This is a genomic window from Lawsonibacter sp. LCP25S3_E2 (genome assembly GCF_052117285.1).
Taxonomy (GTDB): domain Bacteria; phylum Bacillota; class Clostridia; order Oscillospirales; family Oscillospiraceae; genus Lawsonibacter.
The window spans coordinates 112431-169088 of the sequence record NZ_JBQKJL010000004.1; the positions used below are offsets into that span (position 1 = coordinate 112431).

Consider the following 56658-nt stretch of genomic DNA (forward strand, 5'->3'; position numbering starts at 1 on the left):
CGTCCTCGAGGGCGGCGCGGAGGTCTGCCTCCTCCCGAGAGAGGTTTCCTTGCTCCTCGTCAAGGGCGGTATTCTCTGCCTCGAGGGCGTCCCGGTCGTTGGGATCGACCTTGTCCCGCTCCTCAAACATGAGGGAGGACAGCTCTCGGCGGCGGAGATCAATCCGAATGAGGCGGTTTTGCACCTCATACAGACGGGCGCGGTCGGCGTTGATAGCGGCGATCATGCGCTCGTGATCCTCGACGCTCATATCCCCGGCATAGGTTAAGTAGGTGGAGCCCTCCTCCGGGTTGGTGGCGGTGGAAAACGGGACGCCAGCGTCCGCCGCGAGGGCCTCGTCTTTGCTGATCGCCTCGAGTTCGATCATCCACGACGGGGTAACGGTCTCACCATAAGCCGCCCCGATGGATTTCACCCGGGCAAAACGGCGGGCGGCGTCCTCCGGCATAGAGACCGGGGAGGCCCACTTATAGGAGACCTGATCCTCTGCGACGACACAGTCGGCGGCGAGGATCACGCGCTCGGAGTCTCCGCCGTGGGGACTCTTGAGCCGATACCAGGGCTCGCGGATATAAACGGCGTCTCCGGGCTGGACGGGCGGGGCGAACATATCCGCCACGCCGTCCCCGGCGCCGAGGCGGCGGCCCTCGACCGAGATATACCACTCTCCGCGGCCCTCGGTGGCAAGGGTGGCGCCCTCAATGTATCGCGGCGCGGGTTTGATCTGTTTCGTAACGGTGAGCCCGCCCAGCTTGTCAAGCTCCCGGGCGTCCTGGGTGGTTAAAATCAGGCTTTTCATGGTATGGTAATCTCCTTTCGGTTATTTGGGCCGATATTCGGCGGTGTGCTCCCGCTCGTAGTAAAAAAGGAGCTGTTGCACAAATCCAGCATAGCCGGGGAAATGCTCAAAGGGAAACCCCTCGGGAAACTCCCGCTCGAGGACTCGGCGGATATGCACGTCTACCGGGAACGCCTCGACATGGCCGAGGCCGTAGAGGCAAACACAGTCCGCGACTTTGTCTCCCACGCCCGGGAGGGCTTTTAGGCGGGCCCGAGCCTCCTCATAGGGGCAGAGGGCAAGGAGGCCGAGGTCAAGGTCGCCGGAGACCACCGCCCGGGCCGCCGCCGCGACGTACTCGTCCCGGTAGCCCAGGCCGAGCCCTTGCAGGGCGGCGGGGTCGGTGAGCGCCTCGGGCTCCGGGAAGTCCCACCACTCGGCCCCGGGGAAATTGCCCCGGGCGGTGGGGACGTAATGGCGGGAGCCGTGGCGGCGGCAAAGAGCCTCGACCGACGCCTTGATCCGGGGGATATTGTTGTTTTGGGAGACGATAAAAGAGATCAGGGTTTCAAAGGGCGGTTGCCGGAGAATTTGCATACCGCGAGCCGCCGAGGCCGCGCGGGCTATGTATGAGTCCGGCTCCCGGGTGAGGTAGCACTTGAGATCGACCCACCGGGCGGAAAACCCGGCGCCGTCGAGGTAGTTTTTCCAAAACGACCGGGCGGCCTCGGCGGCGGGGTCGAGGGTGTTATGGTGGGAAATCGTGTGCTCATGGACTACGATCTTTCCGTCGAGGCGGTAGATCGTCGCGCAATATCCGCCCGCGGGGACGATGTAGCCCCCAGGGAACGGAGCGGGCGTCCATCGGAAACACTGGCCGGAGGCCGCGATCTTGTCTAAATCCATGTTGAGCTCGAGGCATTTCACCTCGGAGGCGGTGAACGTCATACGCCCGCCTCCTTTCCGCCGATGGTGATAAAGAGGATCGGGGTCGGTACTTCCGGCCAGTCGTCCACGTTGACGGCGACCCGCTCGACGATGTTATCGCCGCACACCTCCACGCACCGGGTCGCCCGGAGCTCCGCGGTGGTGCCTCCGGCCACGGCCTCGCACTCATGCGGGCCGATACGGTGGACGACGAGGATTTCCTCGGAGGGCTTGAGTACGCTCAGGAGGGCGGCGAGAGTGAGGGGGTTATTCATGCTCTGCGGCCTCCTTTGTCTTTGCGATCCCAATGCGAGCTTTAAGGGAAACATATTGACAATACGCACTCGCGACGTGGGTCAAAATCTCCACGAGTTCCGCTTTTGTGGCCGACTTTACGAGGGCGGAGGTGATTTCCTCCCTTGAAATGCTCGTGTAAAACGCCCCGCAAATAAGAGAGAGCGCCGCCGCCGTTTGTTGAGGGGTTGCTACCTCTCGGGAGCTCCATCCGTTCCCGTCCACCTGTTCCCATGCCTCGGCAAAAAATGCGAGGTCGTTTCCGAGCTCCTCGTCGTCCGCCCATTTGATAGGCTCCTCCGGCTGGCAATATTCCCATACAAAATCATTGATCCCCTCTTGGATCACTTCGCCGAGACCGCCTTTTACGTCCTCCCATGTGAGAGGAGTCGGTTTGAAAAATGTTCCCATGTATTCCTCCGTTCTGCGTAGGGGTGGGCGTCCCGCCCCTACGCTTCCCCCTCTCATTCGTAGACTTGATAAAGAGACCCGTTTTTCCAGAGCCACGTCATGCGAGCACAGTCAAAGCGGATAAACTGCCAATCCGTAGCGTCATAGTATGGAGTCCCGATAATTCGGACGCGGCTCGCTTCAAAGCCCCACTCCTCGCAAACCTTTACTCTTGCGGCGTCCTTGGTGATCTCGGTATCGCAGTCGTTCACGATCCACTTGTCCCGGCTTTCCTGGTAGGCGACTATCGCGTCCGGGTTGGCGAGGCACCAATGATAAACCGCATATTGATACACGTCCGCGGGGCCGATTTTTTTCTCCCGATAAAGGGATGCGAGGGCCTCGTATGTCTCGCCCGCGGTTTCTGCGTAATGGTTTCCGGCCTCGGCGATAAACTCCTCGCGGCTTATCAAAATATCGTGTCTTACTTTCCAACAGCGATCATACGCGGCCTTGAGTTCCTCCTCGGTTTCGTACTTATAGCCGCAATCAATGACGAATTTCTCAAAATCCGAGAGCTCATTTCGCGCGGTATGTTCCTCTCTGATCTTGTCGGCGAGATCATTTCCGTAATGTCTCGGAGCGGTTTCTCGTTCGTTCTCGTCATAAACTCGGCTCTCCGAGCACTTATCGCTCCAAAACTCAATAAGCCCGCCGTCGTTCACTTCGTAAAAAGTCCCGTTTTCTTTGGTCGTATAGGTCTTGCGGATAATATTGTCCTCTCCGAGTTCGGAGTGCTCCCTATACTCGACTCCTCCGATAATTTCGGCCTTTGCGGCCTCGTATTCTTTGAATGTGGCTCTTTTCATGGTATGGTAATCTCCTTTCGGGTGGGCGGCCTCATGTGGCCGCCTGACGTTTGCCGCGGGATTTCTGGAAATTCCGCTCGGCGGTGAGTTGCGCGACCTCGGCGCTATACACGCGGAAACCGTACTCGTCTACGGCCCCGGTGTACCCGTTCCGCAATTCGCGGTAGATCGTGGCGGGATGGACGCCGACCTTTTCGGCAATCAGCGCCGCGGGGGCCCTGTCATTGTGGAGCCGCTCAATGATCGCCCGATCTTCTGGCCCGAGGTATCGGAGTTTTCGGCCCATTTTCTCCGGCCTCCTTTCGTGGAAAAATAAAAAAGAAGTGCGTCCGAGGTCTTGCGACCTCTTTCGCACTTCACTATACAATCAACATTTTTTCACGTCTCTGATACTTTTCATTGACTTATTTGTCTCCGGTGAGTATGATTAAATTTAGACAATTTTTCACCAAAGGAGACTTTCTATGCTTTCCCTGGATGCTTTTAAAGAAGCCCGGAGCGTCCTTCAGGGCGTGCTCCGGCCCACGCCGCTTATCCACTCCCCCTACCTGTCCCGAAACTGCGGCAACAACATATATGTCAAGCCGGAGAATATGCAGGTCACCGGCGCCTATAAAATCCGGGGCGCTTATTACAAGATCAGCACTCTTTCTCAGGAAGAAAAGGACCGTGGGCTGGTCACCGCCTCCGCCGGGAACCACGCCCAGGGTGTGGCTTACGCCGCTCAGGCTGCCGGCGTGTCCGCTACCATCGTCATGCCCACCACCACCCCCCTGGTCAAGGTAAACAACACAAAGGATTACGGAGCCCGTGTGATCCTTCACGGCGAGACCTTTGACGACGCGGCCGAACTGGCCGCCCAGCTCTCTCAGGAGGAAGGGCTCACCTATGTACATCCCTTTAACGACCTGACCCTTGCCACCGGCCAGGGTACCATTGCCTATGAGATTTTCCAGGACCTGCCCGATGTGGATGTGATCCTGGTACCCATTGGAGGGGGCGGCCTGGCCGCCGGCGTATCCACCCTGGCCAAACTCCTCAACCCCAATGTGGAGGTCATCGGCGTAGAGCCTACCGGGGCCGCCTCCATGAAAGCCAGCCTGGAGGCCGGCCACGTGGTCACCCTGCCCACCGTCACCACCATTGCCGATGGCGTAGCGGTCAAGACCCCCGGCGATCTTGTCTTCCCTTATATCCAGAAAAACATTGACCGGATCATTACCATCGAAGATGGGGAACTGGTAGAGGCATTTCTGGATGTGATGGAGCGGCATAAGATGGTCGTGGAAAACGCAGGACTGTTGTCTGTAGCCGCCCTGCGCCACCTGGACTGCAAGGGAAAAAATATTGTCTCCGTGCTGTCCGGGGGCAATATGGACGTCATTACCATGGCTTCTCTGGTCCAGCACGGCTTGATCTGCCGCGGCCGGATCTTCACCTTCGCCGTTCAGCTCCCCGACCGCCCCGGCGAGCTGCTGCGGGTGGCCAAGGTTCTCTCTGAAAACAACGGAAACATCATTAAGCTGGAGCACAACCAGTTTGTCAACATCAACCGCCAGTCCGGAGTGGAACTGCGGGTCACGCTGGAGGCCTTTGGTCACGACCACAAACGTCAGATCATGGACGCCCTGCGTCAGGCGGGCTACAGCGCCGCTGAGACGGATACCAATGACTTCTACAACTGACCGGACGCTTGTTATCCTCCGCCGTCCGCCGGAGTATTTGCTCCGGCGGACGGCTATCTGAAAGCGGCGGGCCCTCCGGGTCGCTGGGGACGGATTTGGGCCGTGGGCTCGGCCTGGAGCAGTCCTCCCGCCCGGTGCCCGGGAGAGCGCAGAACGCCGCTCCCCCCTCTCCGCTGACGTATCCTATGCGCCCCGCCAGCAAACCGCGCCTGTCCCTGCAGGGACGGAAAGGAAGGTACTATTATGGTTAAAATTGCTCCCTCGATCCTGTCTGCCGACTTTGTTAATCTGGAGCGCGACATCAAAAAAGTCTCCTCTGCCGACTACCTCCACGTGGACGTAATGGACGGCTGCTTCGTACCCAACATCACCATCGGCATCCCCGTAGTCCAGTCCATCCGCAAGTGCACGGATATGTTTCTGGATGTGCACCTGATGATCGATAAGCCCCTGCGCTATATTGAGGACTTTGCCAAGGCGGGCGCCGACCTGTTATCCATCCATCTGGAGGCCGACCACCCCACCCGCATCGCCCAGGCCCTTAACGTGATGGGAGAGTGCGGAGTCAAGAAGGCGGTGGCCCTGCGGCCCATTACTTCTCCAAACGCCATTCTTCCCTATATTGAGCAGCTTGACATGGTGCTTGTGATGACCGTGGAGCCCGGCTTCGGCGGCCAGGCCTTTATGGAGTCTCAGCTGGACACCATCCGCCAGGTCCGTGCCATCATCGAGAAATATAACCCCGCCTGTGAGCTGGAGGTGGACGGAGGCATCGCCCCCAAGACCGCTCCCCTGGTGGTGGAAGCAGGCGCCAACGTACTGGTAGCCGGCTCCGCCGTCTACGGCAAGGAGGACATCCCCGCCGCCATCGCCGCCCTGCGGGTGTAACATTCCCATTTCATTTCTCATTCCCCTGGAGGTAAAACCCATGCAGTATTTCCCCCCCGCTCTGGAAAACTTAGTGGAACACTTCGCCAAGCTCCCCGGCATCGGCCTGAAGTCCGCCCAGCGTCTGGCCTTTCATGTCCTGTCCCTCCCTCAGGAGGAGGCGGAAGCCTTTGCTCAGGCCATCACCCAGGCCAAACAGGCCATTCACTGCTGCCCCGTATGCCAGAACCTCACTGAAGGGGACGGCCCCTGCTCCATCTGCCGCAGTCCCAAGCGGGACAGCGCCGTCATCTGCGTGGTAGCCGACCCGAAGGATGTGGTGGCCATGGAGCGCTCCCGTGAGTACCAGGGGCTCTATCATGTGCTCCACGGGGTGATTTCCCCCATGAACCATGTGGGTCCTGATGACCTGCACATTAAGTCCCTGGTAGAGCGGGTAGCTGCCGGCGGCATCCGCGAGGTCATCATGGCCACCAATCCGGACACCGAAGGGGAGGCCACTGCCATGTACCTCTCCCGGCTGCTGCGTCCCTTTGGGGTAAAGGTCACCCGCCTGGCCTATGGCATCCCCGTGGGCAGCCACCTGGAGTACGCTGACGACGCCACCCTTATGCGTGCCCTGGAAGGCCGCCAGGAAATGTAAGAGAGAAGGAGCGAAGGGTTCTATGCTGCCGAAACCTACCATTCTGACCCGGAAATATCTGTGGGCGGCGGCATTCCGCCTGGGGGTCTTTCTGCTGGTGCTGCTGCTCTATTTACAAGACCGGACCGTCCTGGACTTTACTGCCTCCCCCGTTCCCTCCCTGCCCCTATGGATATTGTGGGCAGCGGTATTGTTCTCCATGGCTGCCCAGCTAAACCCCAAAAGCGGACTGACTGCCGGATGTATGAAGCAGTTTCCCAATCGTTTCGATCCCGTTCCCAATTACTCCCCACAGGAATTGGAAAAAGCGGTCTCCCATCAGAACCGGGGCGCTCTTAAGGTAGCCGGAACTTGGGTACTGGTCAATCTTTTCTTTGGAATTCTGTACCTTCGGGGGACCGTGCGCGCCGCGGAGCTTGTGCTGCTGTGCGCGCTCTATTACCTCTGCGATCTCATTTGCGTGCTGTTTTTCTGTCCCTTTCAGACCTTTCTAATGAAAAACCGCTGCTGTGTCAACTGCCGAATCTTTGCCTGGGGTTCCTGGATGATGGCCGTTCCCCTGGTGTTTGTTGTCCACTGGTTCTCCTGGAGCCTGGTAGGGACGAGCATCATCGTACTCCTTGTGTGGGAAGTGCGCTTTCGCCGCTACCCAGAACGGTTTTGGTCCGGCTCCAACCAGCTGCTTCAGTGTTCCCACTGTCAGGAACAGCTTTGCCGGTACAAATATCCCCGCTCCCCCAGATTTCGTTGACATAAAAACGGATGGAACGTTTTCCCGTTCCATCCGTTTTTTACAGCAATACCGGTACCGTCCCACAGATGTTCAGGGATTCCGGTGTAACCCGGCACTCCACCGCCCGTACTTCGACCCCTGCTGCCGCCGCCCGGCGCAGGGCCTCCCCAAACTGAGGGTGGGTGGCATCGTTGGGTTCCACCCATTTCATGCCGGGCATCTGTACCACAAAGCACACTCCGGCCCGATAGCCTGCTTCTTTGGCCCGTGCCAACTCTTCCAGATGCTTTACCCCCCGGAGGGTAGGGGCGTCCGGAAACCGGGCCACCCCATTATCTTCCAGAGTCACACCCTTCACTTCCCAAAATCCCCGCTCTTCTCCATGCTCCCAATAGAAATCAAAACGGGAATCCCCATAGCGCACCTCCGGCCGAAGCAGATTGGGCACAAAGCCCAAGCCGCCGGCCGCCGCCCACTCCCCAAACACCCGGTTCGGAGCCTGAGAATCCATATTGACCGGCAGAATTCCCTGGGAAGTCTCCTTCTCCACCCCGATCAGATCATACCGGGTTTTCCGGGCAGGATTATCACTGCCGCTGAGCCACACGGTACAGCCGGGAATCAGCAGTTCCCGGCAGCGGCCGGTATTCTTTACGTGGCAGACCTCCACGCCCTCCTCCGTCTCCACATGGGCGATAAACCGGTTGGGCCGGGCAAGAAATTTGCCTTTTAAAATATTTTCATAGACCATCTTGTCTTTTCCTCTCTCCATTTGGTATAGTATGCAGTATAATCCATTTTGAAAAGAGCGACAAGTCTATGTTGGGAAAAGCATACCTGAACATTATTGCCGCCGCTGCCCTGTGGGGCTGCATCGGCGTATTTCTAAAGCTGCTGACCGCGGCCGGCTTTACCTCCATGGAGGGGGTAGCCATCCGCGCTCTGGCCGCCAGTCTCATTTACGGCGGCTTTCTGGCCCTGACCAACCCCGGAGCCCTGCGGATTCACCCCAAAGACTGGTACTACTTTTTCGGCACCGGGGTCTGCTCCCTGCTGTTTTTCAACTGGTGCTACTTTAACACCATCTCCCGCAGCTCCATGTCTGTAGCAGCCGTATTGCTGTATACCGCCCCGGTGTTTGTCACGCTTATGTCCGCTCTCTTCTTTCACGAGACCATCACTCCCCTGAAGCTGCTGGCGCTGGCCGTCACCTTTGCCGGCTGCGCTCTGGTCACCGGTCTTTTCCCTCTGGGACAGGAGCCAATTTCTCTGGGCACCATTCTCTTTGGGCTGGGCTCTGGATTTGGGTATGCGCTGTATTCTATCTTCAGCAAGTTTGCTCTCAAACAATACTCCCCCGCTACCATCAGCTTCTATTCCTTCCTGTTTTGTGCCCTGTTCTCCCTGCCCCTCTCCGGACTTCACCGAGATTTGAGCGGTTTTGCCTGCTGGCAGGCCTGGGTAGGCGCCCTGGGCATCGGGGTACTATGCTGCGCAATACCTTATGTACTCTACACAGATGGCCTTCGCCTGGCCGAACCTGGACGGGCCGCCATTCTGGCCACGATTGAGCCCTTTGTGGCCGCCGCCCTGGGTATTCTGCTCTTCCGGGAAGACATCACCTTGTTCAAACTCTTGGGCATGGCCGGGATTCTCGGATCCGTTTTGCTCATCAATCGCCAGAATCTTGCAAAAAAATAATTGTTCAATTTCTTTACTGCACAGCTGGTCCCAATCAGGGCCAGCTTTTTTATTTATAACATCAAAGTTATAAAAGTTTTCTTTGGTTAATTTGATATTTTCTATGCTTCCTACAAATTTATTTTTGCAAGTCATTTTCTCTTGACTTGCATTTTTTGAGATGGTATAACTTTACTACGCTAAGTCGTTAGCGTGCTTGTCCTTCTGATAAAGCGGACAGCACAGAAAGGTATTGGGAGGAATTGGAACATGAGCATTCAAAACGAGTATTTAAACGGACTTATGGAGCGAATCATCCAGCGGGACCCCAACGAGCCCGAGTTCCACCAGGCCGCACGGGAGGTCCTCACCTCCCTGGCCCCTGTGTGCAACGCCCGACCGGAGCTCATAAAAGAAGGCGTTATGGACTGCCTCGTCGAGCCTGAGCGCACCATCAAGTTCCGCGTCCCCTGGGAGGACGACCAGGGCAACATCCATGTGAACCGGGGCTACCGTATCCAGTTCAACAGCGCCATCGGCCCCTACAAGGGCGGCCTGCGCTTCCACCCCTCCGTCAATGAAAGTATTATCAAGTTTCTGGGCTTTGAGCAGACCTTTAAGAACAGTCTGACCGGTCTTCCCATCGGCGGCGGCAAGGGCGGCTCCGACTTTGATCCCAAAGGCAAGTCCGACTCCGAGGTGATGCGTTTCTGCCAGTCCTTTATGAACGAGCTCTTTAAGTACATTGGCCCCGATACCGACGTGCCCGCCGGCGACATCGGCGTGGGCGCCCGAGAGATTGGCTATCTCTTTGGCCAGTACAAGCGCCTATGTAACGAGTTTACCGGCGTACTGACCGGCAAGGGCCTGAGCTACGGTGGTTCTCTGGCCCGTAAGGAGGCCACCGGCTACGGTCTTTGCTACTTCACGGACAACATGCTCAGCGATGCCGGGCGCAGCTTTGACGGAGCCACCGTCATTATCTCCGGCTCCGGTAATGTGGCCACCTACGCCTGTGAAAAGGCCACCCAGCTGGGCGGCAAGGTCGTGGCCATGTCCGACTCCAACGGCTATGTGTACGATGCAGAAGGGATCGATCTGAATCTTATCAAGCAGATCAAAGAGGTGGAGCGCAAGCGCATAAAAGAATATGTCCAGCGCAAGCCCAGCGCCCAGTATTTTGAGGGCTGTTCCAAGATCTGGACCATTCCCTGCCACATCGCCCTGCCCTGCGCCACCCAGAACGAGCTCAACGGGGAAGCCGCCAAGGCCCTCATCGCCAACGGCTGCTTTGCCGTGGCCGAGGGTGCCAATATGCCCTGTACTCCCGAAGCCGTGGAGGCCATCCAAGAAGCTGGTGTTCTTTTCGCCCCCGCCAAAGCTGCCAACGCCGGCGGCGTAGCGGTCTCCGCCTTGGAGATGAGTCAGAACTCCATGCGCTTCTCCTGGTCTTTTGAGGAGGTGGACAGCCGCCTGAAGACCATTATGACCGACCTGTACCACAATGCCTCCAACGCCGCCACCCAGTACGGAATGCCCGGCAACCTGGTGGCTGGCGCCAATATTTCCGGTTTCTTAAAGATCGCTGACTCTATGCTGGCCTACGGCTTGGTGTAAAGGAGGGCTCACGATGAACGAATATGCTGTCCGTGTTGCCGCTCAGCTGCGGCAGCGGTACGCCCACGAGCTGGAATATCTTCAATCGGTTCAGACCTGGCTGGAGATGATCGATCCCGCTCTGGACGACCCCCGCTACGAAAAGCTGGATCTACTCACCCGCATGGTGGAGCCCGACCGTATGTTTATGTTCCTGGTACCCTGGGTGGACGACAAGGGCGTAGCCCATACTAACCACGGCTACCGCGTCCAATTCAACAGTGCCATCGGGCCCTACAAAGGCGGTCTGCGCTTCCACCCCGGCGTCACCCCCTCGGTGGTCAAGTTTTTGGGCTTTGAGCAGACCTATAAAAATGCCCTTACCGGACTGCCCATCGGCGGCGCTGCCGGCGGTGCCGACTTTGACCCCAGAGGCAAGAGCAACCGGGAAATCATGCGTTTCTGCCAGTCCTTCATGAACGCCCTCTACCGCTACATCGGTTCTGACACCGACGTGCCCGCCGGCGACATCGGCGTGGGCGCACGGGAAATCGGTTTTCTCTACGGCCAGTACAAGCGCCTGATGAGCAAAGCGGAGAGCAGCGCCCTTACCGGCAAGGGCCTCACCTATGGCGGCAGCAAGATCCGCCAGGAGGCCGCCGGCTTCGGCACCGTCTATTTCCTGGCCCGCATGCTGGAACACCAGAAGGACCCCATCGAAGGCAAGACCATTGCCGTATCCGGCTTTGGCAACATGACCTGGGGCGTGTGCCGCAAGGCCACCGAGCTGGGCGCTAAGGTAATCACCCTCTCCGGTCCAGACGGCTACATCTATGATCCATCCGGTGTGAGTACCCAGGAGAAATTTGACTTCCTGCTGGAAATGCGCGCCAAAGGCCAAGACCGCGTCTCCCTCTATGCCGACCGCTTCGGCGTTCCCTTCTTCCCTGGAAAGAAACCCTGGGAAGTTGCCGTGGATGTGGTCATCCCCTGTGCCACCCAGAACGAACTGGACGTGGAAGACGCAGTGCATATCCTGGCCAACGACGTGCGCTACTATGTAGAGGGTTCCAACATGCCCGCCACTACTGAAGCTCTGAAGCTGCTGCGCCTGAGTCCCAAGATTCTCACCGCAGGTGCCAAAGCCTCCGGCTCCGGCGGCGTGGCTGTCTCCGCCCTGGAAATGGCTCAAAACTCCATCCGCTACAACTGGACCCCCGCCGAGGTGGACCAGAAGCTCCGGGACATCATGAGCTCCATTTACGATGCCTCCGCTGCCGCGGCGGAAGAATATGGCCTGGGTTATGATCTCATTGCCGGCAACGACATTGCCGCCTTTAAAAAGATCTCGGAGGCCATGATCGCCCAGGGCCTGTAAGGCAGACTGTAGTCTCGCGAAATACTTCCGTTTAATTGTCTCTTGACAGAAGCCTCCTACAGGTGTAGTATGATTTTGTACTACACCTGTAGGAGGTATTTCTATGGATAAGCTCTCTGACCGGGAATGGACCGTATTGGGTGCCCTGTGGGAGACCGGCGGGGCCGAGCTGGGACAGCTGGTAGCGGCGCTGCGTCCGGCCACCGGCTGGAATCGAAACACAGTGCTGACCTACCTCACCCGTATGGAGGCCAAGGGGCTGGTGACCATTGATAAGAAGGTCTCCCCTCACATCTACCGGGCCCTGCTCAGCCGGGAGGATTGCCGGGCTCAGGAGCGGCACAGCTTTCTCCACCGGGTCTACCAGGGCTCCGCCGGAGATTTGATTGCCGCTTTTTTAAAAGAGGAAGCCATTTCCCCCCAGGAGCGGGACGAGCTCCGGCGGCTGCTGGACGAAATGGAGGTGTGATCCATGGGAGACATCTGGGCATTTCTCCTTCAGACGTTAACTGCCTCCGGCGTGGCCGTCCTTCTGCTCATTATCAAGGCCATGTTCCGAGACAAGCTCTCTCCCCGGTGGCAATTTGCCGTATGGGGGATTCTGGGCATTATTTTACTGCTCCCTGCCGGGTTTTTCGGGCGGTATGTGCTGTTTAATTGGCCCATGTGGGTGGAGGCATTGAAAACCGCCCTCACAGGTTCCTATACCCTGACCCAGGTAACCGCGCCCATTCCTCTGCCCAGCGTTTTCCCCCCGGCCACATGGTGGGACTGGCTTTATTGGGTCTATTTGCTGGGAGTTCTTGTGCTGCTGGGGCGCTATCTTTTTTCCTATATCCGTCTGCGTCAGGTGCTTCGCACCAGCACTCCCGCCGATGGGCAGACGATGGCTAGAATTCAAACCACAGCGGAGCAGTACCACCTTCCTACATGCAAAGCTGTGATGGTCGAGGGGGCCGGATCCGCATTTCTCTGCGGCGTCTTTTCTCCGGTGTTGGTGCTGCCCGCTGGACCCCAGACCGATGACAAGGTCCTGCTCCATGAGCTATTACATCTGAAATACCGGGACGTGATCTGGGGCCTTGTGATTTGCCTTCTTCGGTGCATTCACTGGTGCAATCCCCTGTTATGGTACTGCGCCGACCAGGCGGGCAACGATTTGGAGTCTCTTTGCGACCAGCGGGTGCTGGAGCGGCTGGAAGGGGAGGAGCGCCGGGAATATGGCCGCATCCTTCTGTCCATGGCTAATGAGAAATACGCCCGCGCCCCAGGCACCTCTTCTGCCTCCAACGGGGGCAAAAACATCCGCCAGCGTATTGAGGCCATCGTCCGCTTCAAGCGTTACCCCGCAGGGATGGCCCTGGTGTCCGTGTGCGTGGCCATTATACTGGCCGCCCCTCTGGTCTTCGGCACCCAAGCGGTAAATGTCTATAACGAAGCGGGACGGCTCTCTGGCAGCGCAGACATTGACCTTTCTCTGGCCTCCGCCCGCACCACCTGGTGCACCACCTTCGCCGGAGCTCTTGACACCTATGCCAAATCTCTTCTCACCAGCAGCGGTTCCTACCGGGCCATGTGTGCCCCCCTCCGTCAGCAGGGGGAAATTGCCCGCATCATGCATGAGCGCCAGGAGGAGGGTCTCTGGCCCACCTGGAACACCGGGCTTCCCATAGAGCCCGACCAGAGCGAGGGCTACTGCATCTATAATCTGGAGCCCGCTGGAGAGAACGCCTACAAGGCCCTGGTGGCAGTCAAGCTCAGCGGTGCTCCCGACGGACAGTGGAAAGAAAATACGATGTACATGGCATACCAGCAGATACTGGTCCAGAAGGAAGCGTACCGTTGGGTGGTTACAGAGCAGAGCGGGATCCAAACCGTAGAAGCACAGGAAGCCTCGCTGCGCTGGGGGATACGGGAGTTGCCCTCCTTTGTCTACTCGGGCATAGCGGAAAACTTCCGGGTGGAGGTGTGCTATCAAAAAACCTTTGTGGTGGACAACACCGTTCAAGAGAACAACAGCTCCGGCTGGTTCTTTGGCCCCTCTACTTCCTTCGACACGGTCCCAAAGCCCAACGCTCAATTTGATGAAGTTACTCATAACCAGTGGACGCGCTGCATCTTTTTGGGCTCTGAGGAAGAGAAAGCCGCTATTTCTCACCTGGGGACCTCTATCATCCCCCTGGAAGAAGGAGAGGAGCGCCCCTATCTTCAGAGCGCGGGCTACGGAAGCGGCGGCGGCAGCTCCACCAGCGGAGAAGACTGGGCCAGCATGAGGTTAGACCCCGGTTGGGGACCTGTCGTCCCCATGGGTGGCGGCGGCAGTAGTAACGCATTTGGCAAGGACAGTTTCCTGCTTCCTGATTGCTACGCGGCCGACCTCTACATCAACGGAGAAAAGGCAGCGGAGCTCACCCTCCGCCTTCAGGAAGGAGGCGCACAATGACAGACCGTCAAACCATATACGACGCCCTTTCCAAAGCGGCCTGGGGGTATTTCTTCCTGTACTTCGACTTCAATCTGGGTTCTGTCAGCATCTTACCCTCCTTCGTGGGATATCTTCTCTTCCTTTCAGCTATCAAGCTATTGCAGAACGAACGGCGGGACCTGGAGCTTCTGCGGCCTTTCGGCATCCTGCTGGCGGCATGGCACGGAGGAAACTGGCTAGCCTCCTGGCTAGGTACCGGTCTGGACGGACACTTCCCTGTGATCGACCTGATTATCGGTCTGGCCAACATGTACTTCCACTTTCAGATGCTCACCGACTACGCCGCCCTGGCCACCAAATACCAGCAGCCTGATCAGACGCTGGACCGGCGGCTCCTCAAGTGGCGCACCCGCCAGACCCTGCTGCTCACTGCCATCTCCCTGTGCGCCCACCCCCTCCGTTTCCTGACTGATCTCTGGGAACCAACCCTGATCATACTTGCCCTGGCCGGGCTGATCACTTCTTTGTGTATCATGGTTACACTTTTTGACCTACGGAAAATCTTTCGGGGCACCTTGGAAACATTGCCCCCCACTTGACCCGTGATATGGTCTTTTAAAAAACACCGCTGTCTGAGGCAACAGGCAGCGGTGTTTTTTACGGTAAGGAGGAAATGAAATTTTTGGGCTTTGCCGGGGCCCCCTGGGTCGGCTTCGCCCACAAGCCCCAGCCCATAAAAAAGCCCGCGGCGCAAGGCCGCGGGCTTCACAGTAATTTGCCTTAGTACATACCGCCCATATCAGGGGCAGCAGGAGCAGCAGGGGCGGGGGGCTGGGGCTTGTCGGCGACCAGGGCCTCGGTGGTCAGCAGGGTGCTGGCAATGGAGGCGGCGTTCTCCAGGGCGGAGCGGGTCACCTTGGTGGGATCCACAATGCCGTTGGGGATCATGTCGCAATAAGTCTCATTGTAGGCGTCGAAGCCATAACCGGTTTTGCCGGACTCACGGATCTTCTCCAGAACCACGGAGCCGTCGATGCCGGCGTTGGCGGCAATCTGCTTCACAGGGGCAGTCAGAGCCCGTGCAATGATCTGCACGCCGGTCTTCTCATCGCCCTCTACCTCGGCGTACAGCTTCTCCACAGCGGGGATGGCGTTCAGGTAAGCGGTGCCGCCGCCGGCCACGATACCCTCTTCCACAGCGGCGCGGGTGGCGTTCAGGGCATCCTCGATGCGCAGCTTCTTCTCCTTCATCTCCACCTCAGTGGCAGCACCGACCTTGATGACGGCTACGCCGCCAGCCAGCTTGGCCAGGCGCTCCTGGAGTTTCTCCTTGTCATAATCGGAGGTGGTAACCTCGATCTGGCTCTTGATCTGGCCAATGCGGGCCTTGATCTCCTCGGACGAACCAGCGCCATTGACAATGGTGGTGTTCTCCTTAGTGACCTTGATCTGACGGGCCTGGCCCAGCTGACCCAGCTGAGCTTCCTTCAGCTCCAGACCCACATCGGAGGAGATGACCTGGCCGCCGGTCAGGATAGCGATATCCTGGAGCATCTCCTTGCGGCGGTCGCCGAAGCCGGGGGCCTTGACGCACACCACGTTCAGGGTGCCGCGCAGACGGTTGACAATCAGGGTGGACAGGGCGTCACCCTCCACATCCTCGGCAATGATCAGCAGCTTCTTGCCGGACTGGACGACCTGCTCCAGCAGGGGCAGCAGCTCCTGGATGTTGGAGATCTTCTTGTCGGTGATGAGGATGAAGGCGTCGTCCAGGTTGGCCTCCATCTTCTCGGTGTCAGTGACCATATAGGGGGTGATATAGCCCCGGTCAAACTGCATGCCTTCCACAACCTCGGAATAGGTCTCGGCAGTCTTGGACTCCTCAATGGTGATAACACCATCGTGGCCCACCTTCTCCATAGCCTCGGCGATCAGCTTGCCGATGGTCTCGTCCCCGGAGGAGACAGCGCCTACGCGGGCGATGTCAGCGGAGCCGTTGACCTTCTGGCTGTTGCCCTTGATGGCCTCAATGGCGGTCTCGGTGGCCTTGGCAATGCCCTTCTTCATGATCATGGGGTTGGCGCCGGCAGCCAGGTTCTTCAGGCCCTCACGAATGATGGCCTGAGCCAGCAGAGTAGCAGTGGTGGTACCGTCACCGGCCACATCGTTGGTCTTGGTGGAAACTTCCTTCACCAGCTGAGCACCCATGTTCTCAAAGGGATCCTCCAGCTCGATCTCCTTGGCGATGGTCACACCGTCGTTGGTGATCAGGGGAGCGCCGAACTTCTTATCCAGAACTACGTTCCGGCCCTTGGGGCCCAGAGTGATCTTCACGGTATCAGCCAGCTGATTGACGCCCTTCTCCAGAGCCTTGCGGGCTTCCTCGCCGTAGCAAATAATCTTAGCCATAAAGCATTACCTCCAAATCAAATCAAACTATTACTCGACAACCGCCAGAATGTCGTTCTGACGGACAATGGTGACCTCTTCGCCGTCCAGCTTCACCTGGGTGCCGGCATACTTGCTGGTGATGACCTTGTCACCCACCTTCACGGTCATAACGACCTCCTTGCCGTCCACCATACCGCCGGGGCCAACAGCAATGACCTCAGCCACTTCGGGCTTCTCCTTGGCGGCGCCGGTGAGGATGATGCCGCCCTTGGTGGTCTCCTCAGCCTCCACCAGCTTTACAATGACACGGTCAGCCAGGGGTTTGAGTTTCATAACAGGTTCCTCCTTATATGATATAAATTTTCCAATTACGAATCCAGCAGTTTAGCACTCTTTTTATTCAAGTGCTAAATCTAACTATGATAATAACCGCTTTCTCCCAAAAAATCAACCCCCAATTTTGAAAAATTGGAGGCCAATTTTTTAGAATTTACTTTTTGTTCACAAACAAGCTCTTTAAGTGCTAATTTTCTTCTCCATTCGGTAATCACAGCCCTCTGGAAAGAAAAAGTTGATCTTCTTCTCGGAAAGCCGAACGGTGAAGCTGGTATCTACCATCACTTCCCCGTCCACCACCACCGTAATTGGCTCCCGTGCACAGAACGACACCGCCTTGCCATGGTGCTCCAAAATCAGTTCAGGGTAATTGCGGTAAAGTCCCTTGGCATATTTTCCCACCAGGCGCAAAAAGGTAGGCAGGCTCACCTGCCGAACCAGCAGCATATCCAGCACCCCGTCATCAGGCATAGCTTCCGCTACCGGCATAAAACCTCCTCCATAGTAGCGGCCATTGCAGATGCACAAAATAGCAGTCTGACGGTTGTCCCAGGAAATATCCCCCATTTTTACCGTCATAGGGCGGTTAATTCCCTTGAAAAACACATTTTCCACCAGGGAGAGCACATAGGCCCCCATTCCTGAGACAAAACGCAGATCCTTATACCGGTGGACATCTGCCGCAATGCGGGCATCCACTCCGGCACACACCACGTCCAGGCCCAGCTTTCCGTTGCAATCCATCAGATCAAAGGCCCGCTGCGGTCCCTGAGCCAGTGCCTCCAGGTCATAAAACCGCTCCCGGTAATCCGGTCCAAAGATTTTCAGAAAATCATTCCCGGTCCCTTTGGGGACGTTTGTAACTGCCACATGCTCAAGCCCTGCCGCTCCATTTACCACCTCGTTCAGGGTTCCGTCCCCTCCGCAGGCATAGACCCGCAGAGGCTCAGGACAAGCAGCAGCCTCTTGGGTCAGGCGCTGGGCATCTCCCTCTCCTTTCGTATAAACCACTCGGTGGGGAAAGCTCACTTGGGACAGCAGTCCCTCCAGCTGGGCGGTGGTCTCTTGTTTCCCGGCTGCGGGGTTGATGATAAACAAATGTCTCACGCTCTCCCGGCCCTTCTCACTTTATTCCGTACATAAACAGGTCGCACTTAAGCATTCCGTTGTAGAGCTTACGCTTTTTATCCGCCTTTTTTCCAAAGGTTCGTTCAAATTCCGTGTGGGAGGACAGCAGATATAAGCTCCACCCCTCCGGGAACTTATCCCAAGCCTTGCCAAAAGCCCGGTAGAGCTCCTCCGCCTCCCGGCGTTCCATGATCCGTTCCCCGTAGGGGGGATTGGTCACCACCCGGCCATGGATACCGCCCCAATGAAACGTCCGGGCATCGGACACCTCAAAGTGCACCACATCCTCTACCTCAGCCAACTGGGCATTGTGGCGGGCCAAGGCTACTGCTTCCGGGTCAAGATCACCACCCCAGATCTCATAATCACCGTCAAATTCCTTGTCCATGGCCTCGTCTGCAGCGGACATCCAAAGCTTTTTATCCAGCCAGCTCCACTTCTGGGCGGAAAAACTCCGGTTCAGACCTGGGGCACGGTTTTTAGCAATAAGGGCAGCTTCAATGGGGATCGTACCGCTGCCGCAGAACGGATCGCACAGGGGATCTCTCCCCCGATATCGGGACAGGAGCACCATACCGGCGGCCAGGGTCTCCCGCAGGGGAGCGGCCACACCCTGTGCCCGATACCCCCGCTTATGTAGTCCCGCTCCCGAGGTATCCAGCATAAGGGTGGCCACATCCCCCATGATAGAAAACTGCACCTGATACAGTGCCCCCGTCTCCGGAAGTGTACGAAGCTGATACTTCTGACCCATACGGGCAGCAATGGCTTTTTTTACAATGGACTGGCAGGCAGGCACCGAATGGAGGGCCGAATTGAGGCTGTGCCCCTTCACCGGAAATTGTCCCTCTCGCGGAATAAACTCCTCCCACGGCAGGGCCTTCGTTCCTTCAAACAGGGCGTCAAAGTCCGAAGCAGGAAAGCTCCCCAGCACCAGCAGCACCCGTTCCCCAGTGCGCAGGTTCAAATTGAGTCTGGGTAAATCGGCCGCCTGTCCTGTACACAGTACCCGCCCATTTTCTGCCCTCACCTCAGGCAATCCCAGCCGCCGCATCTCGTCGGCACAAAGGCCCTCCAGGCCGAACAGCGTCGGGACAGCAAACTGCAATTGTCTCATTTTATACCTCTTTCTCGGCGGACCTCTTTTCCGTCCGTATGCACAAAGTCAGGGACAAAGGCCTGCGGTCCTCGTCCCCGTTTTTTCTCAAATTTCCAAGGCGGGGTAGGAACAGATCTGTTCCACACGCTCCAGCCCTACCTGATTTGCCCGCAGCGTATACTCCTTGACTTCACCGGTCGTATAGATCGTCACCCGGCCCTTTTCTCCGCCTTCTCTGGTCAGGTCGTTCTCCCGGAGATAGCTCGCCAGGTTCCGGGCCATCTCCTGCGCGGGGTCTACCAAAGTCAAATGGGGAAAAAGCTTTTGAATCCGGTCACTGACCAAAGAATAATGGGTACAGCCCAGTACGCAGCACTGAATTTTTTCCTGTTCCACCAGTTCCCCCAGCTCTCGGCGAAGCTCCTGTTCCACGCGGTCCATCCCCTCGCCGCTTCCAAGATTATGTTCTACCAGGCTGGCCAGATTGGGGCAGCCCCGGCTGCACACCTTTAGTCCCCTGTCTCCCTGAGCCATAAGCTGCCGGGGGTAGGTCTGGCAGCTGTGGGTAAACACAGTGGAAATGACTCCCACCCGCTCTCCTCCGCCGGACAATGCACCGTTTACCCCCGCCTGCACCGCATTAAAGACGGGACAGGACACCAGATCCACACATTGCTCTGTGACACAGGAGATGGTATTGCAGCCCACCAGCAGCACTTTTACTTGGTGCTGCTCCATGAATTCAAACATATACCGGCTCAAGGCCACAATGGTCTGCTCCGGGTGGTTGCCATAGGGGACATGGGCCCCGTCTCCAAAATACAGAATGTTTTCCTCCGGCAGCAGGCGCTGAACCTGCTTGAGCACACTAAATCCCCCGATTCCCGAGTCCAAGATGCCCACGGGATTATTCCGTCTCGACATGAATTTCCTCCCTAGGATCACGGCGCACTAAGACGTCGTACATTTTACACAGATCCTCTCTGCCCTTTTCCCGCTATTCCGCCCGCCAGACCGTCCCAGTCACCGTATCCAGCTGGTATGCTCCGGTATCGGTCGTAACCTGCCATGCGGGGGTCAAGAGCATAGAACCTGTTAAGGTGGCGGTACACACGTACCCCTCCTCTACCCGGTCAATGCGATTACACACATCTCCCAAGGTACTCACACCATTGAGAAACCGCACCAGGGCGGTGGAAACGGTAATGGTCTTACGCGTTTGGTCCACCTCCGGCTCTCCTATCAGGCGTTGGCCGGAAATCGTACTAACACTCCCGTTGGCACAAAATATGATGACCCGCTGGCCAAACAGAGGGATCTCATTCCACGTCTGCTGAAATACGAGCTCCTCTTCCGTCTCTTCCAGCAGCGTCCCTTCAAACCCCACAGTCTCTAAAATAGCCGTACAGGCAGCTTTCTTGTCCTGTGCCGGGTAAACACCTGGCTCCAGATAGGCAGAAAAAGATCCGTCACTATGGTATTGAACCCAGCCCTGGCTGTTGGAATAGCGGTAAATCTCACCGCCCCGAGCTTCTTTTTCTACCTCTCCTTTTAAAAGAAGCGCCGCAGTCTGCTGCTCCTTTTCCTGATTCCGCTCGGCAGTCTGAGGCAGCAGCTCGATAGACTGAGGAATGCTGTCCGCACTCACTTCCACGCCCCGTTCCGCCAAAAAGAGCACGGTGTGTTCCCTGGTCTGGCTGTTTTGCCGCCTGTTCTGCAGGCTTTGACTGACTACCAAGGCCAATAGAAAGAGGTTGGTCAGCACCAGGATCAGCAGAATGATATTTTTCAGCTTTGTCCATGGCATGGCCCTATTCCTCCTTCCCAGACTCCTGTCTGGCCGCCCAGCCGGCACTCATGGTATCCCCGCCGCCGTCCGTATAGGTCAGCATCAGCTCCTGCCCTTCCAGATTCAAGGCAGAAAAGGCCGCCAGGGCCTGCTTTGGCGGCATCACCGCCGATGTGGTCCCGCTGGCTGCATAGCTTCGCAGGCGCATGGTAAATTGGGCAATCTTACCATCGGATACCAAGAAATGCGCAGCACTTCCCTGGTCCATACAAACCGGGATTCCATTCAGGCTATAGTCAAACTCAATTTCCAATCCGTCCTGTGTCTCACGAACCGCACTCAGGTAGAGCCTGGCATCCCCGCAGCGGCCATTCATCAAAATAGCCGCCACCTTCCGGCAAGTCTCCACGCTCTGGTAAAGACTGCTGCCATCTCCCTGTATCACAGGCAGGACGCCATTGTCATCCCCAGCAGTATATTCCACGGTTCCTCGCTCCGATAACCGAACGCTGTCATCTCCACTGCGGGCTACCCATTCGTCCGTGGAATAAAAGTTGGTGGAATTCAATGAAAAGCCCAAATCTCGCACCAGTTCCTGCAGGGAAGCCTCGCCCCCATTTACCGGGTTAGAGACGGTATAAACCTCCAGATTGGGGGTATTGGGAAAAAGAAGGGTATCCGGCGCCAGAATTTGGTATTCCTCTGACTCAAAGGCATAAAAAACCCCGTTATCCGTAAATGAGGCGAGCGCTTGCTCCAATACCTTACCATCGCCCATTTCACAGGCGCACCGATAATAGTTGCCGTCCTCCTCATTCCGGTAGTAGAGGACGACTCCGTCCTCCTCTCCAGCGAGGATCAGCCGCCGAACGTTCCCCTGCAGCTGGGTGCTTCCGCCGGACAGCCAGGCCGCCAGCACAGGCATAGGAAGCTCCCCTTGAAAGTCCATATAGACCCCCAACTGTTCCGTCAGGGCAGCTTCCCACCGCTCCCGGTCGATCGTCTCCGGCGTCACAGTGCCGGACATCGCCTCCACAAGCACACCGGCCACCTGCTGAAACAGCTCCTGACAGGCCTGCTGGTCATGGACAATGCCTGACCGGATGCCTTCCCCTTCTCCAGGCAGTCCCGTCTCCTCCGTCAGTATTCTTCCTTCGGGAACGTTCACAACCATGGCCATGGGCAAAGCACTCCCCGTCTGGGTTCCCATTTGCTCCTGTCCTGCCACCGTCTCAGGCCGCTCCTCACCCAGCAGGTTATCCAGTGGGGCCAACAGCTGGGTTCTGGCCGCCAGCCACAGGGCGGAACAGGTCAGCAGAAGGATCAAGACGTCCTTACTTAGTTCGATCGCCCGCCGCTTATGATTTTGCTTCATGGCTTGGTCCCTCGATCTTCAGCTCCAGTTTCACCGCAAGTCCAGGCCCCTGCTTATTCATCAGGCTCAGTTTGCCCTGGTGCCGGTCCACGATCTCCTTGGCAATGGACAGCCCCAGGCCAGTGCCCCCGGACTGACGGGAACGGGCCTTATCCACCCGGTAGAAGCGCTCAAAAATCCGGGGGCGGTCCTCCTCTGGAATGCCGATGCCGTCGTCATCTACCACCAGCCACACGCGATCCTCACGACGCCCGGCCGCAATGGTAATATGCCCCCCGTCAGGGGTATATTTAATCGAATTGGAAACGATATTCATCATCACCTGAACAATCCGCTCCCGGTCGGCCACAATATCAGGCAGATCGGGCTCCAGGTCAAGAATAAGAGTATGGCTGTGGCGCTGGGCCTCCATATACACCGCGTTGTAGAGGTCCTGAACTGCATCGCCGAAGGAAAAACACCCCAGCTTCAGCTCGTCCCGGTTGGAGTCAAACCGGGACAGGGTCAGCAAGTCCTGGACGATGTGGGTCATTCGCTCGCTCTCGTTGAGGATCACGCCCAGGAATTTCTTCTCCATCTCCGGCGGAATATCCCCGGCACTTTCGGTGAGCGTCTCGGCGTAAGAGTGGATATTGGTCAAAGGGGTGCGCAGCTCATGGGACACATTGGCCACAAACTCCCGGCGCATCTCCTCATTTTTCCGCTGCTGCGTCACATCGTGAATGACCACCAGGGCACCGCCATTTGCCTGCCCACGGTCAAAAGGAGCCATAAGCAGCTGCAGAAAACTATCCCGCACCCGCATTTCTCCCTCCAGATGGTCGGGAACGGCCAGCACCTGGTCCAGCGAGGCGACCTCACCAAAAAGCTGATCGTAGGTGGTCTCCCCGCTGATTCTCCGCAGAAGCATCTGGGCAGCGGCGGGGTTGGAATGGATCACCGTGCCCTCCCGCGAGAAGGCCACCACACCATCGTTCATATGAAGGAAGAGGGTATCCAGCTTATTGCGCTCGTTTTCCACCTGGCGCAGAGTGTCTTGGAGCTGACCGGCCATGTCATTGAAGGTCTCGGTGAGCACGCCGATCTCATCCTGAGACGGGACCTCAATTTTTCGAGAAAAATCCCGCTCTGCCAGACGCATGGCTCCTTCCGTCAGCCGCTGAATGGGGATGACCATGGTTTTGGACAGCAGGAAGGAGAGCAGGATGGAGATCACCAGGCCGAAAATCAGCGCTTCCACGATCAGGATAAACATCTGATTGGTCAAGCTATCCGCAGTTGTCTTGTTGTCCAAAATATAAATGACATACCCATTTTCCCCCCGGTGAATGGGGATGGCTACATCCATATAGTCCAGCGCCAAATTACTCTCGTCTCCCGTCTCACCGGTTTCCATACCGGTGGTCAGGGCAAACATCAGGTTTTCCGTCAGTTCCAGAGGAGCTTCCTCCCCCTCGGGCGCGATCAGGCACTCGCCGTTTTCATCCAAAATGTAAAGCTTCCGGTTGCGGCTGTTTACCCCCAGCTCACCTGCATAGGCCTCCAGCACCAGTTCCAGCTGGGCAGCGCCATCCTCTTCCCCTTCCGTCTCGGTCTCCAGGTCGTGCTTAAGCCTGGGGTCCTTGAACACATCCGAAACCTGGGTATAGAAATCCTCCAGGTAGAAAGCGGCCACCGAGTTGATGAGAAAGGCCCCCACCACCAGCATCAGCGACAGGATGAGCAAAACCATGATCATGACCAGTTTTGTATGTAAGCTGCGCAGCATAGGGGCACCCCCCTCCTCTTCGGAACTTCCGGTTATTCGCCAAAGTAGTATCCCATTCCCCGCTTTGTCTTAATAAACTGGGGATTGGCAGGGTCATCCTCAAACTTTTCCCGCAGGCGCCGCACGGCCACATCCACAGCCCGTACATCGCCCACATAGCCCTCATAGTTCCACACGTGCTCCATCAGAGCCTCCCGTGAAAAGACCTTCCCTGGCTGGGCTGCCAGATAGCGGATCAGGTCATACTCCCGCTGGGTCAGGTCCATGGGGCTGCCGTCCTTATAGACCGTAGCCCGTTCTTCGTCAATGGTCACCCGGCCTCCATCCTGAACGGCGGCCGCGGAAACCGTTGCTCCGGCAGGCGGCGCCATGCCCACCCGGCGGATGTTAGCCTTCACCCGTGCCAGCAGCTCCCGCATGGAGAAGGGTTTTGTGATATAGTCGTCGGCGCCAAGTTCCAGACCCAAAACCTTATCCTCTTCTTCCTCACGGGCCGTGAGCATGATGATGGGAATGGCATTCCCGCTCTGCCGGATTTTGGCGCAGACATCAAAGCCATTCATCCCAGGCAGCATCAAATCCAAAAGAATGAGGTCGGGGTTTTGCTCCAAAGCCAGCTGGAGTCCCGTAGGCCCGTCATAGGCCTCCAGGGTATCGTACCCCTCCCGGCTCAGGTTAAAGGACAGAATATCCACAATATTCTGTTCATCTTCCACGATCAAAACAGTTTTTCCCATGGGGGACCTCCTTCTATTCTTCCTTACAGTCCCAGCAGGACCTTTACCTTTAGGGTGGTAGAGACAGTCTTTGCATCGGTGATGGTACCGTCCATCACCTGCTCCACCAACTTGTCAAAGGGCATAGTAATCACATCCAGAAATTCGTCCGCGTCCAGATGCTGCTGCTTTTTGGTCAGCTTCCGGGCCAAATACATATGGAGGGCCTCGGTGCAAAATCCGGGGGAAGCCAGGGTATAACCCAAATAGGTCCACTCCTCCGCCTCTAGGCCGGTCTCCTCGCTCAGCTCCCGCTTGGCTCCCAGAAGAATGTCCTCCTCGGCTCCATGATCCAGCTTTCCCGCAGGCAGCTCCAGCAGCAGCTGCTGGATGGGATAGCGGTACTGCCGCACCAGAAAAACATTGTTCTCTTCATCCAGCGCCAGTACCGCTACACCACCGGGATGATAGACTACTTCCCGGCTGGCCAAATTGCCGTCGGGCAGCCGGGCCTGGTCCAGAGTCAGCTTGACGATCTGCCCTTCAAAAATGGTTTGACTGCTCACTTTCTGCTCAGTCAGATCCATAGTATCTCCTCCTCGGGAAATTCAATTCAGTTAGAGTTAGTATAGCACAGATCGCCTCTTGGGTAAAGCCGTTGAAGAAGGGGAGGGAAAATTTTGCGCAAAAAAGTCCGCCCCAGTTGGGGCGGACTTTTGAAAACCTTATTCCTCAGCCATGGCCTTGGCGGCAGCAATAGCCTTCTCCTGGGCCGCAGGAGGACAATCCTCATAACGGACAAAGTGGAAGGTATAGGAGCCGCGGGACTGGGTCATAGCCCGCAGATCGATGGCGTAGCTGGTCATTTCAGCCATGGGCACCTCAGCCTCAATGATCTGCTCTCCGTCGCCGGTGGGAGTCATACCCATCACGCGGCCGCGGCGCTTGTTCAGATCGCCGATCACATCACCCATGTAGCTGTCGGGCACGGTGACCTTCAGCTCACCCACAGGCTCCAGCAGCACGGGGTTGGCCTCGGGCATGGCGGCCTTGTAGGCCAGCTGGGCAGCAGTCTTGAAGGCAATTTCAGAGGAGTCAACGGGGTGGTAGCTTCCATCATAGAGCACAGCCTTCAGGTTGACCACAGGATAGCCGGCCAGGGGACCATGGACGCAGGCTTCCCGCAGGCCCTTTTCCACGGCGGGGAAGAAGTTCTTGGGCACAGAGCCGCCGAACACTTCCTCGGCAAAGACCATCTGCTCCTCCTCGGGATTGGGCTCAAAGCGGATCCACACGTCACCGAACTGGCCGCTGCCGCCGGTCTGCTTCTTATGACGTCCCTGCTTCTGGACGGTCTTACGGATCTTCTCACGATAGGGCACACGGGTCTCACTGAGCTGGGTCTCCACATTGAAGCGGCTCTTCAGCTTGCTCACCAACACATCCACCTGGATGTCGCCGGCGGCGGTGAGCACCATCTGGTGAGTCTCGGCGTTGTTGACCAGGGTAAAGGAGGGATCCTCCTCATTGAGGCGGTACAGGCCCTGGGCCACCTTGTCCTCCTGGCCGCGGGTCTTGGGGGCGATGGCCACGGAATAGCAGGGCTCAGCAAAGGGGATCTGCTTCAGGGAGACCACCTTACGGGGATCGCACAGGGTGTCGCCGGTCTTGACCTTCTCCATCTTGCCGATGGCACCGATGTCACCACAGCCCAGCTCCTTAACTTCCTCGGCCTTCTTGCCCCGCATCTGATACAGGCGGCCCAGCTTCTCGCTGGCGCCGGTGCGGGAATTGACCAGGGTGAGGTCAGAGGTGATAACACCGGAGAGGACCTTGATGAAGGAGTACTTGCCGTACTGATCGGAGACGGTCTTGAACACGAACGCAGTGGGCACGCCGCCGGGGGAAACCACGAACTCCTCGGTCTCGCCGTCCTGGCGGGTGGCCTTGTGATAGTTGCCCTCCATGGGAGTGGGCAGCAGCTCGGCGATGTAGTCCATGAGCATGAGAGAGCCCATGGTGTTGACGGCGGAACCGCACAGCACGGGGAACAGGCTCAGCTCACGCACGCCCTGGCGCAGGCCCTGGATCATCTCGGCATAGGTGAAGTCCTCGCCGGAGAAGAACTTGTCCATAAATTCCTCGCTGGTCTCGGCCACGGACTCCTTCAGCGCATCGTGGAACTCGGTAATGACCTCGTCCTTGCCCTCGGGAATCTCGATCTCCTCCCGCTTGCCGTTGCGCATCTCATAGGCGCGCTTGTTGAGCACGTCGATGATGCCGATGACTTTCTTGCTCTCGTCCCAGATGGGCACCACCAGGGGAGCGATCTTGTTGCCGTACTTGGCACGCAGAGCCTCGAAGGTGGCGTTATAGTCAGAGTTATCCTCGTCGGTCTTGGAAATATAAATAAACCGGGGCATGTTCCGCTCCTCGCAGTACTTCCAGGCCTTCTCCAGACCCACGGAAATGCCGTCCTTGGCGGAGCAGACGATGATCGCGGCGTCGGCGGCCCGGAGGGCCTCCATCACTTCACCGGAGAAATCAAAGCCGCCCGGAGTGTCCAGCACGTTGATCTTACAGCCCTTGAATTCCACAGGGGCCACAGACAGGGAGATGGAGATCTGACGCTTGACCTCTTCAGGGTCGTAATCGCACACGGTATTGCCATCGGCAGCCTTGCCCATACGGTCAATGGCGCCGGTCATATACAGCAGACTCTCCGCCAGGGCAGTTTTACCACTGCCACCATGTCCCAGCAAGCAGACATTGCGGATGTTTTGTACAGAATATCTCATGTCTTGTTCCACTCCTTATGTTTGGACTATTGTTCCGCCCCGGACAGAATTTATCACGTCAGCGGGGTGTTACAGCCTGTTAGTCATTATACACTAAACCCGCCGTCCTGACAACTGTTTTTTTGATAAATTTTGGTGAGAATCACGAAAGAGCCCTCTGCCCTCTCAGGATAACAAAAGAGCGGCCCCCTGCCGCGCGCAGGGGGCCGCTTGATCTGATTGTTTTTCCTTCAGGGGGTAACAACGGACACTTCCAGGGTTTCTCCCTCGGAGAACTCTGTGCCGACCTCAGCCACAATGAGCCAGGCGGCCATATCACACGTCCCCTCCTGGGGACGATTCTCCTCCAGAACCACCTGTTCTGCGTCCAAACCGTCCTCTGCCAGCGTGAAGGAATTGGAACCACTCCCGGTCTCAACCACGACAGCCAGCAGCCGGCCAGTCTCAAAGTAGGCCGCATCGTAGCTTTCTGCCACGGCGGTCAAATCGTCCTCCGGAAAGGCGGCCAGATAGTCCGTCAAAGACTGGACACTGCCCAAAATCACAGCCGAGGGGGCCTGTGGGGTGGCGCCGTAGGTCACAGAGAGGTACTGTTCATTCTGGAAGGACCGCGCCTCTCCTTCTTCCCCAATAGCGGCGTCCGTTACGCCAACCGTGGATTCCGGGTCGTCCTGACCTTCCCCGTTGGACGCATCCTGCTGATCTCCCTGGGGCACTTGGCTGTCCAAAGCATTGTTGGGAAGCTGTGTGTTTTGAATCTCTTCCTCAGGCTTTTCCGCTTCCACAAGGGTATTCTTCCCTTCGGAACGAACCTGGGAGGGATTGTCACTGCCATAAACTTTGGGGGCGATCTGCTCAGACTGGGCCGGCTCATCCACAGTTGGTTCCTCAGAGGCAAATGAATAGCCGGTCACCCCCGGCGCATCCTCCACCTCGGGGTCCGAGTCCGCGGGAGCCTGGCTGGCCTTATATTGGGGCAGCGTATCCTCCGGCTGATTTTCCATCGTCGCACTCGCAGACTGGACCGTCCCATTCTGAACGGGCAAATTAAGCTGGCCGACCCCATAGAGGCCTGCACACAACACCAGGCAGGCAGCCAGACCTGCGGCCGCTTTGAACTGGGGACGCCGGAACAGCGGGATCACTTTTTTAGTTTCCTCCATCCGGATCCGATCCATCACGCCCTGGGCAAACCCCTCAGGGGCGGGAATTTCCTCCAGTGCGGAAAAATCCTCGTGAAGCCCAGACAGTTGCTCGGCCAAAGCCCGGCAGCTGGGGCAGTCGGCAAGATGGGACTCCAGTTCCTGCTCTTCCTCCCAGGTCAATTCACCATCCAGACGCTGGGATATCAGCTCATAATAGTGCTGACAAGCCATGGGCTTCACCTCCTTTTCTTCTCATTCGTAGGGTTAGACGGCGCAGCACCGGAAAAGTTCCCATCCGAAAGCAAAATTTTTCGCAGCGCCAGTCGTGCCCGTGCAATCCGGGACTTGACCGTTCCCAAATCCAGGCTCATGGCCTGGGCTATTTCCTGATAGCTAAGACCCGAAAGCTCCCGCAGCACCAGGGCACGGCGCTGATGGTCCGGAAGCTGTTCCATGGCCCGGGCCAGGGCACGGCCCCGCTCCGACTGCTCCAGCTTCCGCTGCGGGTCCTGGTCCCAGTCCGCCGGCTCGGCCCAGCCGCTGTCCTCGTCATCCAAGGAGACCGCCGACTCTACTCCCTGCCTCCGCTTCTGCCGGCGCAGGTAGTCAATACAGACATTGGTGGTCAGACGGTAGATCCAGGTGGCAAAGCTGCTGTCCCCCTGGAAGGATTTCAGTCCCTGCCAGGCCTTCAGGAAGGCCTCCTGGGCCAGATCCGCTGCCTCCTCCCGGTCTCCCACCAGCCGCAGCGCCAGGGAATAGACCTTATTTTGATTTTCTTCCACAAGCCGCGCAAAGGCCTCCTGGTCTCCCGCCCTGGCCCGCGCCACCAGGTCCCGGTCGCTCACCGGGCTCACCCCCTAATTCTGATCTTCTGCCCTTGCCTTTTATGAACAAAGGTCCCGCTTGATGCCCGCCGTAATGCGGTACACATCCTCCAAAGTGGTGATCTTCACGATCTGTTCCTTATAATACCCTGCGTGGGGTACGCCCTTCAAATACCAGGCATACTGCTTTCTGGCCTCCAGGCAGGCAATTTTTTCTCCCTTGTTGGCTGCCGCCAGTTCAAACTGCCGCACCGCCGTATCACACCGCTGGCTCAGCGGCGGCATCTCGGGGATGGGCCGGCCCTCCAGGGCGGCCTTGCACTGGGCAAAAATCCAGGGGTTTCCAAATACCCCCCGGCCAATCATGGCGATGTCCGCCCCGGTATACTTTAAAATACGGGGGGCATCTGTGCCCTTGAACACATCTCCATTGGCAATGACGGGAATTTTGACCGCCTTTTTGACCTCCCGGATCCAGTCCCAGTTAGCCGTGCCCGCGTACATCTGCACCCGAGTCCGTCCATGGACCGCCACAGCGGCCACCCCAGCCTCTTCCATAGCTTTGGCAAATTCCACACAGTTGATAGAGCCCTTGTCCCAGCCCAGGCGAAACTTCACCGTCACCGGACATTTGGCTCCCCGGATCACCGCCTGAGCTACCTTGAAGGCCAGGTCAGGATTGCGCATAAGCCCGGAACCATCCCCGGAATTGGCCACCTTTGGCACCGGACAGCCCATATTGATGTCAATGATATCCGCCCCGGACACCTCGTGGGCAATGGCCGCTCCTTCCTCCATGCACACCGGGTCACTGCCGAAGATCTGGGCGGCGGCAGGCGTCTCATTTTCTCCCATCTGAAGCAATGGAATGGACTTCTTGTCCTGGTAGCACAGCGCCTTGGCACTGACCATCTCCGTACAGGTAAGCCCCGCCCCCTGCTCCCGGCAGATGGTACGAAAGGCCATATCGGTCACTCCGGCCATGGGGCCCAGGGCCAGGGGTGTTTCAATTGTAATTCCTCCAATGGATACCATGGGGACCTCCTGAGAGGGGGCAAAACGGCCCCGATTTCAATTCAAGACATTCTACCACAGGGCAAAACCGTTGACAAGGGCGGCACAGCACATTAAAATGAGAAAAACATCGTTTTTTAAGGAGCATCTGCCATGAATTTTATTTCTCTCCGGGCTGCCCTTCAGGGGGTATCCGCCTTCCGCACACTCAAAAAGCAGCCTGTTTTTCTTCATGCTGCCGATCTGATCGATGCCCTGGTCGCCAGGCAGGGGGAACGGGCCCTGGATGCCTACTGCTCCTTGTTTTACTCCCTGCGCCAGGAGGGTTTTCAGGGGATGGGCCCCTGGCTGTGGGACCATCTTCGGTATGAGGAGAGTCCCTATGCCTTACTGGCCGAACAGGGCGGAGGCGACCCCGCTCTGGAAAACGCCGCCCGCCGGGATGTGGAAACTTTTGTGATTTTGGCACAGACCGACTGTGACCGCTTTGTTGATGCTATGAAGGAGCTGCTCCCCCAGGACTATGCCGCTGTTTTGGCCGGTCTTCCCCGTTGGCGCTCCTCTGCTCCCTTTGATTTTGACTCGCTCACCCAGTTTTACCGGGAGCACGGAGCGGGGCTCTATGCCCGGTACCGGGCCTTCCTTTGGGAGGACGGACAACTGGTCCCTGTAGCCGACCCGGACTGTCCAAAGCCTCAAGACCTCTTAGGCTATGAGCATCAGAGGGGCCAGGTGGAGCAGAACACCCGTCTGATGATGTCCGGCCGTCAGGCTAACAACGTACTGCTCTTCGGAGACGGCGGCACCGGCAAGTCTGCCACGGTCAAATCCATGCTCTACCTGCCCGGCATGGAAGATCTGCGCCTCATTGAAATTCAAAAAGAAAACCTCACGGGCCTTCCCAGCCTCATCCGCTCTCTGGCCCGGCGGCGTCAGAAGTTCATTCTTTTTATTGATGACCTGGCCTTTGACCAGGATGACAAAACCTACTCCTCCATGAAGACCATTCTGGAGGGCAGTCTGGAGAAACGGCCGGATAATGTGGCCATCTATGCTACCTCCAACCGCCGCCACCTGGTGCGCCAGACCTTTACCGACCGGGCCGGGGATGAGGTGGATACCTTTGAGACCATTTCTGAAAAGACTGCCCTGGCCGAGCGCTTTGGTCTGCGCATCCCCTATCTCACCATGAACCGGGACGGCTATCTGGCCCTGGTGGACTATCTGGCCGACCAGGCGGGGGTACAGATGAGCCGGGATCAGCTCCACGCCCAGGCTATGACCTGGGAGATCCGCCACTCCGGCCGCACCCCCCGCGTGGCCCGGCAATTTATTGCCAGCTTGAATCTTTAATTTCATCGTGGATTGTCCACTATTTGTTAGGAGGTTTTTTTATGCAGGCCTTTGAATTTTACTCCCCTACCAATATCATCTTCGGCCCCGGCACGGAACAGCAGGCGGGTGCTCAGGCTGCCGCCTGGGGTGCCTCCAGGGTACTGGTAGTCTATGGCGGACAGAGCGCGGTAAAAAGCGGACTTTTGGATCGCGTTCTCACCTCCTTAACCGAAAAGGGCCTTACCTATGAAACGCTGGGCGGCGTAAAGCCCAACCCCCGGCTCAGCCTGGTGCGGGAGGGTCTAAAAAAGGCCCTGGACTTTGGAGCTGACTTTTTGCTGGCCGTGGGCGGAGGCAGTGTCATCGACACCGCCAAGGCCATCGCCGACGGAGCAGCCAATCCGGAGCTGGACATCTGGGAGGATATCTGGCTGCGGAGGGTTCCTTTGGAAAAGGCCCTTCCTGTGGGCGTTGTCCTCACCATCCCCGCTGCAGGCAGCGAAAGCAGCCATTCCTCCGTGCTCACACGGGACGACACGCTGGAAAAGCGCGGCTTCAGTACCGACCTCCATCGGCCCCGTTTTGCCATTATGAACCCGGAGCTCACCTTTACTCTGCCCCCCTATCAGGTAAGCTGCGGCATTGTGGATATTATGATGCACACCATGGACCGGTACTTTAACCCCATCACCACCAACGAACTTACCGACGAGATTTCCCTGGGGCTGCTGCGCACCGTCGTCCGCAACGGCCGTCTGGCTCTGGAGCATCCGGGAGACTATCAGGCCATGAGCGAGCTCATGTGGGCAGGCAGCCTGTCCCACAACGGCCTCACCGGCCTGGGCGCCCTTATGGACTTTGCCACCCACCAGCTGGGTCATGAGCTGAGCGCCCGCTTTGATGCCGCCCACGGCGCCACCCTGTCCGCCATGTGGGGCAGCTGGGCCCGGTACTGCCTGGACGTCAACCCCGCCCGCTTTGCCCAGTTTGGACAGCAGGTGTGGGGACTGGATTCCACCGGAAAAACCGAACAGGAGCAGGCCCTGGCCGCCATCGAGGCCACCGAGGACTACTTCCGTTCCATCGGCATGCCCACCTGCATTCGTGAGCTTTTAGGCTCGGTGCAGTCTGCCCAGGTCCTGGAGATGCTCACTGTGGGCTGCACCTTCCATGGCCAGCGCACCATCGGCTCCTTCCGCGTTCTGGGCCACGAGGACATTCTGGCCATCTACAACCTGGCCAATCACTGACCCTCCCCTTCCCATCTGGCCACAAAAAATCCCGGAAGCTCTCGCTTCCGGGATTTTCATTTCTCTTTATCTTACAGCTTGGTGATCCAGTTGTGGGGATCGGCCACGCGGCCCCACTGGATACCGGTCAGCTCGTCGTAGAGCTTCTGGGTGACAGGACCGATCTTGCCGCCGGAGACGGTGACCTTCTTGTCCTCCATCGCCAGCTCGCCGATGGGAGAGACCACAGCGGCGGTGCCGGTGCCCCAGGCCTCCTCCAGGGTGCCGTTCTCAGCAGCCTCGAAGAGCTCCTCGGCGGAGATGCGCCGCTCCTCTACCTCATAACCCCAATCCTTCAGCAGCTGGATGCAGGAGCGGCGGGTGATGCCGTCCAGCACAGAGCCGTTCAGGTCGGGAGTGAGGATCTTGCCGGCCACCTTGAACATCACGTTCATGGAGCCGACCTCTTCAATGTACTTGCGGTGTACGCCGTCCAGCCACAGCACCTGGCTGTAGCCGGCCTTCTCCGCCCGGTCGCCGGCCCGGAGGGAAGCGGCGTAGTTGCCGCCGGTCTTGGCCATACCGGTACCGCCCTTGACGGCGCGGACATCCTGATCCTCCACGTAGATCTTGACGGGGTTCAATCCCTCGGGGTAGTAGGCACCCACGGGGCAGACCACTACGATGTACTGCACGTGCTTGGAGGAGTGCACGCCCAAAGCGGCATCCAGGCCGATCATAAAGGGACGGATGTAGAGGGAGGTATCCTTCTCAGAGGGCACCCAGTCCTGCTCCACCTTCACCAGCTCCATGATACCGGCCATGGCCAGCTCCTCAGGGATCTGAGGCAGGCACAGACGCTCAGCAGACTTGTTCATCCGGTCGATGTTGTCCTTGATGCGGAAAAGCTGGATGGAACCGTCGGCGGTGCGGTAAGCCTTCAGGCCCTCGAAGATCTCCTCGGCGTAGTGGAGCACCTTGGCAGCGGGGTCGATCTGCAGGGGGCCGTAGGGAACGATGCGGGGATCATGCCAGCCCTGGCCCTCGTCATAGTCCACCAGGAACATATGGTCGGTCATATTTTTTCCGAACACCAACTTGGAGGAGTCGGGCTTCTCCTTCAAAGTAGCCGCACGGGTGATTTTGATGTTTTCCATGGGAATTCCTCCTAAATCTCGTTTCTTTGTGTTCAAAAGCCGTCTCTCCTCCAACACAATAGGGGGCGGTTTTTCCCTATTATAGCAGTATTCCCCCCGTGGCGCAACGGTTTGGTCCGGCCCAGGGAAAGATTTTTTTGTTTTTTCTTCTCCCGTCCCACTCTCCCGTCCCTCTTGTTTTCTGGCGGATGATCTGCTATAATAAAATACCTTTATTGTGTAGTCCCATTCCCTCGGAAAGAAACAAGGGGGTATTTTTTTGAACCGCAAGCTTAATCAGCTGCTTCAGCCCAGTTTTCGGCTGTACTTTATCTGTCTCATTCTCTTTGCCCTGTTCTCAGGCTTTTATTCCTGGGTATTGGCGGCATCAGAGCTGGTGATCATCGCCTGCCTGGGGCTCTACAGCCGGGAGAGTGCCCACCGCCGCCGGAAGGAGCTGAACAAATATCTGGACAGCTTCACGGGAACGGTAGACACCGCCACCAAGGATACCATGGTGAACTCCCCACTGCCCATGGTTCTCTTCCGCCCGGAAAGCGACGACATCGTTTGGACCAACAACCGCTTTTTGGAGCTCACCGGCCAGCGGGAACATCTCTTTGATGCCAAGCTGTCTGCTCTGATTCCCGACTTTGACACCCGTTGGCTGATGGAGGGCAAAAGCGAGTGCCCCACCGAGGTCACCTACGGCAGCCGGCGCTTTTTGGTCTTTGGACATCTGGTGCGTACCGGCGGGCGTACAGGAGGCTTTTTGGCCACTACCTACTGGGTGGATGTCACCGAGTTCTGTCTGGTCCGGGACCAGTATACCGCCACCCGCCCGGTAGCTGCGGTGCTGCTCATTGACAACTACGAGGACCTCACCAAAAACCTCACGGACAACGAGCGCTCCAACATCGCCCTGGAAATCGATAACCGTCTGGACGCCTGGGTGGCTCAGACCGGCGGATTGCTGCGCCGCTATCAGCGGGAGCGCTATCTCTTTATTTTTGAAGAGCAGTATTTGACCCGCTTTGTGGAGTCCAAGTTCGACATTCTGGATGCCATCCACCAGGTAGTCAACCCCAGCGGTATCAACGCCTCCCTCTCCATCGGCATCGGCAAGGATGGGGACAGCTACCAGGAACTGCTCAGCTTTGCCAACCTGTCCATCGACATGGCCCTGTCCCGTGGCGGTGACCAAGCGGTGATCCGAAACAAGTTCACCTTTGAATTTTACGGCGGCCGCTCCAAAGAGACGGAAAAGCGCACCAAGGTGAAAAGCCGTGTCATGGCCAACGCCCTTTCCTCTCTGATTTCCGATTCTTCTCAGGTCTTTATTATGGGCCACAAGTCCCCGGACAACGATTCGCTGGGCGCCGCCGCCGGTGTGTGCGCCCTGTGCCGGAAAAACGGCGTTCCCGCCCACATCATCCGGGATCCGGGCAACACCCCCGCCCAGGAGCTGATCGATAAGCTCTCTCAGCTTCCGGAGTACCACGATGGATTCCTTTCCCCCCAGGATGCCCTGCTCATTGCGGACACCCGCTCCCTGGCCGTGGTGGTGGACACCAACCGTCCGGAACAGGTTCAGGCCCCTGAACTGCTTCAGTCCTGCAACCGGGTAGCGGTCATCGACCACCACCGCCGGGCAGCCACCTATATTGAAGGCGCGGCCCTGAACTATCACGAGCCCTATGCCTCCTCTGCCTCTGAGCTGGTGACCGAGCTTCTGCAGTATATCATCGAGCCCAACCACCTGCTCCGGGCCGAGGCGGAAGCTCTGCTGGCAGGCATTGTGCTGGACACCAAGAACTTTACCATGCGCACCGGCGGCCGCACCTTTGAGGCTGCTGCCTTCCTGCGCCGGTCCGGCGCGGACACCGCTGAGGTCAAAAAGCTCTTTCAGAATGACTTGGCAGGCACCATTGCCAAGTACGCCATCATTCAAAATGCCAAACTTTATCGGGATCATATGGCCATCGCCGTGGCGGACAAGCCTGTGGGCCGGGTAACGGCCGCCCAGGCCGCCGACGAGCTGCTCAATATCATCGGCATTGACACCTCCTTTGTCCTGTCCCAGGACGGGGAGCGTGTGAACATCTCCGCCCGCTCCATGGGCGATACCAACGTCCAGGTTATTCTGGAGCAGCTGGGCGGCGGCGGAAATGCTGCCGCCGCGGGCGGCCAGGTGACTGGCAAGCCCATTGAACAGGTGGCCCAGGAGCTGTGCCAGGCCATTGACCGGTATTTGGAAACCTAAGTTTTTCATTCTCTATTTGATCCATTGATCGTTCTATTCTTAATTTTGGAGGTAATCACCATGAAAGTCATTTTGCAGCAGGATGTACGCGGACAGGGTAAGAAGGGCCAGCTGGTGGAGGTATCCGACGGCTACGCCCGCAACTTCCTTCTCCCCAAGAAGCTGGCTGTCATTGCCACTGCGGAAAACCTGAACACCATGAAGCAGCAGGAGAAGGCCCGCAAGGCTCAGGAGGCCGCTGAAAAGGCCGAGGCCGAGGCCACTGCTAAAAAGCTGGAAGGCCTGATGGTCAAGATCGCCGCTAAGGCCGGTGAGGGCGGACGGCTGTTCGGCGCCGTCACTGCCAAGGAAGTCTCCGAGGCCCTGGCCGCCCAGCACGGGGTGACCATCGCCAAGGCCAAGCTGGTGCTGGACGAGCCCATCAAGGCCTGCGGCGGCTACCAGATCAAGGCCAAGCTGGGCTACGAGGTGGTCGGCACCGTCAACGTGATGGTAACGGAGGCCTAATTTTTAACGTTCCATTTTATTGATAAAAGCAGGTGAAACTATGGCTCTGGGTGATGAAGAACTGTTGCTCAAGCAGCTGCCCCACTCGATAGAAGCGGAGCAGGCGGTGCTGGGCTCTATGCTCATTGACCCCCGGTGTGTGCCGGAGGTCATTGATAAGCTGCGCCCGGAGGACTTTTATCTGCAGCAGAACGTGGAGATTTATGAAACCATCTACTCCATGTTCAACTACTCCCTCACCATTGACCCGGTTACGGTGTTGGAGCACATGAAGCAAAACGGGTATTATGACGAAACGAATTCCCGTAATTACCTGCTTCAGCTCATGGACACGACCCCCACCGCAGCCAATGTGAAGGAATACATCGACATTCTCAAGGACAAAAGCCTTCTGCGTCAGGTGGCAGAGGTGGCAGGCGATCTCACCGCCTTGGTCCAGCAGGGTACCGACACAGGACAGACCATTCTGGACCGGGCAGAGCAGCGGATCTTCGCCATCCGCCAAGGCCGCTCTGCCCGAGGGCTCACTCCCATCTCCACGGTTCTGATTGATGTATATGACCGGCTGGGAGAGCTTGCCGCCAGCGATGCGGCCATTCCCGGACTGTCCACCGGTCTGCGGGACCTGGACCGGGCCATCTCCGGTCTCAACAAGTCCGACCTCATTCTTCTGGCCGCCCGTCCCGGCATGGGCAAGACCTCCATGGCCTTGAACATTTTGCTGGACGCAGGTAAGAAATCGGGAAAAAATGTGGCCTTTTTCTCTTTGGAAATGAGCCGGGAGCAGTTGGCCCTGCGTCTGATCTCCAGCGAGTGCTTTGTGGACAACAAAAAGCTGGTGACTGGCAAACTGACCGAGGAGGACTGGGAGAGTGTGGCGGCAGCCGCCGACTCCCTCAACCGCTCCATGATCCTGATCGACGACGATTCCTCTGTCACCGTAGCCGATATCAACGCCAAGTGCCGCCGGGTGGAGAATTTGGGGCTTGTGGTCATTGACTACCTGCAGCTCATGCAGTCCGCCGGCGGAAAAAGCAACCGTTCCGGAGAAAACCGCCAGCAGATCGTCTCTGACATCTCCCGCTCTCTGAAGATCATGGCCAAGGAATTAAATGTCCCGGTGCTGTGCCTCAGTCAGCTCTCCCGTGCCAACGAGAGCCGTACGGATAAGCGCCCCATGCTTTCCGACCTTCGTGAGTCGGGTGCCATCGAGCAGGACGCGGACATCGTGCTCTTCCTCTATCGGGAGGGGTATTACAACCGTGACACAGAAAATCCCAATCTGGCCGAGTGTATCATCGCCAAAAACCGCCACGGTGAGACCGGCACGGTCCAGCTCCAATGGCAGCCCGAATTTACCACCTTTAACGACATGGAGTGGCAGCACACTGAGTTCTGACCCCTCCCCGTTCAGGCAGAAGCGGACCATCCCAACGCAGATGTCCCGGTGTTCTTCCTGTTCATCCCGCGTATGCTAAGGAGGCCCGTATGCTGAAGTCCATGGAGACTTATATCCGGGAGCTGTCCCTCATTCCCCCAGGCAGTCATGTGCTGTGCGCGGTATCCGGAGGGGCAGATTCCATTTGCCTGCTTCACGCGCTCTACCACCTGCGGGAGCAGATCCCCTTCACCCTCTCCGCCGCCCATTTTGACCATCAGCTCCGGGGAGGGGAGTCCCGCCGGGATGTTCGGTTTGTGGAACAGTTTGTGTCCCTTTGCTGCGGCCCTCAGCGGATGGCGGATGGTTCTTTGCTGCCCCCTGTTCAGCTTTACCTCGGGCAAGGAGACGTAGCAGCTCAGGCAAAGCTCCAGGGTATGGGGCTGGAGGAAACGGCCCGTGAGATGCGCTATTCCTTTCTCCGAACGGCTGCTCAGCAGGCGGGTGCCGACCGGATCGCCACTGCCCACACTGCCAATGACAATGCAGAAACCATTCTCTTTCATCTGGCCCGTGGCAGTGGTCTGCGGGGACTGGGCGGAATTGCACCACAGAGGGACGACCTCATCCGCCCCCTGCTCACCACCACCCGCCAGGAAGTGGAAGACTATCTCTTTCACTACGCCCTGCCCCACATGGAGGACAGCTCCAACCAGGACGACAGTTACACCCGCAACCGTATCCGCCACCAGGTCATTCCAGTGCTGGAGGACATCTCCCCCGGTTTTCTCTCCCGCATGACCCAGGCTGCCGCCCTGCTGCGCTCAGACGAGGTCTTTCTGACCGATCAGGCTCGGGAACTGGCCGGCAAGGCCTGCGCAGAGGAAGAAGGCCTGTCCATCCAGGCAGCTCTGCTGGCTCAGGCCCCCGCGCCCATTGCCTTTCGGGCCATTCGGCTTCTGTTGGGGCAGCTGTGGGACGGGGACCAGAACTGCGGCAGCACCCATCTGACCGCCATATGGAACCTGTGCCGTGCGGATGATCCCTCCGCTCAGGTCCACCTTCCCCACAGCTGCGTAGCCCGGCGGTGCTACGACCGGCTTCTGGTCGTTCCCAGACTGGGGCCAATTCCCCTGGAGCCTGGGCTTCTTCCTCTCCCCGGAGAGCTGGAGACGGGCTCCTGGCACATCACCTGCCAGGCCCAGACCTATGAAGGACAGCCTCAGACTCCCTGGGACTTCTGGCTCAGCCGCCAGGCGGCCGCTCTGCTTTCCGTCCGGCCCCGGCGCACCGGGGACCGTCTGACCCCGCCAGGCAGACTTGGAAAAAGCGTGAAAAAATGGATGATCCAGGAAAAGCTTCCCCGCTTTCAGCGGGAGGTACTTCCTGTTTTTGAGTGCGGCGGCGCGGTAGCCGCCGTGGCCGGGCTGGGCCCGGACCGGGCTTTCTCTGCCCAAAAGGGACAGGGCGCCTGGCATATTACCGTAGCACCCTTAAGCTAATGTTTTTTCTCTTTGAAGTGAGAGATAATGGAAAGGAATGAAGGCGCATATGTTGGAACAGGATATTCAGGAGATTCTTTTCAGTGAGGAACAATTAAAAACACGGGTGGCGGAAATTGCGCGGGAGATCGAACGGGACTATCAGGGCAAGGAGGTCATGCTCATCAGCGTGCTCCGGGGCTCCTTTATTTTCATGGCCGACCTGTGCCGCGCCATTGACCTGCCCTGTACCCTGGACTTTATGTCCGTTTCCTCCTATGGAAGCGGCACCACCTCCAGCGGCCAGGTACAGATCACCAAGGACCTGTCCGAGGACATCACCGGCCGCCACATCATCGTGGTAGAGGACATTCTGGACAGCGGAAACACTCTGAGCTACCTGCTGAAAATTCTGGAACACCGTCACCCCGCCTCTATCCGGCTTTGTACCCTTTTGGATAAGCCGGACCGCCGGGTAAAACCTGTGGAGGTTCACTACTCCGGCTTTACCATTCCCGATGCCTTTGTGGTGGGCTACGGACTGGATTACGCGGAAAAATACCGCAACCTGCCTTATATTGGTATCTTAAAGCCCCAGGTATACGGCGGGTAAGAAAGGATTTTAGCCTATGAGACGCTTTTCCCCCCGGGACATCACCATGTATCTGATGCTGGCGGTACTGCTTTTCTTTACCTTTTCCGCCCTGCAGCAGATGGACAGAAGTGACGCCCCTATCTACAGCGACATCCGCACCCTCTTTGTTCAGGAGAAGGTGTCCTATTTTGAGCTGAAGGACAACACCCTCACTCTGGTCCTCCGGGGAGAGGACGGCTCCTCCTCCACCCTGGCCTATCACATCGCCAATCCCGACTGGCTCTACGATGACCTCCACGAGCTGTGGGAAACCCAGCAGAATGCGGGTCTGCTCCGCTACGACCTGCCCCAGGGAATGGAGGGCTCCTGGTGGTATAACCTTCTGCCCTATCTGGTGGCGGCGGCGGTGCTGGGATTGTTCTGGTACCTGATGATGCGCCAGCGCACCGGGGCCGGCGGCGGCGGCGGTGCCCCCGGCGCTTCCCGCTTTGGCCATGCCAGAACCCGCACGCTCTCCGACCAGGCCAAGAAAGTCACCTTTGATGATGTGGCCGGCGCTGACGAGGAGAAAGAGGAGCTTCAGGAGATCGTGGAATTCCTCCGTGATCCCCAGAAGTTTTCCAGTCTGGGCGCCCGGATTCCCAAAGGCGTGCTGCTGGTGGGCCCTCCGGGCACCGGCAAGACCCTGATCGCAAAGGCGGTAGCCGGGGAAGCAGGGGTACACTTCCTGTCCATTTCCGGCTCTGATTTTGTAGAGCTCTATGTGGGCGTGGGCGCAAGCCGTGTCCGCGACCTTTTTGACCAGGCCAAAAAAGAGGCCCCTGCCATCGTCTTTATCGACGAGATCGACGCCGTGGGCCGTCAGCGCGGTGCAGGCCTGGGCGGCGGACATGACGAGCGGGAGCAAACCCTCAACCAGCTTCTGGTGGAGATGGACGGCTTTGGTTCCAACGAGGGCGTGATCGTCCTGGCTGCTACCAACCGCCAGGACATTCTGGACCCCGCTCTCCTGCGCCCCGGCCGCTTTGACCGTCAGATCTATGTGGGTCTGCCTGATATCAAGGGCCGTGAGGCCATTTTGAAGGTCCACGCCAAGCAGAAGCCTCTGGCGGAGGACGTGGATCTCAACCAGGTGGCCCGTTCCACCGCCGGCTTCACCGGCGCCGACCTGGAGAATCTCCTGAACGAGGCTGCCCTCCTGGCTGCGCGGGACGATCAGCGTTTCATCACCATGGCTGATCTCCACAATGCCATGATGAAGGTCATCGCCGGCCCTGAGAAGCGCAGCCGTGTGGTCACCGACCACGCAAGGAAACTCACTGCCTACCACGAGGCAGGCCATGCGGTGGTCATCCATGAGCTGAAAACCCAGGACCCGGTCCATCAGATCACCATTGTTCCCCGCGGTCCCGCCGGTGGCATGACCATCTCTCTGCCCGCGGAGGATAAGTCCTACCTGTCCAAAAAGGAGCTGGAAGAGCGCATTGCCGTTTGTCTGGGCGGCCGCGTGGCGGAGCAGATCGTCCTGGGAGATATCTCTACCGGGGCCTCCAGCGACATTCAGAAGGCCTCCCAGATCTCCCGCGCTATGGTTACCAAGTACGGCATGAGTGATAAGCTGGGGACCATCGCCTATGGCAACGAGAGCGACGAGATCTTCATCGGCCGCTCCATGGCCCAGGCCCGCACCTACTCCGAAGAGGTGGCCGGGCTCATCGACCAGGAGGTCAAGTCCATCGTGGACCAGGCCTATCAGCGGTGTGAGGAAATTCTCTCCCGGTGCCGTCGGGAGCTGGAAATTACCGCCCGGTATCTTCTGGACCATGAGACGATGGACGCAGAAGTCTTTGCCAAGGTCTTTGACGACCCCGGCGCAGAGGAGTTTTCCGATTATCAGCAGGCATAAAAAATCACCCGTTTTGCTCGCAGCAAAACGGGTGATTTTTTATACATATCCGTACATTCCGCGCACCGATACTTCTCCGGCAGAGAGCGCTCTTCTGGTTCCGTCCGGCATTTCCACCACCAAGCGGAACGCATCATCAATCTCCACCGCCCAGGCCTCCTCTCGGGAAGCGGGAGTCACAAGCTGCACCTGGTGTCCGGGGGTCAGGCAGTCAGCGCGGTATTTTTCCAAATATTCCCCTTTATTCTCCGGGAATTGAGCATACATCCGGTCCAGCGCGAGAGTCACTTGAACAGCCAGTTCTACCCGGCTTACCGGTTTGCCCAGCTGCTGGCTGAGCGAGGTGGCCATATCCCGGATCTCAGGGGAAAAATCTTCCGGGCGTTGGTTTACATTGATTCCAATGCCTGGAATCAGGTATTCCAAGGCGTTGCTTTCGCTCTCCAACCCCAGCTCAGTGAGAATCCCCACCAGCTTCTTTCCGCCCAGAATGATATCATTGGTCCATTTGATCTGGGGGCGCACACCGCAGCAGGCCTCAATGCCATCGCACACCGCCACCGCCACCCAAGCGGTAAAATCGGTTACCTCCGCCGGCTCCAGCTTTGGCCGAAGCAGGGCGGAGAGATAGAGCCCACAGCCCTTTGGAGACTGGAAGGAACGTCCCAGACGTCCACGGCCGCCAGTCTGCTCATCGGAGATGACCACCAGTCCCTCTTCCTCCCCAGCCATGGCCCGGCGTTTACACTCCGTATTGGTGGAATCCACCGTATCCAGGCACAGCAGCTTCCGCCCCACCCGGCAGCCGCTGAGTGGTCCGGCCAGCTCCCCGGCCCGCAGGCGGTCGGGTCCCTGCTCCAGGCGGTAGCCCCGGTTCGGAGCAGAAGAGATCACATAGCCCTCCTGCCGCAGGCCTTCAATGGCCTTCCACACTCCGGCGCGGCTGATCCCCAACGCACGGCTCATCGCCTCTCCTGACAGATATTCCCCCTGCCGCTCCCGCAGCAGCGACAGCACATGTTCCCGGCTCATAGCTTCATCCTCCCAAATCGGTTGGTTCCATTATAGGGAATTTCACCTTTACCGTCAACGGGAGAAGCGGGATTCTCAGGTTGCGTAATAGACAAAGTTTTCTTTCCGGGGCGGCGCGGGAGGCAGCTCACTGTCAGCATAGCCCAGAATACAGCAGCCGATCCCCTCATACTCCCCCTCAACGCCCAGATCCTTCAGAATCCGCTTTCCTTCTTCCAGCTCGAAGATCTCTCTTGCCCGGTGAATCCAGCAGCTGCCCAGCCCAAGAGAATGGGCCGCAAGCATAAGATTGCCCATCACCAGACTTCCATCGTACACATGGGTGGGCCACCCTTTTTCTGCAAGCACCAACAGTACCACCGGAGCCCCATAGAAGGGATCAAAGCCCTCTTCCCAGCCTCCGATCTGCCGGTTGAGTTCTGAGAGCCGGTTGCGCAGAGGCTGGTTGGTCACAGCCACGATAATGCTCGATTGATGGCCCTTTCCGCTGGCGGCATAGGTGCCCGCCAAAATCACCTGGTCCATCAGCTCTTTAGGCACCGGCTCAGGCCGGTAGCTGCGCACACTTCTCCGGGAAAGCATCTGCTCGATCACTGCGTTCATAGCAATTCCTCTCTTTCTATTGATTTTAAACCTTCCAGTGTAAGAAAAGGACACAGTATTCCGCAAGCTGCCGGATACTGTGTCCTTTCCTTCAGGCCTCTCCGGCCAATTACAAATCCAATGGAACCTTTTGACTGCCGCTTCGGTAATACAGGGTCTTATCCTTAAAGTAATTCAACGGGTCTACCCGGCTGCCGTTCACACGAATCTCAAAGTGCAGGTGGTTGCCGGTGGAATTGCCGGTGGTACCCACATAGCCCACCACGTCTCCCTGCTTCACCGTCTGCCCCTTGCTCACTGCCCGGCTGCTCATATGGGCATACAGGGTGCTGGTGCCATCGCTGTGAGAGACCACCACATAGTTGCCATAGGACCAGGAAGAACCACTTCCGTAAACCGAGGTGATGACGACACCACTCTTGGAGGCATAGATGGGCGTTCCACGGGAAGCGGGGATATCAATGCCTGTGTGGTTATCCGGCCGCCCGGTAAAGGGATCGGGCCGGCTGCCGTACAGGGAGGAAAGTACATTGATATTACCGGCCAGAGGCCACAGGAAGCCAGATTCACTGGGGACATTGTTGATCTGGGCGGACATCTGCCGCTCCAGGTCCTTGATCTGGCTGTCCAAAGCAGCGGCAGCCCGGTTGAGCTCCGCCTCCATAGCCTTAAGCTGGCTCTCTTGGCTGCTGATCTCCGCAATGACCTTATCTACTTCAGCCTCTTGGGTCTCCAGCTCCGTTTTTGCCGCCTGCTGCTTGGCTTTGGCCTCCTCCAGGGCGGCTTTGGCCTCCTCCAGTTCCGCCCGCTCCTGCTCTACCTGTTCCTGAAGCTGGACCAGGGCCTCCATCACGCTGTTGTCATACTCGATGATCTCTTCGATCATCATGTAATTGTCCAAGAGCTCTGAAAAATCGCTGGAGCCAAACAGGATGGCCCAGTAGGAGGTCTCTCCCTCCTCCTCCATGGCCCGGACCCGGCTGCAGAACAGCTCATATTGCTCCTGCTCCTGGGCCTCGCTCTGTTCCAACTCCTGGGTTTTCTGGCCGATCAGCTCTTCATAGGTGGAAATTTGACGATTGATGTTGCTGATTTCAGCCCGGATGACCTCAATTTGCTCTTCTAGAAGCTGCTTTTGCTTCAGTGCCTCATTTTTATCCGCCTTTACCTCATTGAGCTGGGCTTGCAGCTCTTTTTTCTGGCTGGCCAGATCGCTGGCATCACTTTTCAGCGCATCAATCTCCGCCTGGGTCACTGCTGACGCAGGCAGTACGGTGGCTGGCCCGGCAAAGGGCAGCACAAGGGACAGAATAATCGCCAGACACACCAGGCGGCGGATCTTGTTCCAACGTTTTTTCATTTGATTCCTCGCTTTTCAGTGCAAAAACACATTGGCTACCATGGGCAGCAGCATAAGAACGGCCATAATTCCAGCCAAAATGCCCATCATTACACGCTGTCTTTTCTGTCGTTTCATTGACTTAAACACCCCTTATACCTGCAGGAACTTCCGGATGGCAATGAGAGAGCCCCCTACGCCGATAATCACGCCCACCCCACAGAACACAGGCAGGATCACATCAATCATAGATAAGTAACTGATCATGGTCATCAGGGACAAGCCATTACTCTGGACGATGTTCTTGGCCACCAGCTGGTAAATCCCCCACTGGAGGAAAAAAGCCACCAGGGAACCGATAAGTCCCAGGGCCATACCCTCCACCACGAAGGGCCAACGGATAAACCCGTCGGTGGCCCCGCACATCTTCATAATGGCAATTTCCTCCCGGCGGTAGAAGGTAGCCAGCTTGATGGTATTGGCGATAATGAACAAAGACACCACCAGCAGGATGCCGACCAGCACCAACGCCACACCAGTGGCGATGTTGCGCATCATCACAAAACCTTCGGCAATATCCACCGCCGCGAATACCTTGGCCACGCCGGGCACATTTTCCAGATCTTGTTTGGTCTGGGCAATGAGCTCAATATTGTTCATGTGGACATAGTACCGGTCCCGGAGCACATCCTCGGGAAGGTTCTGGAACATCTCCACATTCTCCCGCTTCTCCTGAAACTCTTTGAGTGCCTCCGACTTGGTAACAAAGGTGACGTTGGTCACGTTGGGAATTTGGGAAATCTCCTCCTCCAGGGACCGGGCCTTCTCCTCGGTGTAACTCTCATCGATGTATACCGCAAGCTGGTTTTCGTTTTCCAGGTCCCCCAGGTTCTTGTCCAGATTCACCGCTACCAGGGTAAAAGACCCCATAATCAGCAGACAGGCCACAATCATACACACAGCCGCAAAGGACATGAAGCCGTGGGTAAAAATGGAGTGGACCCCTTCGCTGAAATAATATCCCGCATCAAATTTTCTCGCCATTGTAGTAACCGCCTGTTCCGTCGCTCATAATCCGACCGTTTTCAATGGCCACCACTCGCTTGTCAAAGCGGTTGACCAGGTTTTTCTCATGGGTAACCACCAGTACAGTGGTACCCAGCTCGTTGATGCGCTCCAGAAGCATCATGATCTCTAAGGAACGCTGAGGGTCCAAGTTTCCCGTAGGCTCGTCAGCAATAATCATACTGGGGTTGTTGACCAGCGCACGGGCAATGGCCACGCGCTGCTGCTCACCACCGGAAAGCTGACCAGGATAGCGGTCCGCTTTCTGCTCCAAGCCTACCAGCTTCAGCACATAGGGGATACGCCGGCGCACCTCCCGGTTGGAAGCTCCCACCGCCCGCATGGCAAAGGACAGATTTTCATACACCGTCTTTTTCTCAATGAGGCGGAAGTCCTGGAAAATAATGCCCAGGGTCCGGCGCATATAGGGCACCTGCCTGGGTGTGATGTTGTTCAGGTTATAGCCGTTTACCATTAAGCGCCCTTCTGTGAGGGCGATCTCTGCGGTAATCAGCTTGATGACCGTGGACTTTCCTGACCCGGATGGACCTACCAAAAAGACAAACTCCCCGTCGTCAATGCGCAAATTGACCCCTTTCAGAGCCTTGGTCCCATTATCATATTCTTTATATACATCTATGAGCCGTATCATGTGCTCCTCCGACTCCGTCTGCACCCAATCTGCTGTGGTCTGGGCCAGCGGTAAAATTTTTTCCTTATCGATCAGTTTATCACAAACACTATATTATGTAAATGACATTTGTGTGCTTTCTTCGGTTTTTTTCACGCCTGATTCTCTCCGTCTGATTCGCCCGGAAAGAGGTAAGCTGCAGCGGACTTCTGTTGAAAGTAAAACAGTGCCGCCCTGGCGGGCGGCACTGTCAGCATAAACACAGGCTACTTAGGACTCAATTCCCCGGGAAATGAGGTACTTCTTGACCATCAAGGCCACCTTGAAGGTAATGGCATCATCAAACTCCCGCAGGTCCAGGCCAGTAAGCTTCTTGATCTTCTCCAAACGATAGACCAGGGTGTTCCGGTGGACAAAGAGCTTCCGGGCCGTCTCAGAGACGTTCAGGTTGTTCTCAAAGAACTTGTTAATGGTAAGCAGCGTCTCCTGATCCAGAGCGTCAATGGGATTCTTCTTAAAGACTTCCTGGAGGAACATCTGGCACAGGATGGTAGGCAGCTGATAAATCAGGCGCCCAATGCCCAGATTCTCATAGTTGATGACAGTCTTTTCCGTATCAAAGACCTTGCCCACATCAATGGCCACGCCGGCCTCCTTATAGGCACGGGCCAGATCCCGAATATGGGGAACGATGGTACCAATGCCGATGACCACTTTGATGCCCAGCTCCTGGGTAACAGCGGTGGCAATCTGCTTGGCAATCTTCTGCAGATCCCGTGCATCCGCTCCCTCAGGCAGCTGCTTAATAAGGGCTACATCGGTCTCATTAATAGAAATGACGAAATCCGTCTGTTTGTCGGGGAACAGATTCTGAATGACATCGATGGTCGTCACATCCGCAGGCCCCAACTGGCGCACCAGGAAGGCGGCACGGGGAGCCTCAGACACAAAGTGCAGCTCCTTGGCCTGGGTATAGATGTCACCCAGAAGAATATTGTCGGAAATGATATTTTTTACAAAGGTGGCCTTGTCGTGCTTCTCCTCATAATAGGTCTTGGCACCATTAAATGCCACTACCGCCATGGCACACAGGGAAGCAGCTACATCGTCGTCTCCCTGCACAAAAGCGGCATAATCAAACTGAGCACCCCATCCAGCCAGAGGCTTAAAGGTCTTTCCCTCGAACCGGGCGGGCTCATTCTCCGCAGAATTAATGGCCGCGACCACACCGGACCAGTGCTCGCCAATGCAGGTCAACTCACTGCAGGCCACCACGATCCCGTCCGCATCCACAACGCCCACCATCCGGTTGACGCTATCCTTCATTTGGAGTACGACACCTTGGAACATCCTACTGGACAAAGTGATCCCTCCTACTCATTTTTTCTTCCTGTGCTATTATAACGGTTTTCCCCTGGTTTTGGCAAGAGGTTTTTCAAGTTTTTTTGTTCATTTCGACCAAAAAATTTAAGTAGGAGTTCTTTCCTCTCTCAGCTTTGCCACCTCGTCCATTTCCAGGTATCTCCACTGCCCCGGCGCAAGGGTTTCATCCAGCTGTAATGTACCCATGGAAAGCCGCTTCAGCGCCAATACCGGCTTTCCCCGCGCAGCCAGCATCCGCTTTACCTGGTGATACTTGCCTTCCCGCAGAGTAACCAGGCACTCCGATCCATCTTTCAGCGGTTCTAACCCGGCTGGAAGGCAATGAAGCCCATCTCCCAGCACCATTCCCTCTCCCAGCGCCGCTACATCCGAAGCATCAATTCGACCCTCTACTCGGGCCAAATATACCTTGTCCACATGCTTTTTGGGGGAGAGCAGTTCATGGGCCAGAGCCCCATCGTCCGTGAGCAGCAAAAGTCCGGTGGTATCCTTGTCCAGCCTTCCCACAGGAAACAGTCCTCTGCGGCGAAGCTCTGGGGGCAGCAGATCGACCACCGTCCGCTGCCGCTTATCCTCTGTGGCGGAAAGAATTCCTGCTGGCTTGTGCATCATCACATAGACAAAGGGAGCACAATCCACTTCCTGCCCATCCACTGCCAGCCGGTCCTCATCTCCTACCTTCTCTTCCGGACGGCGGGCAGGCACCCCATTGATCTGTATCCGCCCCTGACGAACCATATCTTTAATTTCTTTTCGGCTCCACCGCCCGGTGGAGGCCAGACGTTTATCCAGGCGCTCCATATTCAAAGCCACTCCTTTTTCTCCGGCTGGCGGCCGCCTCGCCGGAAACTTGGGCATACCTCTTCGCTGCGCTGCATATGGTAAAGGGAAAACATACACAGGGAAGGAGATATGCGCTGTGTTGATCGTAACTGCAAAAATGCCCCGGCGTAAGCTGGCTCTGAGCGTTGCGGCGGCCGCTCTTTTGTGCTGCTGTGCCGTGGCGCTGAATTTCGGCCAGGCCATGGTAAGCCAGGAGGTATCCGCCTCGGTCTTGCCCAATCCCAAAGGCGTCAAAAGTAATGAGGACCGGGTTGCCTATCTTTCCGCCTACGGCTGGCAGGTATCCTCCCAGCCCCTCGCCTCCCAGGAACTGCTGATCCCAACGGAGATGGACGAGACCTATGACGAGTACTTAGCACTCCAGAAGCAACAGGGTTTTGACCTGGAACAGTACGCCGGGAAGCGGGTCAAACGTTATACCTATGAGATCACCAACTACCCCACTGGTGAGCAGGGTGTACAGGCCAACCTGATCATATACAAAAATACGGTCATCGGCGGAGAGGTTCTATCTCCCCAGCTGGATGGTTTCCTTCACGGTCTTGCCATGCCATAAGAGCACAGCCATGAAACAAGAACGGGACCACGGAATCCGCGGTCCCGCCATTGTTACTTTTTCTCCAGCAAATGGACATTGAGGTGATTATAGGTCATCTCCACCTTGTGGCGGGCAAAGGAATCCCGCACCCCTTCCATGAGGGCATAGTACACATCCCAGTAGTCCTGGGTAGTGGTCCAGGCCCGCACCACATAGTCAATGGAACTGGCACCATAGGCGTTGATCCAGATCACCGGCTTTGGGTCCTGACGGACAGCCGGGATGGAATCCAAGACCTCTCGGATGGCCGTCTTTACCGTCTCAGTGGGCGCGTCATAGGAGGCCGAGAAAACCAGATCCACCCGCCGGCCCCCCTCATTGGTATAGTTGGTCACTTTTGCTGCCGCAAGCTGGTTATTGGGGACCGAGATACGCTTGGCATCCGGCGTGGTCAGCTTGGTGTAAGCCAGACCGATCTCCGCTACCGTTCCGGCCGTCCCATCCGCGTCGATATAATCGCCCACCACGAAGGGTTTGCTTACCAGGATCTGCAGTCCTCCTGCCAGATTGGACAGGGTATTTTGCAGGGCCAGAGAAACCGCCAGACCGGCTACGCTCAGCATGGCGATCACCGACGTCACATCGATGTTCAGGGAGCCTGCGATCATCAGCGCCAGCAGGAACCACAGGAATATCTTTACCCCAGAGCTGATGTATACCCGGATGTCCACCATGGACTTGCTCCGCTCCAGCAGGCGGTCTACCACGCGCATGATCATGCGGATCACCAGGTATCCGATCAGGATCATAAGGACCACGCGGAAAACAGACCCCAGTGTAAGTTCCTTCAGACCCACGGCCTTTGCCACAATATTCAGCACTTGCTGCAGTGCGTCCATTGCAATCCTCCTCGTCTCACGGATATACCGCTCCTATCTTGTGTGTAAAAAAGTCGGTCAGCAAATGCTGACCGGCTTTTCATTTGTGTGATCAATAATTCATCTGCTTGCGGCGGGACAGGTTCATGGTGCCGTCCTGCATCTGGTCCAGGCTGTCCAGGCTCTTTCCGGTACCATAGGCCACGCAGGAAATGGCATCGTCCGCCACATGGGTCTCGATGCCGGTGTGAGACTCCACCAGCTTATCAAAGCCCCACAGCAGAGAACCGCCGCCGGTCATGACAATACCGTTGGTGGAGATATCGGCCACCAGTTCGGGGGGAGTGCGCTCCAGAACGCCGTGGATGGCCTCCAGAATGCGGCTGGAAACCTCCTCAAAGGCCTCGATCATCTCACTGGAGGAGACGGAGAACACACGGGGCAGACCGGTCATCAGGCAGCGGCCCTTGATCTCCATGGTGACCTCCTCGGGACGGGGGAAAACACAGCCGATGGTCATCTTCAGCTCTTCAGCGGTGCGGTCACCGATGAGAACATTGTGCTTGCGGCGGATATACTTCACCACCGCCTCGTCAAACTTGTCACCGGCGATCTTAATGGAGGCAGACTCCACCACGCCGCCCAGGGAAATCACGGCTACATCGGCAGTACCGCCGCCGATGTCCACCACCATGTGTCCGTCCGGCTTGGTGATGTCGATGCCCGCGCCGATAGCGGCAGCCACAGGCTCCTCAATGAGGTAAGCACGGCGGGCACCGGCCTGGATGCCGGCATCTACCACGGCGCGCTCCTCTACCTCGGTGATGCCCGAGGGAACACAGATCAGCAGACGGGGCTTGAAGATGGAGAAGGTGGTTACCTTTTTGATAAACTCCTTCAGCATACGCTCGGTCATATCATAGTCGGAGATTACACCCTCCCGAAGAGGACGCATGGCTACGATATTACCGGGGGTACGGCCCAGCATGGCCTGGGCCTCAGCGCCAACCTTCAGCAGTTTGCCACTATTCTTGTCGATGGCAACCACAGAGGGCTCGCGCAGCACCACGCCCTTACCCTTGATATAGACCAGAACAGAAGCGGTACCCAGATCGATACCGATATCTTTACTAAAAAGCCCCATAATTTTGCTCCACCTTATAATTTCTTTATATTCAGCGCCGCCAGAGCGGCTGTTACGATTCGGCATAATATATTATAGCCATAAGGAAGCGGTATTTCAATCATTTTTTCTTACAATTTTCTCCGGTAATTTGCCCTTTTCCTGCTTAATCCCGCCGAGCCTGAGCCAAAGTCAATCCATAGACTTTTGCCGCCCCGGCCATGCGCAGAAGCCCTGCACACTCGGACATGGTAGCACCAGAGGTGACTACATCATCCACCAGGACAACGATGTGCCCCTCCAGATCCATTCCCGGTAGGACAGCATAGGCTCCCCGTGCGTTTGCCCTGCGGGCGCTCTCCTCCTCCAACCCGGATTGCGGGTCGGTATGCTTGACCTTTCTCAAGGTCCCAGCCACCGGCAAAGACAGACGCTTCCCCACTTCTCTTGCCAAAAGCTCCCCTTGGTCAAAGCCACGCTCATGCAAACGCTCTCTGCTCAGGGGACACCAGGTGATCAAGTCCGCTCGTTCCGGCAGACGGTCTTGCAAACTCTGGGCCATCACCGCCCCAAACGGGACGCAGTAAGCCCTCACAGGCCGGAACTTATACCGTTGAACCGCCTCAGATACCAATCCCCGATAGGCAAGCGGGGAAAAGCAGCCCTCGGTAAAATCCACGCGCCGCTCCCCTTCTCTGCCCAGAAGCCAGGGGAGCGTTTTCTGGCACCGGGGACAGACCGGGGCACGGGGTTCAGCCAAAATTTTTTGGCAATAAGGGCATTTGGGCGGGAACAGCAAATCAAGCAGCATCGTTGCCAGGTTCATTTCCACGTTCCTTCTCCCATGGGGCCATTTTCATAGGCGCAGCCGCACTGGCGAACGCCTGGCTTACCGTTCATAGCCCATGTACTTCTCTAAAATTTCCAGGGGCACACGGCCTCCCGTCTCGTCCCCGATTTTCACAAACCCATATTTCTGATAAAAATGCTGGGCCCGGTGGTTATAAGGGGCACAGCGCAGGCGCAGCTTGTCCCGGCCCATGGGACGGTAGAAGGATACTGCCTGGCCAATGAGCTGAACCCCCAGGTTCTGCTCCCGGAGTCCGGGTGACACATAGCAGAAGGGGATGTATCCCGCCTGATCCTGGGCATACCGCTCCGGGTCCAGTTGGAGCACTCCCGCCAGTTCCCCATCCGCAAAGGCCAAGGTCACCCCCCAGGGGGTGCGGGAGAGGTGAAGCCGCGCATCTTGCAGAAACCCTTCTCCATCAAAGGGTACTTCTTCCCCGTGGGTGGATACCCACGCCTCATGCCGGGCTTCCAGATAGATGCCCTGCTCCTCCTCCCAGCGAATGGGCCGGAACCACAAATTAACATCTCTGGCCTTGCCGCCCTGTTTCCACCACAGTTGTTTCCCCAGGGTAGTCAACTCCTGAGGCAGATGGGATGCATCGTTCTGAAAACGTACCGAGAAGGTCTCTCCATCAAAATCCAGGCAGGACACCGCCGTATTCTCACTATGCCCCAGCTTTCCCCACTCTTGTGGGGACAAACCTTGAACATTGGCCAGAAACTGGCGGATAGCGGTACCGTGGGAAAAAATAGCCACAGTTTTTCCCGGATTCTCTCGGGCGATCCGGGTGACCGCCTTTTGAAGCCGCTCCCCAGCCTCGGCCAGGTTTTCCCCTCCAGGGGCCCGCCAGGTAGGATCACTGGCGTTAAAGCGGGCAATTTCCTCCCCTTCGTGCTGATAAACCTCTCCCCAGGGCCGATCTTCCCAACTTCCGAAATTCAGCTCCCGGAGCTGCGGATCGGTGTGGAGGGTAAGCCCCTTTGGCACATATACCGCCCGTGCGGTGGTTTTGGTGCGGTACAGGTCGCTGGACCACACTTCATCCACCGGAATCTCCCGAAACCGCTCTTCCAGACATTTCATCTGGGCAAAGCCGTTGTCGGTGACCAGGGCATCGTACCAGCCGTGTATCCGGCGGTAGAGGTTTCCCTCCGCCTCGGCATGGCGTACAAGATAAATGGTCGTCATTCGGTTTCCAACTCTTTCTCATAAACTCAGCGGTGGGATTTCATCTCAAAGTGGATGAGCAGGGACAGCAGAGCCCGCAGCAGCACCACCGCCCCCAGTACCACAAGCTCGTTTAAATCCCGGACCAACACAGTCTTTAAAATCTCCGCCGCCATCTTAAATTCCAGGCTGGTGGCCAGACCGTTGGCCAGGTCAAACTTCACGTCGGTGGGCATATGGGTCATAAACCCTTTGCAGTAGTTCCAAAAAGCCCGGACAGCGGACACTGCCACCACAAAGATCCCCATCAGCTCACAAACAGAGATGATTGGGGGCAACATCAGGGCGATCAGTTCTTCCAACACAGGCGGGCCTCCTAATTTACCACGGTTTTACGCCGCCGGTAAGCTCCCGGACAGCGGACAGCCCCTGTCTTGCAGTGATCTCGCAAAGTCCCTCCCGCACCTTGATGGGGGTAAAGGGGTCGGCAAACAGGGCGGTGCCAACCGCCACAGCAGTGGCTCCGGCCAGCATCATCTGAGCTGCATCCTCGCCCTTGGCAATACCGCCCATACCCAAGATGGGCACCTTGACACACTGGGCCACCTCCCAGACCATCCGCACCGCCACCGGCAGCACGGCAGGGCCGGACAGGCCGCCGGTGTTCATCTTCAAAATGGGGCGGCGGGTGTTCACATCAATGCGCATCCCCCGGATGGTGTTGATGAGAGACAGGGCATCTGCACCCGCCCCCTCCACTGCCCGTGCAATCTCGGTAATGTCGGTCACATTGGGAGAGAGCTTCACCATCACAGGGACCTTACCGGCATGAGATTTGGCTACTTCGGTAACCTCGGCAGCCAGTTCAGGCCGGGTGCCATAGGCCAGGCCCCCCGCTTTCACATTGGGGCAGGAGATATTGACCTCGATCATATCCACCCCAGCCCCAGCGAGCTTTTCGCACATGATGCCATATTCCTCCGGGGTATTACCTGAAATGTTGGCGATGACCTTCACATCAAACTGCCGCAGGTAGGGCAGCTCCGTGGCAATAAAAGCGTCCACACCGGGGTTTTGAAGGCCTACGGAATTCAAAATGCCCATGGGCGTCTCGGCAATGCGGGGGCCTGGGTTGCCCTCTCTGGGGTTCAAAGTCAACCCCTTGGCACAGATGCCACCCAGCTCGCTGAGGTCAAAAAACTCGCTGTACTCCCGGCCAAATCCGAAGGTGCCGGAGGCCACACATACGGGGTTTTTCATGCTCATCCCCGCCAGATTCACGGACAAATCCACCTTAGGCATCCCAATCCACCTCCTTGGAATCAAAGACGGGGCCATTTTTGCAAACATGCTTCCGGCTTCCATCCTTCATGTCGCACACACACACCAGGCATGCCCCGATGCCGCAGCCCATCCGCTCTTCCATGGACACCTGGCATGGAACGCCGAACTCCTCGGCCACCTTTGCCACATTCCGCAGCATGGGCTTAGGCCCGCAGGCCAGGACAGCGTCGTAATGCTTGTCCTCACTGAGCTCCTGCCGGACCAATGCATCTACAAAGCCGTGGTAGCCCAGTGATCCGTCATCGGTGGCCACCAGCACCTTGGCGCACTCGTCCTCAAAACAGTCCTTCAGGATGATCTTCTCCTTGGACCGGCCGCCCAGGATGGCGGTGGATCTCCCCTGGGTATACTGGGCACAGCCCCGCATGGGAGGAATGCCGATTCCGCCCCCTACCAGGAGATACCGGCCCTCAGGGTTCACAGAGAAACCGTTGCCCAGCAGCCCCATCACATCCAGGGTATGGCCCACCGGACGGCGGGCGAGCCACTCGGTGCCCTCTCCCCGCACTTCAAAGACGATGGAGAGCAGGTCCTCGGGCTCGTCCTCCTGACAGGAGCACACAGAGATGGGGCGGCGCAGCAGCAGCCCCTCTCCGCACTTGATATGGACAAACTGGCCCGGCCCCTTGCAGCTGGTGCGGACCATGTCGCCGCACTCCAAAGTCATATAAATAGCGTCTCCCATCTGCTCTTTAGAGACGATTTTACACTTGCGTTCTACTTTCATCTTGTCACACCTTTTATCCCATTATCCCACAGTTACTTTTCCCAGGGTGGTTTGCTGCCCGGTTTTTGGCGTCCATCCTTTGGCTTAGGTTCCTCTCGGGCAGAGTCATATTGTTCCGCTCCTCCCCGCATAGCACACCAGGGGCAGCCAATGGATACGCTATGTTCCCTCCCACACACAGGGCAAGTGACCGTATCCTCTTTCTTCAGCAGATCGTTGGGCAGCTCCGGGGGGGCGGGAAGATAAAACTCTGCCCAGCCGCACTTGGCGCACCGGAGCACATCCGCCTCCAGCCAGGACGCCAACAGCCCATCTCGGGCCACCGGACCAAAAAGTCCTTCCTCCCCAAGGTGGAACAGCTTACGCCCATACCGTTCCATGGGACCCCCGCAGCGCAGGCAGGTCTTGTCCGTCTGGATCGCCTGGCGGGCTCTCTCCTGCCGCTCCCGGTCTTCCTTTTCCCGCTGCTCCTCCTTCTCCAGATTGGCCATGATCCGCTCCGGCTCCACTGCCCGGCCGGTGGCCAGGGCACGCTCCCCCCGCTCCTTCTGGCTCAGATTCCGGAGCAGCAGATGACACTCGGAACAAGAGGGCTGTTCCACTCCGCCGCATACAATGTTTTCCCGGCTG

The 56658-nt window shown here is 57.5% G+C and carries 56 protein-coding genes (2 of these 56 running past the window's edge); 19 read left to right on the forward strand and 37 right to left on the reverse strand.

What is annotated here, in order from left to right; genetic code table 11:
* The 6 genes in view from ACTQ3R_RS05440 to ACTQ3R_RS05465 are tightly spaced (at most 53 nt apart) and all read right to left on the reverse strand, a layout consistent with a single transcriptional unit that may run on beyond the window.
* Positions 1-799 carry the beginning of a hypothetical protein gene (locus ACTQ3R_RS05440; protein WP_441778993.1) on the reverse strand. 890 nt of this gene lie to the left of the window's left edge, so only the first 799 of its 1689 coding nucleotides appear in the window; it begins with the start codon at positions 797-799; its stop codon lies beyond the left edge, outside the window.
* Positions 800-820: 21 nt separating this feature from the next.
* On the reverse strand, positions 821-1726 hold the full coding sequence (locus ACTQ3R_RS05445; protein WP_441778992.1) for a DNA glycosylase: 906 nt from the start codon (positions 1724-1726) through the stop codon (positions 821-823).
* On the reverse strand, positions 1723-1980 hold the full coding sequence (locus tag ACTQ3R_RS05450) for a hypothetical protein (protein WP_441778991.1): 258 nt from the start codon (positions 1978-1980) through the stop codon (positions 1723-1725). The genes ACTQ3R_RS05445 and ACTQ3R_RS05450 overlap by 4 nt, the downstream gene beginning before the upstream one ends.
* Positions 1973-2410: a hypothetical protein gene (locus tag ACTQ3R_RS05455; RefSeq protein WP_441778990.1), complete on the reverse strand. Its 438-nt coding sequence runs from the start codon at positions 2408-2410 to the stop codon at positions 1973-1975. The genes ACTQ3R_RS05450 and ACTQ3R_RS05455 overlap by 8 nt, the downstream gene beginning before the upstream one ends.
* 53 nt (positions 2411-2463) lie before the next feature.
* Positions 2464-3258, reverse strand: a complete 795-nt coding sequence (locus tag ACTQ3R_RS05460; protein WP_441778989.1) for a hypothetical protein — start codon at positions 3256-3258, stop codon at positions 2464-2466.
* Positions 3259-3289: 31 nt separating this feature from the next.
* A complete protein-coding gene (locus ACTQ3R_RS05465) occupies positions 3290-3544 on the reverse strand; it encodes a helix-turn-helix domain-containing protein (protein WP_441778988.1) in 255 nt (84 codons plus the stop codon).
* A gap of 178 nt (positions 3545-3722) precedes the next feature.
* Between ACTQ3R_RS05465 and ilvA the strand changes: the two genes are divergently transcribed.
* The 4 genes from ilvA to ACTQ3R_RS05485 all read left to right on the forward strand — a co-directional run bounded on the left by ilvA (position 3723) and on the right by ACTQ3R_RS05485 (position 7225).
* Positions 3723-4943 (forward strand): threonine ammonia-lyase, encoded by a 1221-nt coding sequence (gene ilvA / locus ACTQ3R_RS05470; RefSeq protein ID WP_441778987.1) that lies wholly within the window; start codon positions 3723-3725, stop codon positions 4941-4943.
* Positions 4944-5186: 243 nt separating this feature from the next.
* Positions 5187-5831 (forward strand): ribulose-phosphate 3-epimerase, encoded by a 645-nt coding sequence (gene rpe, locus ACTQ3R_RS05475; protein ID WP_441778986.1) that lies wholly within the window; start codon positions 5187-5189, stop codon positions 5829-5831.
* Positions 5832-5871: 40 nt separating this feature from the next.
* On the forward strand, positions 5872-6474 hold the full coding sequence (gene recR, locus ACTQ3R_RS05480; RefSeq protein ID WP_441778985.1) for a recombination mediator RecR: 603 nt from the start codon (positions 5872-5874) through the stop codon (positions 6472-6474).
* 22 nt (positions 6475-6496) lie between these two features.
* Entirely contained in the window at positions 6497-7225 is a 729-nt protein-coding gene (locus ACTQ3R_RS05485; protein WP_441778984.1) for a hypothetical protein, read from the forward strand.
* Positions 7226-7265: 40 nt separating this feature from the next.
* Here the strand turns inward: ACTQ3R_RS05485 and sfsA are convergent, their stop codons facing one another.
* Positions 7266-7958, reverse strand: coding sequence for a DNA/RNA nuclease SfsA (sfsA, locus tag ACTQ3R_RS05490; protein ID WP_441778983.1), 693 nt, complete (start codon positions 7956-7958; stop codon positions 7266-7268).
* Positions 7959-8026: 68 nt separating this feature from the next.
* On the opposite strand from sfsA, the gene ACTQ3R_RS05495 reads away from it, so the two are divergent.
* From ACTQ3R_RS05495 to ACTQ3R_RS05520, 6 genes are all read left to right on the forward strand, one after another.
* Positions 8027-8908, forward strand: coding sequence for a DMT family transporter (locus ACTQ3R_RS05495; protein WP_441778982.1), 882 nt, complete (start codon positions 8027-8029; stop codon positions 8906-8908).
* 249 nt (positions 8909-9157) lie between these two features.
* Positions 9158-10504: an NADP-specific glutamate dehydrogenase gene (gene gdhA / locus ACTQ3R_RS05500; protein ID WP_441778981.1), complete on the forward strand. Its 1347-nt coding sequence runs from the start codon at positions 9158-9160 to the stop codon at positions 10502-10504.
* A 13-nt stretch (positions 10505-10517) separates the two neighbouring features.
* On the forward strand, positions 10518-11861 hold the full coding sequence (gene gdhA, locus ACTQ3R_RS05505; RefSeq protein WP_441778980.1) for an NADP-specific glutamate dehydrogenase: 1344 nt from the start codon (positions 10518-10520) through the stop codon (positions 11859-11861).
* A gap of 103 nt (positions 11862-11964) precedes the next feature.
* Positions 11965-12330 (forward strand): BlaI/MecI/CopY family transcriptional regulator, encoded by a 366-nt coding sequence (locus ACTQ3R_RS05510; protein WP_441778979.1) that lies wholly within the window; start codon positions 11965-11967, stop codon positions 12328-12330.
* A gap of 3 nt (positions 12331-12333) precedes the next feature.
* Positions 12334-14304: a M56 family metallopeptidase gene (locus tag ACTQ3R_RS05515; RefSeq protein ID WP_441778978.1), complete on the forward strand. Its 1971-nt coding sequence runs from the start codon at positions 12334-12336 to the stop codon at positions 14302-14304.
* Positions 14301-14885 carry a hypothetical protein gene (locus ACTQ3R_RS05520; protein ID WP_441778977.1) on the forward strand — a complete coding sequence of 195 codons (585 nt, stop codon included), beginning with the start codon at positions 14301-14303 and terminating at the stop codon, positions 14883-14885. The genes ACTQ3R_RS05515 and ACTQ3R_RS05520 overlap by 4 nt, the downstream gene beginning before the upstream one ends.
* Positions 14886-15066: 181 nt before the next feature.
* Here the strand turns inward: ACTQ3R_RS05520 and groL are convergent, their stop codons facing one another.
* The 14 genes from groL to dusB form a co-directional block, all read right to left on the reverse strand.
* Positions 15067-16695 carry a chaperonin GroEL gene (groL, locus tag ACTQ3R_RS05525; RefSeq protein ID WP_441779576.1) on the reverse strand — a complete coding sequence of 543 codons (1629 nt, stop codon included), beginning with the start codon at positions 16693-16695 and terminating at the stop codon, positions 15067-15069.
* Positions 16696-16725: 30 nt separating this feature from the next.
* Complete coding sequence (locus ACTQ3R_RS05530; protein ID WP_441779575.1) at positions 16726-17010, reverse strand: co-chaperone GroES; 285 nt, start codon at positions 17008-17010, stop codon at positions 16726-16728.
* A gap of 183 nt (positions 17011-17193) precedes the next feature.
* Entirely contained in the window at positions 17194-18120 is a 927-nt protein-coding gene (locus tag ACTQ3R_RS05535) for a diacylglycerol/lipid kinase family protein (protein WP_441779574.1), read from the reverse strand.
* Between the two features lie 16 nt (positions 18121-18136).
* Positions 18137-19258: a THUMP domain-containing class I SAM-dependent RNA methyltransferase gene (locus ACTQ3R_RS05540; RefSeq protein WP_441779573.1), complete on the reverse strand. Its 1122-nt coding sequence runs from the start codon at positions 19256-19258 to the stop codon at positions 18137-18139.
* A gap of 87 nt (positions 19259-19345) precedes the next feature.
* Positions 19346-20164, reverse strand: coding sequence for a glutamate racemase (murI, locus tag ACTQ3R_RS05545; RefSeq protein ID WP_441779572.1), 819 nt, complete (start codon positions 20162-20164; stop codon positions 19346-19348).
* A gap of 73 nt (positions 20165-20237) precedes the next feature.
* Positions 20238-21047 carry a hypothetical protein gene (locus tag ACTQ3R_RS05550; RefSeq protein ID WP_441779571.1) on the reverse strand — a complete coding sequence of 270 codons (810 nt, stop codon included), beginning with the start codon at positions 21045-21047 and terminating at the stop codon, positions 20238-20240.
* Between the two features lie 4 nt (positions 21048-21051).
* The gene (locus ACTQ3R_RS05555) at positions 21052-22404 is read right to left on the reverse strand and encodes a hypothetical protein (RefSeq protein WP_441779570.1); all 1353 of its coding nucleotides are present in this window, start codon (positions 22402-22404) and stop codon (positions 21052-21054) included.
* Positions 22388-24172: an ATP-binding protein gene (locus ACTQ3R_RS05560; protein ID WP_441779569.1), complete on the reverse strand. Its 1785-nt coding sequence runs from the start codon at positions 24170-24172 to the stop codon at positions 22388-22390. The genes ACTQ3R_RS05555 and ACTQ3R_RS05560 overlap by 17 nt, the downstream gene beginning before the upstream one ends.
* 32 nt (positions 24173-24204) lie before the next feature.
* Positions 24205-24909, reverse strand: coding sequence for a response regulator (locus tag ACTQ3R_RS05565; protein ID WP_441779568.1), 705 nt, complete (start codon positions 24907-24909; stop codon positions 24205-24207).
* A gap of 23 nt (positions 24910-24932) precedes the next feature.
* A complete protein-coding gene (locus ACTQ3R_RS05570; RefSeq protein ID WP_441779567.1) occupies positions 24933-25475 on the reverse strand; it encodes an NUDIX domain-containing protein in 543 nt (180 codons plus the stop codon).
* Between the two features lie 138 nt (positions 25476-25613).
* Entirely contained in the window at positions 25614-27686 is a 2073-nt protein-coding gene (locus ACTQ3R_RS05575; protein WP_441779566.1) for an elongation factor G, read from the reverse strand.
* Positions 27687-27916: 230 nt separating this feature from the next.
* Entirely contained in the window at positions 27917-29062 is a 1146-nt protein-coding gene (locus ACTQ3R_RS05580) for an anti-sigma factor family protein (protein WP_441779565.1), read from the reverse strand.
* A 5-nt stretch (positions 29063-29067) separates the two neighbouring features.
* Positions 29068-29679: a sigma-70 family RNA polymerase sigma factor gene (locus ACTQ3R_RS05585; protein WP_441779564.1), complete on the reverse strand. Its 612-nt coding sequence runs from the start codon at positions 29677-29679 to the stop codon at positions 29068-29070.
* A gap of 39 nt (positions 29680-29718) precedes the next feature.
* On the reverse strand, positions 29719-30693 hold the full coding sequence (gene dusB, locus ACTQ3R_RS05590; protein ID WP_441779563.1) for a tRNA dihydrouridine synthase DusB: 975 nt from the start codon (positions 30691-30693) through the stop codon (positions 29719-29721).
* A gap of 132 nt (positions 30694-30825) precedes the next feature.
* On the opposite strand from dusB, the gene ACTQ3R_RS05595 reads away from it, so the two are divergent.
* Both ACTQ3R_RS05595 and ACTQ3R_RS05600 read left to right on the forward strand, forming a co-directional pair.
* The gene (locus ACTQ3R_RS05595; protein WP_441779562.1) at positions 30826-32025 is read left to right on the forward strand and encodes an ATP-binding protein; all 1200 of its coding nucleotides are present in this window, start codon (positions 30826-30828) and stop codon (positions 32023-32025) included.
* 41 nt (positions 32026-32066) lie between these two features.
* Complete coding sequence (locus tag ACTQ3R_RS05600) at positions 32067-33257, forward strand: iron-containing alcohol dehydrogenase (RefSeq protein WP_441779561.1); 1191 nt, start codon at positions 32067-32069, stop codon at positions 33255-33257.
* A gap of 71 nt (positions 33258-33328) precedes the next feature.
* Here ACTQ3R_RS05600 and ACTQ3R_RS05605 read toward each other — a convergent pair whose 3' ends face one another.
* Entirely contained in the window at positions 33329-34393 is a 1065-nt protein-coding gene (locus ACTQ3R_RS05605) for a branched-chain amino acid aminotransferase (protein ID WP_441779560.1), read from the reverse strand.
* A 259-nt stretch (positions 34394-34652) separates the two neighbouring features.
* On the opposite strand from ACTQ3R_RS05605, the gene ACTQ3R_RS05610 reads away from it, so the two are divergent.
* From ACTQ3R_RS05610 to ftsH, 6 genes are all read left to right on the forward strand, one after another.
* The gene (locus ACTQ3R_RS05610) at positions 34653-36635 is read left to right on the forward strand and encodes a DHH family phosphoesterase (RefSeq protein ID WP_441779559.1); all 1983 of its coding nucleotides are present in this window, start codon (positions 34653-34655) and stop codon (positions 36633-36635) included.
* 60 nt (positions 36636-36695) lie between these two features.
* The gene (gene rplI, locus ACTQ3R_RS05615) at positions 36696-37142 is read left to right on the forward strand and encodes a 50S ribosomal protein L9 (protein WP_441779558.1); all 447 of its coding nucleotides are present in this window, start codon (positions 36696-36698) and stop codon (positions 37140-37142) included.
* 40 nt (positions 37143-37182) lie between these two features.
* A complete protein-coding gene (gene dnaB / locus ACTQ3R_RS05620; protein WP_441779557.1) occupies positions 37183-38541 on the forward strand; it encodes a replicative DNA helicase in 1359 nt (452 codons plus the stop codon).
* An 89-nt stretch (positions 38542-38630) separates the two neighbouring features.
* Positions 38631-40022 (forward strand): tRNA lysidine(34) synthetase TilS, encoded by a 1392-nt coding sequence (gene tilS, locus ACTQ3R_RS05625; RefSeq protein WP_441779556.1) that lies wholly within the window; start codon positions 38631-38633, stop codon positions 40020-40022.
* 49 nt (positions 40023-40071) lie between these two features.
* A complete protein-coding gene (gene hpt, locus ACTQ3R_RS05630) occupies positions 40072-40614 on the forward strand; it encodes a hypoxanthine phosphoribosyltransferase (protein WP_441779555.1) in 543 nt (180 codons plus the stop codon).
* A gap of 16 nt (positions 40615-40630) precedes the next feature.
* Entirely contained in the window at positions 40631-42502 is a 1872-nt protein-coding gene (gene ftsH, locus ACTQ3R_RS05635; RefSeq protein ID WP_441779554.1) for an ATP-dependent zinc metalloprotease FtsH, read from the forward strand.
* A 39-nt stretch (positions 42503-42541) separates the two neighbouring features.
* On the opposite strand, the gene ACTQ3R_RS05640 is transcribed toward ftsH, so the two are convergent.
* From ACTQ3R_RS05640 to ACTQ3R_RS05670, 7 genes are all read right to left on the reverse strand, one after another.
* Positions 42542-43534 (reverse strand): biotin--[acetyl-CoA-carboxylase] ligase, encoded by a 993-nt coding sequence (locus ACTQ3R_RS05640; protein ID WP_441779553.1) that lies wholly within the window; start codon positions 43532-43534, stop codon positions 42542-42544.
* A gap of 75 nt (positions 43535-43609) precedes the next feature.
* The gene (locus ACTQ3R_RS05645; protein ID WP_441779552.1) at positions 43610-44137 is read right to left on the reverse strand and encodes a nitroreductase; all 528 of its coding nucleotides are present in this window, start codon (positions 44135-44137) and stop codon (positions 43610-43612) included.
* Positions 44138-44246: 109 nt separating this feature from the next.
* Positions 44247-45497 (reverse strand): murein hydrolase activator EnvC family protein, encoded by a 1251-nt coding sequence (locus tag ACTQ3R_RS05650; protein ID WP_441779551.1) that lies wholly within the window; start codon positions 45495-45497, stop codon positions 44247-44249.
* 132 nt (positions 45498-45629) lie between these two features.
* Positions 45630-46520 (reverse strand): permease-like cell division protein FtsX, encoded by an 891-nt coding sequence (gene ftsX / locus ACTQ3R_RS05655; protein WP_441779550.1) that lies wholly within the window; start codon positions 46518-46520, stop codon positions 45630-45632.
* On the reverse strand, positions 46504-47193 hold the full coding sequence (gene ftsE / locus ACTQ3R_RS05660) for a cell division ATP-binding protein FtsE (protein ID WP_441779549.1): 690 nt from the start codon (positions 47191-47193) through the stop codon (positions 46504-46506). Before ftsE ends, ftsX begins: the two co-directional genes overlap by 17 nt.
* 249 nt (positions 47194-47442) lie before the next feature.
* Entirely contained in the window at positions 47443-48534 is a 1092-nt protein-coding gene (locus ACTQ3R_RS05665) for a PucR family transcriptional regulator (protein WP_441779548.1), read from the reverse strand.
* Positions 48535-48639: 105 nt separating this feature from the next.
* The gene (locus ACTQ3R_RS05670) at positions 48640-49356 is read right to left on the reverse strand and encodes a pseudouridine synthase (RefSeq protein ID WP_441779547.1); all 717 of its coding nucleotides are present in this window, start codon (positions 49354-49356) and stop codon (positions 48640-48642) included.
* A gap of 118 nt (positions 49357-49474) precedes the next feature.
* Between ACTQ3R_RS05670 and ACTQ3R_RS05675 the strand changes: the two genes are divergently transcribed.
* On the forward strand, positions 49475-49954 hold the full coding sequence (locus ACTQ3R_RS05675; RefSeq protein WP_441779546.1) for a DUF4830 domain-containing protein: 480 nt from the start codon (positions 49475-49477) through the stop codon (positions 49952-49954).
* 53 nt (positions 49955-50007) lie between these two features.
* On the opposite strand, the gene ACTQ3R_RS05680 is transcribed toward ACTQ3R_RS05675, so the two are convergent.
* The 8 genes from ACTQ3R_RS05680 to ACTQ3R_RS05715 form a co-directional block, all read right to left on the reverse strand.
* Positions 50008-50835 (reverse strand): mechanosensitive ion channel family protein, encoded by an 828-nt coding sequence (locus ACTQ3R_RS05680; protein ID WP_441779545.1) that lies wholly within the window; start codon positions 50833-50835, stop codon positions 50008-50010.
* Positions 50836-50926: 91 nt separating this feature from the next.
* Positions 50927-51958, reverse strand: a complete 1032-nt coding sequence (locus ACTQ3R_RS05685) for a rod shape-determining protein (RefSeq protein ID WP_441779544.1) — start codon at positions 51956-51958, stop codon at positions 50927-50929.
* Between the two features lie 145 nt (positions 51959-52103).
* The gene (locus tag ACTQ3R_RS05690; RefSeq protein ID WP_441779543.1) at positions 52104-52763 is read right to left on the reverse strand and encodes a ComF family protein; all 660 of its coding nucleotides are present in this window, start codon (positions 52761-52763) and stop codon (positions 52104-52106) included.
* Between the two features lie 63 nt (positions 52764-52826).
* Positions 52827-53978 (reverse strand): GNAT family N-acetyltransferase, encoded by a 1152-nt coding sequence (locus ACTQ3R_RS05695; protein ID WP_441779542.1) that lies wholly within the window; start codon positions 53976-53978, stop codon positions 52827-52829.
* A 26-nt stretch (positions 53979-54004) separates the two neighbouring features.
* The gene (locus ACTQ3R_RS05700; protein ID WP_441779541.1) at positions 54005-54322 is read right to left on the reverse strand and encodes a DUF1622 domain-containing protein; all 318 of its coding nucleotides are present in this window, start codon (positions 54320-54322) and stop codon (positions 54005-54007) included.
* Positions 54323-54338: 16 nt separating this feature from the next.
* Positions 54339-55259: a dihydroorotate dehydrogenase gene (locus ACTQ3R_RS05705; RefSeq protein ID WP_441779540.1), complete on the reverse strand. Its 921-nt coding sequence runs from the start codon at positions 55257-55259 to the stop codon at positions 54339-54341.
* Positions 55252-56028: a dihydroorotate dehydrogenase electron transfer subunit gene (locus tag ACTQ3R_RS05710; RefSeq protein WP_441779539.1), complete on the reverse strand. Its 777-nt coding sequence runs from the start codon at positions 56026-56028 to the stop codon at positions 55252-55254. The genes ACTQ3R_RS05705 and ACTQ3R_RS05710 overlap by 8 nt, the downstream gene beginning before the upstream one ends.
* A 32-nt stretch (positions 56029-56060) precedes the next feature.
* Positions 56061-56658 carry the 3' portion of a hypothetical protein gene (locus ACTQ3R_RS05715; RefSeq protein ID WP_441779538.1) on the reverse strand. It continues 44 nt past the right edge of the window, so 598 of the gene's 642 nt are visible here — the last part of the coding sequence; its start codon lies off the right edge, out of view; its stop codon occupies positions 56061-56063.

Coding starts and splice junctions, on each gene's coding strand:
- ACTQ3R_RS05445 (WP_441778992.1), bottom strand. CDS start 1,726: ATGACGTTCACCGCCTCCGAGGTGAAATGCCTCGAGCTCAACATGGAT.
- ACTQ3R_RS05450 (WP_441778991.1), bottom strand. CDS start 1,980: ATGAATAACCCCCTCACTCTCGCCGCCCTCCTGAGCGTACTCAAGCCC.
- ACTQ3R_RS05455 (WP_441778990.1), bottom strand. CDS start 2,410: ATGGGAACATTTTTCAAACCGACTCCTCTCACATGGGAGGACGTAAAA.
- ACTQ3R_RS05460 (WP_441778989.1), bottom strand. CDS start 3,258: ATGAAAAGAGCCACATTCAAAGAATACGAGGCCGCAAAGGCCGAAATT.
- ACTQ3R_RS05465 (WP_441778988.1), bottom strand. CDS start 3,544: ATGGGCCGAAAACTCCGATACCTCGGGCCAGAAGATCGGGCGATCATT.
- ilvA (WP_441778987.1), top strand. CDS start 3,723: ATGCTTTCCCTGGATGCTTTTAAAGAAGCCCGGAGCGTCCTTCAGGGC.
- rpe (WP_441778986.1), top strand. CDS start 5,187: ATGGTTAAAATTGCTCCCTCGATCCTGTCTGCCGACTTTGTTAATCTG.
- recR (WP_441778985.1), top strand. CDS start 5,872: ATGCAGTATTTCCCCCCCGCTCTGGAAAACTTAGTGGAACACTTCGCC.
- ACTQ3R_RS05485 (WP_441778984.1), top strand. CDS start 6,497: ATGCTGCCGAAACCTACCATTCTGACCCGGAAATATCTGTGGGCGGCG.
- sfsA (WP_441778983.1), bottom strand. CDS start 7,958: ATGGTCTATGAAAATATTTTAAAAGGCAAATTTCTTGCCCGGCCCAAC.
- ACTQ3R_RS05495 (WP_441778982.1), top strand. CDS start 8,027: ATGTTGGGAAAAGCATACCTGAACATTATTGCCGCCGCTGCCCTGTGG.
- gdhA (WP_441778981.1), top strand. CDS start 9,158: ATGAGCATTCAAAACGAGTATTTAAACGGACTTATGGAGCGAATCATC.
- gdhA (WP_441778980.1), top strand. CDS start 10,518: ATGAACGAATATGCTGTCCGTGTTGCCGCTCAGCTGCGGCAGCGGTAC.
- ACTQ3R_RS05510 (WP_441778979.1), top strand. CDS start 11,965: ATGGATAAGCTCTCTGACCGGGAATGGACCGTATTGGGTGCCCTGTGG.
- ACTQ3R_RS05515 (WP_441778978.1), top strand. CDS start 12,334: ATGGGAGACATCTGGGCATTTCTCCTTCAGACGTTAACTGCCTCCGGC.
- ACTQ3R_RS05520 (WP_441778977.1), top strand. CDS start 14,301: ATGACAGACCGTCAAACCATATACGACGCCCTTTCCAAAGCGGCCTGG.
- groL (WP_441779576.1), bottom strand. CDS start 16,695: ATGGCTAAGATTATTTGCTACGGCGAGGAAGCCCGCAAGGCTCTGGAG.
- ACTQ3R_RS05530 (WP_441779575.1), bottom strand. CDS start 17,010: ATGAAACTCAAACCCCTGGCTGACCGTGTCATTGTAAAGCTGGTGGAG.
- ACTQ3R_RS05540 (WP_441779573.1), bottom strand. CDS start 19,258: ATGAGACAATTGCAGTTTGCTGTCCCGACGCTGTTCGGCCTGGAGGGC.
- murI (WP_441779572.1), bottom strand. CDS start 20,164: ATGTCGAGACGGAATAATCCCGTGGGCATCTTGGACTCGGGAATCGGG.
- ACTQ3R_RS05550 (WP_441779571.1), bottom strand. CDS start 21,047: ATGCCATGGACAAAGCTGAAAAATATCATTCTGCTGATCCTGGTGCTG.
- ACTQ3R_RS05555 (WP_441779570.1), bottom strand. CDS start 22,404: ATGAAGCAAAATCATAAGCGGCGGGCGATCGAACTAAGTAAGGACGTC.
- ACTQ3R_RS05560 (WP_441779569.1), bottom strand. CDS start 24,172: ATGCTGCGCAGCTTACATACAAAACTGGTCATGATCATGGTTTTGCTC.
- ACTQ3R_RS05565 (WP_441779568.1), bottom strand. CDS start 24,909: ATGGGAAAAACTGTTTTGATCGTGGAAGATGAACAGAATATTGTGGAT.
- ACTQ3R_RS05570 (WP_441779567.1), bottom strand. CDS start 25,475: ATGGATCTGACTGAGCAGAAAGTGAGCAGTCAAACCATTTTTGAAGGG.
- ACTQ3R_RS05575 (WP_441779566.1), bottom strand. CDS start 27,686: ATGAGATATTCTGTACAAAACATCCGCAATGTCTGCTTGCTGGGACAT.
- ACTQ3R_RS05580 (WP_441779565.1), bottom strand. CDS start 29,062: ATGGCTTGTCAGCACTATTATGAGCTGATATCCCAGCGTCTGGATGGT.
- dusB (WP_441779563.1), bottom strand. CDS start 30,693: ATGGTATCCATTGGAGGAATTACAATTGAAACACCCCTGGCCCTGGGC.
- ACTQ3R_RS05595 (WP_441779562.1), top strand. CDS start 30,826: ATGAATTTTATTTCTCTCCGGGCTGCCCTTCAGGGGGTATCCGCCTTC.
- ACTQ3R_RS05600 (WP_441779561.1), top strand. CDS start 32,067: ATGCAGGCCTTTGAATTTTACTCCCCTACCAATATCATCTTCGGCCCC.
- ACTQ3R_RS05605 (WP_441779560.1), bottom strand. CDS start 34,393: ATGGAAAACATCAAAATCACCCGTGCGGCTACTTTGAAGGAGAAGCCC.
- rplI (WP_441779558.1), top strand. CDS start 36,696: ATGAAAGTCATTTTGCAGCAGGATGTACGCGGACAGGGTAAGAAGGGC.
- dnaB (WP_441779557.1), top strand. CDS start 37,183: ATGGCTCTGGGTGATGAAGAACTGTTGCTCAAGCAGCTGCCCCACTCG.
- tilS (WP_441779556.1), top strand. CDS start 38,631: ATGCTGAAGTCCATGGAGACTTATATCCGGGAGCTGTCCCTCATTCCC.
- hpt (WP_441779555.1), top strand. CDS start 40,072: ATGTTGGAACAGGATATTCAGGAGATTCTTTTCAGTGAGGAACAATTA.
- ftsH (WP_441779554.1), top strand. CDS start 40,631: ATGAGACGCTTTTCCCCCCGGGACATCACCATGTATCTGATGCTGGCG.
- ACTQ3R_RS05640 (WP_441779553.1), bottom strand. CDS start 43,534: ATGAGCCGGGAACATGTGCTGTCGCTGCTGCGGGAGCGGCAGGGGGAA.
- ACTQ3R_RS05645 (WP_441779552.1), bottom strand. CDS start 44,137: ATGAACGCAGTGATCGAGCAGATGCTTTCCCGGAGAAGTGTGCGCAGC.
- ACTQ3R_RS05650 (WP_441779551.1), bottom strand. CDS start 45,497: ATGAAAAAACGTTGGAACAAGATCCGCCGCCTGGTGTGTCTGGCGATT.
- ftsX (WP_441779550.1), bottom strand. CDS start 46,520: ATGGCGAGAAAATTTGATGCGGGATATTATTTCAGCGAAGGGGTCCAC.
- ftsE (WP_441779549.1), bottom strand. CDS start 47,193: ATGATACGGCTCATAGATGTATATAAAGAATATGATAATGGGACCAAG.
- ACTQ3R_RS05670 (WP_441779547.1), bottom strand. CDS start 49,356: ATGGAGCGCCTGGATAAACGTCTGGCCTCCACCGGGCGGTGGAGCCGA.
- ACTQ3R_RS05680 (WP_441779545.1), bottom strand. CDS start 50,835: ATGGACGCACTGCAGCAAGTGCTGAATATTGTGGCAAAGGCCGTGGGT.
- ACTQ3R_RS05685 (WP_441779544.1), bottom strand. CDS start 51,958: ATGGGGCTTTTTAGTAAAGATATCGGTATCGATCTGGGTACCGCTTCT.
- ACTQ3R_RS05690 (WP_441779543.1), bottom strand. CDS start 52,763: ATGAACCTGGCAACGATGCTGCTTGATTTGCTGTTCCCGCCCAAATGC.
- ACTQ3R_RS05695 (WP_441779542.1), bottom strand. CDS start 53,978: ATGACGACCATTTATCTTGTACGCCATGCCGAGGCGGAGGGAAACCTC.
- ACTQ3R_RS05705 (WP_441779540.1), bottom strand. CDS start 55,259: ATGCCTAAGGTGGATTTGTCCGTGAATCTGGCGGGGATGAGCATGAAA.
- ACTQ3R_RS05710 (WP_441779539.1), bottom strand. CDS start 56,028: ATGAAAGTAGAACGCAAGTGTAAAATCGTCTCTAAAGAGCAGATGGGA.